The sequence below is a fragment of the Streptomyces sp. NPDC088553 genome (genome assembly GCF_044752965.1).
Taxonomy (GTDB): domain Bacteria; phylum Actinomycetota; class Actinomycetes; order Streptomycetales; family Streptomycetaceae; genus Streptomyces.
The window spans coordinates 172080-224652 of the sequence record NZ_JBIVMG010000013.1 but is presented as its reverse complement, the minus strand read 5'-3'; the positions used below and the strand labels follow the sequence as shown (position 1 = coordinate 224652).

Annotated in this window: 45 protein-coding genes and 4 pseudogenes (1 of these 49 running past the window's edge); 21 read left to right on the top strand and 28 right to left on the bottom strand. The window is 70.4% G+C overall.

Annotated elements, in window-relative coordinates:
- Positions 1–560, bottom strand: a 560-nt coding sequence (locus ACIP8Z_RS34270) for a phosphopantetheine-binding protein (RefSeq protein WP_402090371.1), incomplete at its 3' end; no start/stop codon positions are given.
- Positions 561–809: 249 nt separating this feature from the next.
- Between ACIP8Z_RS34270 and ACIP8Z_RS34265 the strand changes: the two genes are divergently transcribed.
- Positions 810–1679: a hypothetical protein gene (locus tag ACIP8Z_RS34265; RefSeq protein ID WP_402090369.1), complete on the top strand. Its 870-nt coding sequence runs from the start codon at positions 810–812 to the stop codon at positions 1677–1679.
- A gap of 105 nt (positions 1680–1784) precedes the next feature.
- On the opposite strand, the gene ACIP8Z_RS34260 is transcribed toward ACIP8Z_RS34265, so the two are convergent.
- Genes ACIP8Z_RS34260 through ACIP8Z_RS34250 form a run of 3 tightly spaced genes read right to left on the bottom strand, consistent with a single transcriptional unit; the run spans position 1785 to position 4311 of the window.
- Positions 1785–2474 (bottom strand): thioesterase II family protein, encoded by a 690-nt coding sequence (locus ACIP8Z_RS34260; protein WP_402090367.1) that lies wholly within the window; start codon positions 2472–2474, stop codon positions 1785–1787.
- A 56-nt stretch (positions 2475–2530) separates the two neighbouring features.
- A complete protein-coding gene (locus ACIP8Z_RS34255; protein ID WP_402090365.1) occupies positions 2531–3310 on the bottom strand; it encodes an ABC transporter permease in 780 nt (259 codons plus the stop codon).
- Positions 3310–4311, bottom strand: coding sequence for an ATP-binding cassette domain-containing protein (locus ACIP8Z_RS34250; protein WP_402090363.1), 1002 nt, complete (start codon positions 4309–4311; stop codon positions 3310–3312). The genes ACIP8Z_RS34255 and ACIP8Z_RS34250 overlap by 1 nt, the downstream gene beginning before the upstream one ends.
- A 208-nt stretch (positions 4312–4519) precedes the next feature.
- Between ACIP8Z_RS34250 and ACIP8Z_RS34245 the strand changes: the two genes are divergently transcribed.
- Positions 4520–4945, top strand: a complete 426-nt coding sequence (locus ACIP8Z_RS34245) for a hypothetical protein (RefSeq protein WP_319321056.1) — start codon at positions 4520–4522, stop codon at positions 4943–4945.
- 141 nt (positions 4946–5086) lie between these two features.
- On the opposite strand, the gene ACIP8Z_RS34240 is transcribed toward ACIP8Z_RS34245, so the two are convergent.
- Positions 5087–6637 (bottom strand): AMP-binding protein, encoded by a 1551-nt coding sequence (locus tag ACIP8Z_RS34240; protein ID WP_402090361.1) that lies wholly within the window; start codon positions 6635–6637, stop codon positions 5087–5089.
- Between the two features lie 552 nt (positions 6638–7189).
- Between ACIP8Z_RS34240 and ACIP8Z_RS34235 the strand changes: the two genes are divergently transcribed.
- Entirely contained in the window at positions 7190–7888 is a 699-nt protein-coding gene (locus tag ACIP8Z_RS34235; RefSeq protein ID WP_319321050.1) for a response regulator transcription factor, read from the top strand.
- Here ACIP8Z_RS34235 and ACIP8Z_RS34230 read toward each other — a convergent pair.
- Positions 7848–10190, bottom strand: coding sequence for a heavy metal translocating P-type ATPase (locus ACIP8Z_RS34230; RefSeq protein ID WP_402090359.1), 2343 nt, complete (start codon positions 10188–10190; stop codon positions 7848–7850). The genes ACIP8Z_RS34235 and ACIP8Z_RS34230 overlap by 41 nt on opposite strands.
- Entirely contained in the window at positions 10187–10417 is a 231-nt protein-coding gene (locus ACIP8Z_RS34225; RefSeq protein WP_402090357.1) for a hypothetical protein, read from the bottom strand. Before ACIP8Z_RS34225 ends, ACIP8Z_RS34230 begins: the two co-directional genes overlap by 4 nt.
- Positions 10418–10647: 230 nt before the next feature.
- On the opposite strand from ACIP8Z_RS34225, the gene ACIP8Z_RS34220 reads away from it, so the two are divergent.
- From ACIP8Z_RS34220 to ACIP8Z_RS34205, 4 genes are all read left to right on the top strand, one after another.
- A complete protein-coding gene (locus tag ACIP8Z_RS34220) occupies positions 10648–11136 on the top strand; it encodes a MarR family winged helix-turn-helix transcriptional regulator (protein ID WP_402090355.1) in 489 nt (162 codons plus the stop codon).
- A gap of 182 nt (positions 11137–11318) precedes the next feature.
- Positions 11319–13400 (top strand): MMPL family transporter, encoded by a 2082-nt coding sequence (locus tag ACIP8Z_RS34215; RefSeq protein WP_402090353.1) that lies wholly within the window; start codon positions 11319–11321, stop codon positions 13398–13400.
- A gap of 275 nt (positions 13401–13675) precedes the next feature.
- A complete protein-coding gene (locus ACIP8Z_RS34210) occupies positions 13676–14848 on the top strand; it encodes a lycopene cyclase family protein (protein WP_402090351.1) in 1173 nt (390 codons plus the stop codon).
- A gap of 34 nt (positions 14849–14882) precedes the next feature.
- Positions 14883–16442, top strand: a complete 1560-nt coding sequence (locus ACIP8Z_RS34205) for an FAD-dependent oxidoreductase (protein ID WP_402090349.1) — start codon at positions 14883–14885, stop codon at positions 16440–16442.
- A 24-nt stretch (positions 16443–16466) separates the two neighbouring features.
- Here the strand turns inward: ACIP8Z_RS34205 and ACIP8Z_RS34200 are convergent, their stop codons facing one another.
- From ACIP8Z_RS34200 to ACIP8Z_RS34185, 4 genes are read right to left on the bottom strand one after another with little or no spacing between them, the layout of a single operon-like run.
- Positions 16467–17495 carry a DUF5914 domain-containing protein gene (locus ACIP8Z_RS34200; protein ID WP_402090347.1) on the bottom strand — a complete coding sequence of 343 codons (1029 nt, stop codon included), beginning with the start codon at positions 17493–17495 and terminating at the stop codon, positions 16467–16469.
- On the bottom strand, positions 17479–18528 hold the full coding sequence (locus ACIP8Z_RS34195; RefSeq protein WP_402090345.1) for a phytoene/squalene synthase family protein: 1050 nt from the start codon (positions 18526–18528) through the stop codon (positions 17479–17481). Before ACIP8Z_RS34195 ends, ACIP8Z_RS34200 begins: the two co-directional genes overlap by 17 nt.
- On the bottom strand, positions 18525–20084 hold the full coding sequence (crtI, locus tag ACIP8Z_RS34190; RefSeq protein WP_402090344.1) for a phytoene desaturase family protein: 1560 nt from the start codon (positions 20082–20084) through the stop codon (positions 18525–18527). Before crtI ends, ACIP8Z_RS34195 begins: the two co-directional genes overlap by 4 nt.
- Positions 20081–21328: a polyprenyl synthetase family protein gene (locus tag ACIP8Z_RS34185; protein WP_402090342.1), complete on the bottom strand. Its 1248-nt coding sequence runs from the start codon at positions 21326–21328 to the stop codon at positions 20081–20083. Before ACIP8Z_RS34185 ends, crtI begins: the two co-directional genes overlap by 4 nt.
- A gap of 143 nt (positions 21329–21471) precedes the next feature.
- Between ACIP8Z_RS34185 and ACIP8Z_RS34180 the strand changes: the two genes are divergently transcribed.
- Positions 21472–22185, top strand: coding sequence for a methyltransferase domain-containing protein (locus ACIP8Z_RS34180; RefSeq protein WP_402090340.1), 714 nt, complete (start codon positions 21472–21474; stop codon positions 22183–22185).
- 111 nt (positions 22186–22296) lie between these two features.
- On the opposite strand, the gene ACIP8Z_RS34175 is transcribed toward ACIP8Z_RS34180, so the two are convergent.
- Positions 22297–23475, bottom strand: coding sequence for a glycosyltransferase (locus ACIP8Z_RS34175; protein ID WP_402090338.1), 1179 nt, complete (start codon positions 23473–23475; stop codon positions 22297–22299).
- A gap of 891 nt (positions 23476–24366) precedes the next feature.
- On the opposite strand from ACIP8Z_RS34175, the gene ACIP8Z_RS34170 reads away from it, so the two are divergent.
- Positions 24367–25917: a glycosyltransferase gene (locus tag ACIP8Z_RS34170; RefSeq protein WP_402090337.1), complete on the top strand. Its 1551-nt coding sequence runs from the start codon at positions 24367–24369 to the stop codon at positions 25915–25917.
- Between the two features lie 127 nt (positions 25918–26044).
- Here ACIP8Z_RS34170 and ACIP8Z_RS34165 read toward each other — a convergent pair whose 3' ends face one another.
- The gene (locus ACIP8Z_RS34165; RefSeq protein ID WP_402090335.1) at positions 26045–26287 is read right to left on the bottom strand and encodes a hypothetical protein; all 243 of its coding nucleotides are present in this window, start codon (positions 26285–26287) and stop codon (positions 26045–26047) included.
- Between the two features lie 619 nt (positions 26288–26906).
- Here ACIP8Z_RS34165 and ACIP8Z_RS34160 point away from each other — a divergent pair.
- On the top strand, positions 26907–27074 hold the full coding sequence (locus ACIP8Z_RS34160; RefSeq protein ID WP_402090333.1) for a DUF6479 family protein: 168 nt from the start codon (positions 26907–26909) through the stop codon (positions 27072–27074).
- Positions 27075–27097: 23 nt separating this feature from the next.
- On the opposite strand, the gene ACIP8Z_RS34155 is transcribed toward ACIP8Z_RS34160, so the two are convergent.
- The 3 genes from ACIP8Z_RS34155 to ACIP8Z_RS34145 form a co-directional block, all read right to left on the bottom strand.
- Positions 27098–27745 (bottom strand): RNA polymerase sigma factor, encoded by a 648-nt coding sequence (locus ACIP8Z_RS34155; protein ID WP_402090331.1) that lies wholly within the window; start codon positions 27743–27745, stop codon positions 27098–27100.
- A 466-nt stretch (positions 27746–28211) separates the two neighbouring features.
- The gene (locus ACIP8Z_RS34150; RefSeq protein ID WP_402090330.1) at positions 28212–29201 is read right to left on the bottom strand and encodes a MerR family transcriptional regulator; all 990 of its coding nucleotides are present in this window, start codon (positions 29199–29201) and stop codon (positions 28212–28214) included.
- A gap of 100 nt (positions 29202–29301) precedes the next feature.
- Entirely contained in the window at positions 29302–29559 is a 258-nt protein-coding gene (locus tag ACIP8Z_RS34145) for a DUF6479 family protein (RefSeq protein ID WP_402090328.1), read from the bottom strand.
- Positions 29560–29912: 353 nt separating this feature from the next.
- Between ACIP8Z_RS34145 and ACIP8Z_RS34140 the strand changes: the two are divergent.
- Positions 29913–30239: pseudogene (locus ACIP8Z_RS34140) on the top strand (NAD(P)-binding protein); the annotation flags it as partial.
- A 54-nt stretch (positions 30240–30293) separates the two neighbouring features.
- Here the strand turns inward: ACIP8Z_RS34140 and ACIP8Z_RS34135 are convergent.
- Positions 30294–31247, bottom strand: a complete 954-nt coding sequence (locus ACIP8Z_RS34135) for a helix-turn-helix domain-containing protein (RefSeq protein WP_402090326.1) — start codon at positions 31245–31247, stop codon at positions 30294–30296.
- Between the two features lie 124 nt (positions 31248–31371).
- Between ACIP8Z_RS34135 and ACIP8Z_RS34130 the strand changes: the two genes are divergently transcribed.
- The 4 genes from ACIP8Z_RS34130 to ACIP8Z_RS34115 all read left to right on the top strand — a co-directional run bounded on the left by ACIP8Z_RS34130 (position 31372) and on the right by ACIP8Z_RS34115 (position 38452).
- On the top strand, positions 31372–35559 hold the full coding sequence (locus ACIP8Z_RS34130; protein WP_402090324.1) for a S8 family serine peptidase: 4188 nt from the start codon (positions 31372–31374) through the stop codon (positions 35557–35559).
- Between the two features lie 343 nt (positions 35560–35902).
- Complete coding sequence (locus tag ACIP8Z_RS34125) at positions 35903–36181, top strand: GlsB/YeaQ/YmgE family stress response membrane protein (RefSeq protein ID WP_402090322.1); 279 nt, start codon at positions 35903–35905, stop codon at positions 36179–36181.
- A gap of 667 nt (positions 36182–36848) precedes the next feature.
- Positions 36849–37064, top strand: coding sequence for a hypothetical protein (locus ACIP8Z_RS34120; protein WP_402090320.1), 216 nt, complete (start codon positions 36849–36851; stop codon positions 37062–37064).
- A gap of 83 nt (positions 37065–37147) precedes the next feature.
- Entirely contained in the window at positions 37148–38452 is a 1305-nt protein-coding gene (locus ACIP8Z_RS34115) for a peptide ligase PGM1-related protein (protein ID WP_402090319.1), read from the top strand.
- Positions 38453–38536: 84 nt separating this feature from the next.
- Here the strand turns inward: ACIP8Z_RS34115 and ACIP8Z_RS34110 are convergent, their stop codons facing one another.
- The gene (locus tag ACIP8Z_RS34110; protein WP_402090317.1) at positions 38537–38710 is read right to left on the bottom strand and encodes a hypothetical protein; all 174 of its coding nucleotides are present in this window, start codon (positions 38708–38710) and stop codon (positions 38537–38539) included.
- A gap of 88 nt (positions 38711–38798) precedes the next feature.
- Here ACIP8Z_RS34110 and ACIP8Z_RS34105 point away from each other — a divergent pair, with 88 nt between their 5' ends.
- Positions 38799–39242 (top strand): hypothetical protein, encoded by a 444-nt coding sequence (locus ACIP8Z_RS34105; protein WP_402090315.1) that lies wholly within the window; start codon positions 38799–38801, stop codon positions 39240–39242.
- 94 nt (positions 39243–39336) lie between these two features.
- On the opposite strand, the gene ACIP8Z_RS34100 is transcribed toward ACIP8Z_RS34105, so the two are convergent.
- Positions 39337–39918, bottom strand: coding sequence for a DUF2231 domain-containing protein (locus ACIP8Z_RS34100; protein WP_402090313.1), 582 nt, complete (start codon positions 39916–39918; stop codon positions 39337–39339).
- A gap of 289 nt (positions 39919–40207) precedes the next feature.
- Here ACIP8Z_RS34100 and ACIP8Z_RS34095 point away from each other — a divergent pair, with 289 nt between their 5' ends.
- Both ACIP8Z_RS34095 and ACIP8Z_RS34090 read left to right on the top strand, forming a co-directional pair.
- Positions 40208–40522 carry a hypothetical protein gene (locus ACIP8Z_RS34095; RefSeq protein WP_402090311.1) on the top strand — a complete coding sequence of 105 codons (315 nt, stop codon included), beginning with the start codon at positions 40208–40210 and terminating at the stop codon, positions 40520–40522.
- Between the two features lie 611 nt (positions 40523–41133).
- Entirely contained in the window at positions 41134–41607 is a 474-nt protein-coding gene (locus ACIP8Z_RS34090; RefSeq protein ID WP_402090309.1) for a hemerythrin domain-containing protein, read from the top strand.
- Between the two features lie 48 nt (positions 41608–41655).
- Here ACIP8Z_RS34090 and ACIP8Z_RS34085 read toward each other — a convergent pair whose 3' ends face one another.
- From ACIP8Z_RS34085 to ACIP8Z_RS34045, 9 genes and pseudogenes are all read right to left on the bottom strand, one after another.
- Complete coding sequence (locus ACIP8Z_RS34085) at positions 41656–42192, bottom strand: cysteine hydrolase family protein (protein WP_402090307.1); 537 nt, start codon at positions 42190–42192, stop codon at positions 41656–41658.
- A gap of 118 nt (positions 42193–42310) precedes the next feature.
- Positions 42311–42613: a helix-turn-helix domain-containing protein gene (locus ACIP8Z_RS34080; protein ID WP_402090305.1), complete on the bottom strand. Its 303-nt coding sequence runs from the start codon at positions 42611–42613 to the stop codon at positions 42311–42313.
- A 212-nt stretch (positions 42614–42825) separates the two neighbouring features.
- Positions 42826–43284: pseudogene (locus tag ACIP8Z_RS34075) on the bottom strand (aldehyde dehydrogenase); the annotation flags it as partial.
- 124 nt (positions 43285–43408) lie between these two features.
- A complete protein-coding gene (locus tag ACIP8Z_RS34070) occupies positions 43409–44536 on the bottom strand; it encodes an aromatic acid exporter family protein (protein WP_402090303.1) in 1128 nt (375 codons plus the stop codon).
- A gap of 95 nt (positions 44537–44631) precedes the next feature.
- Positions 44632–45036 carry a DUF1622 domain-containing protein gene (locus ACIP8Z_RS34065; protein ID WP_402090301.1) on the bottom strand — a complete coding sequence of 135 codons (405 nt, stop codon included), beginning with the start codon at positions 45034–45036 and terminating at the stop codon, positions 44632–44634.
- Between the two features lie 259 nt (positions 45037–45295).
- A complete protein-coding gene (locus ACIP8Z_RS34060) occupies positions 45296–45820 on the bottom strand; it encodes an AAA family ATPase (protein ID WP_402090386.1) in 525 nt (174 codons plus the stop codon).
- 66 nt (positions 45821–45886) lie between these two features.
- Positions 45887–46079 (bottom strand): annotated as a pseudogene (locus tag ACIP8Z_RS34055) (IS5/IS1182 family transposase); the annotation flags it as partial.
- Positions 46080–46506: 427 nt separating this feature from the next.
- Positions 46507–46848, bottom strand: a complete 342-nt coding sequence (locus ACIP8Z_RS34050; RefSeq protein ID WP_402090299.1) for a hypothetical protein — start codon at positions 46846–46848, stop codon at positions 46507–46509.
- Between the two features lie 33 nt (positions 46849–46881).
- A pseudogene (locus ACIP8Z_RS34045) lies at positions 46882–47504 on the bottom strand (transposase family protein).
- A gap of 143 nt (positions 47505–47647) precedes the next feature.
- Between ACIP8Z_RS34045 and ACIP8Z_RS34040 the strand changes: the two are divergent.
- The 3 genes from ACIP8Z_RS34040 to ACIP8Z_RS34030 form a co-directional block, all read left to right on the top strand.
- Entirely contained in the window at positions 47648–49321 is a 1674-nt protein-coding gene (locus tag ACIP8Z_RS34040) for a hypothetical protein (protein WP_402090297.1), read from the top strand.
- Positions 49322–49669: 348 nt separating this feature from the next.
- Positions 49670–51211 (top strand): hypothetical protein, encoded by a 1542-nt coding sequence (locus ACIP8Z_RS34035; protein ID WP_402090295.1) that lies wholly within the window; start codon positions 49670–49672, stop codon positions 51209–51211.
- Between the two features lie 431 nt (positions 51212–51642).
- On the top strand, positions 51643–52573 hold the 5' portion of the coding sequence (locus tag ACIP8Z_RS34030) for a S8 family peptidase (RefSeq protein ID WP_402090293.1). Its footprint extends 266 nt past the window's final position; 931 of the gene's 1197 nt are visible here — the first part of the coding sequence; its start codon is at positions 51643–51645; its stop codon lies off the right edge, out of view.

The following is a 52573-nucleotide window of genomic DNA, read 5'->3' as shown; positions in this document are numbered from 1 at the left end:
TCGGGGCGGACGATCGCGCGGAGCATGTCGTGGCGTTCGACGAGCCGGCGCAGGACCGTGTTGCCCCGCTCGGGCTCGAAGTCCTCTGACTCCAGTTCCAGATAGAGGTGGGTCGACACATCACCCAGCTCGAACAGACCCGAACGTCCCAGCCAGTACGCGTGCTGCACATCCGTCAACCCGAACGGCTCGTGCAACCCACCGGGGTCCGGAACCAGCGCGGGCGCGTCGGCCCCTTCCACGAGGGCCTCGTCGGGGGAGGTCAGCCGCAGGTCGATCGCCTCCGCGAGCGCACGCGGGCTCGGCGCCTCGACGAGATCGGCGAGCGAGACCGACACGCCCAGCTCGGACTCGACGGTGATCTGGAACTCGGTCGCGTGGAGCGACTCCAGGAAGAGCTGCTCGTCCGGGTCCGACGGCCGCTCCCTCCCGGTGATCGCCGCATAGCGGTCGCAGAGGTAGTCGCTGATCGTGCCGAGCCGTTGTGCGGGTTCAAGGGAGAGCAGGACCGTACGGTCCACCACGCCGATGCCGACGTGTCCGCTGCTGGTCGGGTTCACTGGATCCCCTTCGGAGTGCCATTCGGCGAAGCGTCCCTGCACGTGCCTGTCGCGGGCCACCCTCCCTGTCCGGAGGCGGGCCCACGAGCCCCGAAGGACACCCGGGTCGGCCGGGCAGCTGGTGACGTGGAGCAGTGTCCGTTCGAGGGGGACGTGAGGTGGGGCCCTTCGGCTGCGCCCTGCTGGGCTGTGCGGCACCGGGAACGCCCGCGAGTGTGCAGGGGAATACCGTCTGCCAAAGGAGCGACTGTGACAGGGCCCTCACCGAAGCGGAGTTTCGGCCGGACACTGCTTCGGATCATTCCCATCCTGGCCGTTCTCGTCGCGGCCGGTGCCTTCATCATCGCGAACCGTACGGAGGCCATCAGCCCGGAAGGCACACCGGTGACGCTGAGCAAGGCGCTGAACATCTATCGGGAGCATCCGAAGGCGTTCCGCGACGAGCTCGGCCAGATCAAGGCCCCGGTGTCCCCGAACAAGGCGATCAAGGGGTTCACGGTGCCGGCCGCCGGTGTCTACACGTACAAGACGGACGGCAAGGACTCCATCATCTACGCGGGGGACAGCTACGAACGCCCCTTCCCCAAGGAGAGCTACGCGCGGGTGCACCATGGCGGCGGGTGCGTATGGGAGCTGTACTTCGCCCCGATCGAGGAGCACGTCGACGCGCACCGCCAGTGCAGCGGAAAGAACGAGTACCTGTGTCTCGCGCACATGCAGAAGGTGAGCTTCGCGGGCATCGAGGGCGACGAGGCCCACAAGTGCAATCCGGCGATGGTCCAGGTGGGCGGTGCCGCGGTGAAGGCCGGCGGGAAGGAGGAGACCATCTGCGTCGCCCACGGCAACCGCGCGCGGATCGTGATCAAATACGTCGGCGACGAGACGGTGGACGTCGGCGGCGAGAAGCGCGGGGCCCATCACGTCCGCATCGACAGCTACGTGAAGGGTGACGGTCTCGACGGGGACGCCGTCGCCGACGTGTGGTTCGACAAGGAGGACGGCCTGTACCTGAAGGTCGTCCGGTCCGCCGACGTCAACGTCGACCGAGGCGGCGGCAACAAGGGCACGTACCGCGTCGAGGCCTCCTACACCTTGGCCTCGCGCACCCCGCAGGTCTGATTCCCGGTCGCCGGGACCGCACGCGCCGGAGCACCGGCGAGGCCCTGTCTCCCCCGGAGGGAGACAGGGCCTCTTCGTGGGTCGGCCACGCCCGGTGGCACCGGATCAGCGCACGGCGGCCGTCAGTTCGGAGCGTACGCGCTCCAGGACGCACGCGGTGTTCTCGGCGATGAAGAAGTGGCCGCCCGGGACCACGTGGAGCGCGAAGTCTCCCGTCGTGTGCATTCGCCAGGGGGCCATCAGCTCCGCGGGCGCCCGGTCGTCCTCGGCGCCGGCCAGGGCCAGGACCGGGCAGTCCAGCGGCAGGCCGGGGGAGTAGCGGTAGCCCTCGGCCGCACGGAACTCGGCCCGGAGGCCCGGCTCGGCGACCTCGCGCAGGGCCTCGCTCTCCATCAGCTCCGGCGGAGTTCCGCCGAGGAGTCGTACCTCGTCCCAGAACTTCTCGGTCGGGAGGTCCGCCAACTCCGGTCCAGGTGACGGGAGATGAGGTGCCACGTGCCCGGAAGCGATCAGTGTGTGCGGTCCCGGCGCACCTTGTGAGCGCAGCTCCCGGGCCGTCTCGAAGGCGATCAGGGCACCGAGACTGTGGCCGAGGAACGCGAAGGGGCCGTTGTCGGCCCTCAGCCGGTCGGCGAGGGCGGAGGCGAGCGCGGTCACCGGGGCCGCGGGCGCGACCGTGCTCGGCCGGCTGCCGCGCCCGATCACCCGGACCTCGGCATCCGGGGCCAGCTCCTCCGCCCACGCGCGGTACAGCGACTCGGCGCCCCCGGCGTGCGGGAAGCAGTACAACAGCATGTGCGCACAACTCCTCTCGAATCTCGGTGTGCGGTCCCGGCGCTCAACACACCGGGTCAGTCCTCCACCAGGCGGGCGAACGCGGGGATGACGAACAGCTGGGTGACGAGCGTCATGCCGATCAGTACCGCGACCGCCTTGAGGAGGGCCTCGGTGACCGTGCCGCTCGTGGGTCCGGTCATCAGGGCACGAACGCCCTCGATGACGTACGTGAAGGGGTTCCACCGGGTCAGGGAGGCGAGCCAGTCCTGGAGCAGGAGCGGCGGCGCCGCTGCCGGGCTGGCGAACAGCAGGAGGACCGAGAGCGGAGCCATCGCCAGCGGGGCCTGCGGATTGCGGGTGCGCAGGGCCACGATGTAGAAGAAGCCGCCGTACGCCACCGACCACAGCGAGCACAGCAGCAGCAGGCCCAGCACGCCCAGTACGCCTTGGTCGAGCCGGGCGCCGAGCAGCACACTGACCACGAGGACCACGAGGACGGCGGGCACGACCCGGATCGCGTCGAAGAGCAACCGGGAGAGCAACAGCGCGGTGGGGCGCACCGGCTGCAGGCGCAGCCGGTCCAGGAACCCGCTCTGGGCGTCGAGCACCAGCGCGGTCGCCGAGTATCCGGACCCCATCATGCCCGTGAACAGCAGCAGCCCCGGAGCCATGTAGGCGGCGTACGGGGTGACCGGGAAGCCGGGGATGAAGGCCATCCGCTCGTAGCTCGAAGCGACCAGCGTGATCAGGAACAGCGGGAAGACCACGGGGAAGACGAACGCGATGACGGGGCTCCGTACCCCTTCGCGCAGATTGCGGACGAGCAGTGTCGTCGTGCCGGAGGCGGCGGACATCACATTCCTCCCTGCTGGGTGCCGATGGTCCGGCCGAGTGCCGCTGCCGAGACCGCGCTTTCGTGTGCGACCTTGCTGTCCAGGGACTCACCCGTGAGCCGGACGAAGACGTCCTCGATGGTCGGGTCGGCGACGGTCGTCCCGTCCAGCGGAACCCCGGCGTCGCGCAGCCGGGCCAGTAGTTCGGGCAGCAGATCCTCCTTGCCGGACAGGTCGATGCTCAGCACGCCGTCATCCTCGTGGCAGGCCGCCTCGCCGACCACGGAGGCCGCCGTGCCGCGGGCGGCGGGCGATGCCGCGGTGAGCTGGAGGACCTTGCCGCCGATGCCCTTCTTGAGCCCTTCCGGGGTGTCGGTGACCGCGACCCTTCCCTTGTCCAGGATCGCGATCCGGTCGCACAGTTCGTCGGCCTCGTCGAGATACTGCGTGGTGAGGAACACCGTGCCGCCGTCCGCGCGGTACTGCCGGACGAAGGCCCACAACGCCCGCCGGCTCTGTGGGTCCAGCCCGGTGGTGGGCTCGTCCAGGAAGAGCAGTTCGGGCCGGTGGACCAGGGCGAGCGTGGCGTCCAGCCGGCGTCTCATGCCGACGGTGTACGCGGCGACGAGCCGGTCCGCCACGTCGACCAGGCCGAAGGCGGCCAGGAGCTCGTCGACCCGTGTCTTGCGTTCCTTGCTGCTCATGCGGCGCAGTGAGGCGATGAGATTCAGGTGTTCGCGCCCGGTCATCAGGGGGTCGAGTGCCGCCTGCTGGAGCGAGAGACCGATCCGGTCGCGCACCTCGGACCGCTGTTTGACGACATCGAGCCCGAGCACGCGGGCCTCGCCGGATGTCGGCCGGATGAGAGTCGCCAGCACCCTGACCGTGGTGGTCTTGCCGGCACCGTTGCGGCCGAGGAAGCCGAACACCTCCCCGGCACTTACCTCGAGATCGACGTGGTCGAGTGCGACCGTGCCGTCGTCGAACGCCTTGTAGAGGCCTTGGACCTCGATGGTGGACATGCAGTCACTCTGGGAGCAGCGGTCCTCCGTGCACAGCGCTGATTCGGAGCGTCGTTCGTGCCTTGCCGGACGTCCGTTCGGAGTGGCCGATCGGCGTCGCCGGTGGTGCTGTGGCACGGACGTCCCGTTGGCCCTGTGGACGGAGCGCGTGCCGGCGCTAGAAACGACACCGAGACCGTACGGGACCGTGTGAGACCGAGGGGACTTCGTGAGCGTCTTTCCCAGCACCGAATGGCTGCAGTCGTACGTCCAGCGCATCAATGGTTCGGAGGAGTTCGAGGAGGCGGCGAGCACGTTCGACGCCGAGATCGCCTTCGTCTTCGAGGCGGAGCCGGAGAGCGGGGTTCCCGCCGACATCTGGTGTCACACCGAGTTCGGCGGCGGCAAATGCAAGTGGGCCGAGTACGACACGGGCGAGGAGAAGGCCAAGAACTCGACCTTCGTCATCCGGGCTCCGTACTCGTCCTGGAAGGGGGTCATCCAGGGCGAGATCGATCCGATCGAGGGCATGCTCGACGGTGATCTGATGGTGACCGGACATCTGCCGACGCTGCTGCGCTACGTCCGGGCGACGGACGAGCTGGTCTCGCTGGCCGCCCATGTCGCCAGCACGTTCGTGGACGATCCGCGCTGACACGGCGCGCTCGCGGAAACGGCGGGGCGCCGTCCTTCTCGGACGGCGCCCCGCCGTTTCGTACGTGCCGATCGGCCCGGGCCGGACCCTGGTCGGCCGGACCGGCCGGGACCGGACCCCGGCCGGATCGGTCGGACCGGTTCAGCGCACGGTGCGGACGACCTCCAGATCCCCGGCCAGATACAGCTCCCGGCACACCCCGCGCTGCTTCTTGCCGGAGGAGGTCTTGGGGAGCGTGGCCGGGCGCACGATCAGTACCTCGGCGGGTGCGTGCTGGGCCGTGGTGCGCAGCACGTCGAAGAGCTCACGCCCCAGCCGGTCCAGGGACTCCTCGCCGCCGACGCCCTCCGCGACGACCACCATCCGTTCCGTGTCCGGCAGCGAGAACGCGATCACATGACCCGCCCGTACGCCGGGGACCGCCTCGGCGGCGATCTCGTAGTCCTCCGGGTAGAGATTGCGACCCGCCACGATGATCATGTCCTTGGCCCGGCCGCAGATGTACAGCTCTCCTTCGTGCAGGAACCCGAGGTCGCCCGTGCGCATCCGCCCGTCGGCCAGCTTTCCCTGGCCGTCGAGGGGCTGGTCGGGGCCCGTCCAGTAGCCGTCGGTCACCCCGGGGCCCCGCACCTGGACCTCGCCCACGTGCCCGTCGGGAAGCTCCTGGTCCGTGGGTCCGTGAATGGTGACGGTCGTTCCGGCGAGCGGCCGGCCGCAGGACACCAACGGCCGGGCCGGCAACGGATGGTCGCCGCCGTTCGGCACCTCTTCGGGAGACAGGACGCGGGGTGCGGAGCCGGCGGAGTCGGCGCTGACGACCAGCGTGGTCTCGGCCATGCCGTAGGTCGGGCAGAGGCTCGCGGCGGGCATCCCGCTCTTGCCCAGGACCTGGAGGGTCTCCTCGACGATGTCCGCGGTGACCGGTTCCGCTCCGTTGATGGCGACCTTCAGACACGAGAGGTCCAACTCCGCGGGCCGCAGCTGCTGGGCCCTGGCCGCCAGCCGGTAGGCGGAGTTGGGCGCGGCGGTGATCTCCGCACGCCACGCGCTCACCGTCGCCAGCCAGGACGACGGCCGGCCGAGGAAGTTCTCGGTGGGCATGACCACCGTGTGCACGCCCTGCGAGAGCAGTCCGACGACGGAGACGATCCCCATGTCGTGGTAGAAGGGCAGCCAGCTCACGTAGGTGTGACCCGGGCGCATCCCCAGCGTCTCCATGCACGACCGCACGTTCCCGATCAGCTGCCCCTGCCGGACCGGTACCGCCTTGGAGGCACTGCTCGTGCCCGAGGTGAACTGCAGCATGCCGAGCTGATCGGCCTCCGGCATCGGCGGCGCGGGAGCGGGACCGCCGGCCGAGGCGGCGTCGAGGGTGAGAATCCGGACGTCCGGCAGCCCCACGCCGCGTACGAACTCGGGCCGATCGGTGATCACCGCGGTGGCCCCGGCGACCGCCGACCGGCCGGCGAGCAGACCGCGTGCCTGAGCGCCGTCGCCGCGCTGTTCGTGCGGCAGGACGACCGGCACGGCACCGAGCCGCCAGAGGCCGAACAGATTGATCAGCATCATCGGGGAGGTCGGGGCCAGGACACAGACCCGGTCACCAGGGGCGACACCCGCGTGCCGCAGGCCCACGGCGGCCCGGGTCGAGCGTTCGTGAAGTTCCTGTAAGGAAAACCGGGTGACGCGCATGGAATCGTCCAGGATGGAAAGCGACCCGCCGTTTTCGGCCGCCCGGCTCATGGCCTGGGGGATTGATGTCTGAATATTCCCCACATGGCGGACTGTCATAGCGGTGTTTCCTTCCCCGTGAATTCAGGCATACTGCGACAGGTTAGGCGGATGATCTCGGCACCGGCAGTTCCTCCGGGGGGCTCGTGTGGGGGTGCCCGATCGGTGCGACCGCGAGCGTGGCCTTCTGTCGTGACGAGATGGGCGGACGCTTCGGTGTGGCCGGACGAGGGTGGCGAAAACCAATCGGTCGACTCCGGAAGTCCGTTTGCGGCGTTGCTAGGTGGTGCTTTGGTGGCTACTGTCGTCGGCGTCTACTAGCACCGCGTAGTAGGAGACCGGATTGGCGAATCGCATCGGACCCGAGGTGAATCCTCGAGTGCATGCGTTTCGCCGTCTTGCCGTCTCGGAGGCTCCCCCCACCTCCACGCGAACGACGGCTCTCCAGAACTGCCATATCACCGCCCGTCCCCGGCGGCACCGCAGCCGGTAAGTAGCCAAGGAGTCAGAGCCGTGACGCAGGCAACCCACACCACCGCCCAGGACTACCGGCACAATTCCGAGAAGACGCCCGACATCGCCCTCGTCGTCCCCAACGAGATGGCCCGGTTGGGTCTCAAGACCATGCTGTCGGCAATCGACATGCGATGTCTGGTCGAAGCCGATTCATTTGACGCACTGGCGAATAGCCTCGATCGTATACCGGTCGACGTGATCATCATGTCCTGCACCGAGTGTGATCTGGACGTGCATGAGGAGTCACTCCGAGAAGTGGCCGGGCGAGGCGTGAAGGTATTGTTTCTGCTGGAGAGCGCGGCGCAGCACATGATTGCCAGGGCCGCATGTCTCCCGGTGGACGGATTTCTCATCCAGTCGGAGCTGACCGGAAATACCCTCGACGATGCCATCCGCCGCATTTCCGACGGAGAGATCTCCATGCCGTCCACCCTCGCCCGGGAACTCCTGTCCCAGGTGCGGGACCGGGGAACGGTGAAATCACCGCGCCCCGTGTCCCTGACACCCCGGGAGCAGCAGGTGCTCTCCCTCGTCGCAGACGGCCTGAGCAATAAACAGATCGCCCGCCGGCTCGGCATCTCCGAGCACGGCGCCAAACGGCACGTGGCGAACGTTCTGGCCAAGCTCAACAGCCCCAACAGGACACTGGCGGTGGTCACCGCGCTGAAGGAGGGGCTCCTTCCCGAGCAGGCCTGAGGGAGGGAGACACCGACACGGACGGCACCGTCCCGGCGTCCTCGTGACCTTCCGCCGAGGGGCGCCACGTCCGCAGTCGCAGGCTGTTGGCGACGACGAGGAGCGAACTGGCCGACATCGCCAACGCGGCCAGCATCGGATTGAGCAGTCCTACCGCCGCGACGGGGATCAGCAGACCGTTGTAGGCGAAGGCCCAGGTGAGGTTGGAGTGGATGACGGCCAGGGCGCGCCTGGCCAGGTGAAGGGCATCCACCACGACCTCGATGTCGTCCGTCACCAGCGTCACACCGGCCGCACCGATCGCGGTGTCCGTGCCCGTGCCGAGCGCGATGCCCAACTCGGCACGGGCGAGCGCCACCGCGTCGTTGACCCCGTCACCCACCACGGCGGCGACGCGCCCCGCCCTGCGCAACTCCTCCACCACCTCGGCCTTGCGCTCCGGCGAGGCCGAGAAGTGGACCTCCTCGATACCCAGCTCGGCGGCGACCGCGTGGGCGGCCCCCCGTCCGTCGCCGGTGAGCAGAACGGTGCTGACGCCCATCGCGCGCAGCCGCCGCACCGTCCGGAGACTGCCGGGCCGCACCGTGTCGCCGAGGACGAGCACGGCGGCCACGGCGCCGTCCATCTCCACCACCACGGCCGTACGGCCCATGGCGTCGGCCCGGTCCAACGCGGTCCGCAGGACGGCCGGCAGGTCCCCGACCGCCTGCGGCCGCAGCACCCGCACCAGGCGCCCGTCCACCACGCCCTCCACGCCGGTCCCGGTGGTCGCCAGGAAGGCGGTCGCCGGCAGGGGAGCGCCGTCGCGCTCCAGCGCCGCGGCCGCCACCGCGCGGCCGATCGGGTGCTCGGAGAGCCGCTCGACGGACGCGGCCGACCGCAGCACCTCGTCCTCGTCCCACCCGGGCACCGCGACGACCGAGAGGAGCCGCATCCGTCCGGTGGTGAGCGTGCCGGTCTTGTCCATCACCACGGTGTCGATCTCCCTGAGCCGCTCCAGCACCTCCGGCCCCTTGAACAGCACCCCCAGCTGGGCGCCGCGGCCCGTCGCGGCGAGCAGCGCCATGGGCGTGGCGAGCCCCAGCGCACACGGGCAGGCGACGACCAGGATGGCCACGGCGGTGGTGACCGCCCCCAGTGCGGTGGCGCCGGCACCGAGCCAGAACGCGAGGACGGCGCCGGCCAGCGCCATGACAGCGGGCACGAAGACCCCCGCGACCCGGTCCGCGAGGCGCTGCGCCCGTGCCTTGCCCGCCTGGGCGTCGGCGACCAGCGAGGTGATCCGGGCCAGTTGGGTGTCGGCGCCGACGGCGGTGGCGCGCACCACCAGGCTGCCGCCGATGTCGAGGGTCCCGCCCATCACCCGGTCGCCGGGGCCCACGTCCACGGGAACGCTCTCCCCGGTGAGCATCGACAGGTCGAGGGCGGCACGGCCGCGGACCACCACCCCGTCGGTGGCGACCCGTTCGCCCGGCCGCACCAGGAACCGCTGTTCCGGAAGGAGCTGTTCGATCGGGATCCGGCGCTCCCGCTCGGGCGCGCCGTCCGCCGGGGACGGTGAGTCGTCGAGGACGGTGACGTCCTTGACGGCGAGTTCGGCCAGGGCCCGCAGAGCGGATCCGGTCCACCGCCGCGCCCGATCCTCCAGGAGCCGCCCGGTGAGGACGAACAGCGGTACTCCGACCGCCGCTTCGAGGTAGATGTGGTCGTCGCCCGCTCCCGCCGTGAGCGAGAACGGCATCCGCATCCCGGGTTCTCCGGCGTCCCCCAGGAACAGCGCGTACACGGACCAGGTGTAGGAGGCGATGATGCCCAGGCTGACCAGCGTGTCCATGGTCGCCGTGCCGTGCCGGAGCGCCCGCAGCGCGTTGCGGTGAAACGACTCGGCGCCCCACAGCGCCACCGCCGTGGCCAGCAGGAAGCAGACCCACTGCCAGTTGTGGAACTGCGACGACGGCACCATCGAAAGGACCAGGACCGGAAGGGAGAGCGCGGCCACGATCACGAGCCGGACGAGCCGGTCGCCGTCGTCCGCGACGTCGTCCCCTGTGTCGCCCGAGGCCGTCGCCCCCTCGCCGACCGGCTCCGCCGTGTACCCGGCCTTCTCGACCGCGGCCACCAGCTCGGTGACGTCCACGAGCGGCGGATGCACCACGCGGGCGCGGCCGGTGGCGAAGTTGACTCCCGCTCTCACTCCTTCGATCCGGTTCAGCCGTTTCTCCACCCTGGCCACGCAGGCCGCGCACGTCATGCCGCCGATGGCGAGGTCCGTCGCCACCGACTCCACGGTGTCGGTGCTCATTTCCGCTCCAGTCCCATGCCGTGCTGCCCCGTCTCGTCCCGTGGCGGGCTCCAACCGGGGCGCAACTCGGGCGAGACCGGCCCGACGAGCCGGCCGGCCGCGTAGGAGACGGCGAAGAGCAGAGCGAGCAGGAGAACGAAGCCGGAGGACTTCACCAGGACACCGTTCCCTCCCCGCCGCGATGTAGTGGTGCGCAGGAGCTGTCCTTGCCGATGGTCTGCATCCATGACAAGTCAGTCGTGATCCGGGCCCCCGGAGTTCCGGATTCGGCGTGAGCACTGCAACACCTGGGGACGGCTGACCGGACATGACAACCCTGAGTACTGCCCGAGGACCGCCCTCGACCTTCGGAGAGCAGGCAGGGAGCGGACAGGTCCGACGCAGGCGGCGCGTGAACCCGCACCTGCCACTGCCGCGCTCACCCCATTCCGGGGTGTGGCTTCTATACGCTGGCGAAGTGACTCATGGGCAGCAAGGTGACACCGAACCGAGCGACGTCAGAGCGGTCGACCTGCAGACTTTCGCCGTAGCGCTGCGCCGGACCGTCTCCGAGATCAGCCGCCTCGTCCACGGCTTCGCCGCCGCGCAGGGATTGCACCCCACCGATGTGCAGGCACTCTCGCTCGTACTCGACAACCCGCATCCGCCCACGCCCGGTCTGCTGCGAGAGCGTCTGGGCCTCACCTCAGGTGCGGTGACCGCTTGCCTCGACCGACTGGAGAAGGCCGGTCACATCTACCGCAGTCGGGACGACACCGATCGCAGGGTTGTGCGCATTCGGTACGCGGCAGGAGCCAGGGCGGCGGCGCGTTCGTACTTCATGCCGCTCGCGCAGGCGACCGAACGGGCACGCGCGCGGTTCACCGACGACGAACTCGCGGTGGTGTTGCGCTACCTCGACGCTCTGAACGCCGAACTGGCCGAGCTGCGGGTTCCGAGGCGCTGACTCCCGGGGAGGTGTCAACCGTCACTTCGTGAATCGGGTGCATCCACGGAGCGTCCCCACCCAGAAACCCTACCGATCCTCAGCTCCCGACACGCGTCGGAAGTTGCAGTTCGGGGTCGTGATGGAATATATCTCAACCATTGAGATTGTTTGTGATCAAGAGATCGTTCTCGGGAGTTCTCATGTCCACACCCCTGCGGTGGGCCGGCCGCCTGCTGCCGCTCCTCGTGCTCGCCGTCTGGCTTGCCGTCGGAGGCGGCCTGGGCCCCTATGCGGGCAAGCTCGGAGAGGTCTCCACGAACGATCAGGCGGCCTTCCTTCCTCGTAGCGCCGAATCCACCCAGGTCCTCCTGGAACAGGAGGCCTTCCGTCAGGAAGAGACCCTGCCCGCCTTGATCGTCTGGACGGCCCCGGGAGGCGGGCGACTGGACCCCGCGGTGCAGGCGGCGGCGACGCAGGCGCTCGCATCACTGAAGGGTGCGCCAGGGGTGATCGGCGCGCCGTCTCCGGCGCTCCCGTCCACGGACGGCGAAGCCCTGCGGGGGATCGTCCAACTCCGACCCGACCTGGGCGACGAACTTCCGGCGACGATCGAGAAGATCGATGCCACGGTGTCCGCCGTTCCCGGCACGGAGACGTGGCTCGGCGGACCCGCTGCCACGCAGGCCGACCTCACCGACGCCTTCGCCGGGATCGACGGTCTTCTCCTGGCGGTCGCACTGGTGACCGTCCTGGTGATCCTGCTCCTCGTCTACCGAAGCGTCCTGCTCCCGCTGATGATCATCATGGGGGCCGTGTTCGCGCTCGGACTTGCCTGCGCCATCGTCTACTTCCTGGCCGATCACGACATCGTGCGCGTGGACGGACAGGTGCAGGGCATCCTCTCCATCCTCGTCATCGGGGCCGCCACCGACTACGCGCTGTTGCTGGCCGCCCGCTACCGAGAGGAGCTCGGAGCTCGGGACGGGGACCGCCTGCCCGCCATGCGGGCCGCGCTGCGGCAGTCCATCGGGCCGATCACGGCCAGCGCGGCCACCGTCGCACTCGGTCTTCTCGCGCTTCTCTTCAGCGATCTGACCAACAACCGCGCACTCGGGCCGGTCGGAGCGATCGGCATCGTGTGCGCCGTGTTGAGCGCCGTGACGTTCCTTCCCGCCGTCCTGGTTCTGCTCGGCCGTGCCGCCTACTGGCCCGCACGCCCCAAGGCGGCACCCGCCGACGACGCGCACCCGATCTGGCGCAGGATCGCCGCCCTCGTCGACCGGACACCCCGCAAGGTGTGGGGAGGGTCCCTCGCCGCCCTCCTGGTCTGCGCCGCCTTCTCCTTCACCCTCGACTCCAAGGGTGTGCCGCTCGACGAGATCTTCGTCAAGGACGCCCCGTCCGTCGCGGCCCAGGCGCGACTCGGCGAACACTTCCCCGGTGGTGCCGGCAATCCTGCCGTCGTCATCGCTGACGCGGGCGCCGCAGAGAAGGTCCGGTCGACTGCCGAGGGAGTCGAAGGAGTCGACTCCGCCACTGTCTTCACGGCCCCCGGGGCTTCCGGAACGGCCAAGCCGCTCGTCGCGGACGGGCGCGTGCGCATCGACGTCACCCTCGTGGACGCCGCGGACACCGATGCCGCGAAGGGCACGGTCGCCGACCTCCGATCGGCCCTCCACGCCGTACCGGACGCCGACGCCCTGGTCGGTGGCTACACCGCACAGCGGTACGACACTCAGGTCACCGCAGAACGGGACCGCAAGCTCATCGTTCCCGTGGTGCTCGCGATCATCCTGGTGATTCTCTTCGGCCTGCTGCGATCGATCCTGCTTCCCCTGCTTCTGGTGGCGACGGTCGCGCTCAACTTCGCCGCCACTCTCGGGGTGTCCTCGCTCGTGTTCCAGCATGTCTTCGGATTCACCGGAACAGATTCGGCCGTCCCCCTGTACGGCTTCGTCTTCCTGGTGGCACTCGGCGTCGACTACAACATCTTCCTCATGTCCCGCGTCCGCGAGGAGACAGCCCAGCACGGTACTCGGGAGGGAATGCGGCGGGGCTTGATCGCCACCGGAGGAGTCATCACCTCGGCCGGCGTCGTCCTGGCCGCCACCTTCGCGGCCCTGGGCGTCATCCCGCTTGCCTTCCTGGTGCAGATCGCGTTCATCGTCGCCTTCGGCGTCCTTCTCGACACTCTGGTCGTCCGGTCGCTCCTCGTCCCCGCCTTGGTGCGTGACATCGGCCCCGCCGTGTGGTGGCCGGGCGCACTCCGGCACCGGCCTTGACGGTGAGCCCCATCCAGCCGCTGCGCAGGTGGCCAAGCGCGAACAGGTTCGGCACCAGCCGGGGCCCGACACGCGGGTTCCACCTCCATGCAGTCCACGCGACCCACCAGGACGGAGAATTCTCCGCACAGAACCTCCCCACACGCGCGGCCCCTGCCTTCGGGTGCCCGCACCACCACACACACCAGGGGCGGAATCGTTCGTACGAGCACCCTCCCCCCACTCCATCGGGCCGTTGGCTCTCTCAGTTCCAGCGCAGAGGCGGGACCAGTTCCGTGGACAGCGACGTGGTCGTCATCGGTGCCGGCGCGGCCGGCCTCTCCCTCGCGTGGCGACTGCTGAGCCCCCCGGCAGGCGTCACCGCGCCCACCGTCGTCCTCATCGACGCGCCCCCCGGGAGCGGCCTTCGTCCCCCGGAGCGCACATGGTGCTACTGGGAACAGGGCGAGGGCGACTACGACTCCTGGCTGAGCGCGTCATGGCGACAGGTACGCGTGCGGGCGCCCGACGGCCGCCCTCTCCACCGCGACCTGGGAAGACTGCGCTACAAGATGCTGAGCTCCACCGCGCTCGCGCGGGGCCTGGAACCCCGACTCGGCCAGGCGCATCGGATCGAAGCCGTCGTCGAGGACATCGTCGACCATGCCGAGGGCGTCTCCGTGGCCTACCGGGCCGCAGACCGCCAGATCCGGCACATCAGTGCCCGCTGGGTGTTCGACTCCCGTCCACCCGCCTCGACGCCCCCTGCTCGAGTCGCCCTGCTCCAGCACTTCAAAGGCTGGTTCGTCCGTACCGAGCGACCCGCGTTCACACCGGACACGGTCGAGCTCATGGACTTCCGCACCCCACAGCCGGAGCACGGCCTCTCCTTCGGATACGTGCTGCCGCTGAGTCCGCACGAAGCACTCGTCGAGTACACCGAGTTCAGTGAGGCAGCCCTTGCCGACCACGCCTACGACGCGGCCCTGCGCCACTACACCGGGTCGCTCCTGCGACTCGGCAGCTTTCATGTGCGCGCGACCGAGCAGGGGCGAATCCCGATGACGGACGCTCACCACGCCCGGCGCGCGGGCAGGAACGTGTTCCGTATCGGCAGCGCCGGCGGAGCTGTCAGACCCTCCACCGGATACGCCTTCGCCGCCATCCAACGTCAGGTGACGGCCATCGCGAACGCACTGCATCGTGGTCTCGAACCAGTGCCGCCTCCAGCCCATTCCCCTCGTTCACTGGCCATGGACGCGATCCTCCTCCGGGGGCTCGCCACCGGCCGTATCGCCGGCCCCGCGTTCTTCACGTCGCTCTTCGGCAGCGTTCCCGCTGAACGACTCCTCCGCTTCCTCGACGGTGACACCAGGCGGTGGGAAGAACTCCGCATCGGACTCCACACTCCCGTGCTCACCATGCTGCGCACCGCCGTGGAGGTCCCCTTCCTCACCCGCCGCGCCTGACCGACCCGCCCCCTCATGAGAGTGAGCACCACCGATGTTCCTCGACGGAAATCCGACCGCACCGTGGGGCCGAGACCGCAAGGCCGTCGCCCTTCCCGCTCACCCAGGTGAGCTGCGGCCGCGCGACGGCCGGCGGCATCGGTGCACCGTCATCGGTGGGGGAATCGCAGGAATCGCGGCCGCCACGATCCTTGCGGAGCGGGGCGTCGAGGTCACCCTCTACGAGCGGGAGACGTCGCTCGGGGGACGCCTGGCAGGCTGGCCGGAGGAACTGAGCGACGGAACGACCGTCACCATGAGCCGGGGCTTCCACGCCTTCTTCCGCCAGTACTACAACCTTCGCGGACTGCTGCGCCGCGTCGACCCCGCCCTCGACTCGCTCACCCCGCTGCCCGACTACCCCCTGCAACACAGTGCCGGCCTGTACGACAGCTTCGCGAGGGTCCCTCGGACGCCTCCCTGGAACGCCCTCGGGTTCGTGGCCCTCAGCCCCAGCTTCACCTGGCGCGACCTGCGGCATCTGAGAGCGGGCGCGGCGCTGCCGCTGCTCGACGTCCGACTGCCGGAGATCTACGAGCGCTACGACCATCTCAGCGCCCGTGAGTTCCTCGACGAGATCCGCTTCCCCGCAGCGTCGCAGCATCTCGCCTTCGAGGTGTTCTCCCGAAGCTTCTTCGCCGATCCCCGAGAGCTGTCCGCTGCCGAGCTGGTCCTCATGTTCCACATCTACTTCCTCGGTTCCTCCGAGGGGCTGCTGTTCGACGTGCCCAATGAGCCCTACCCGCAAGCCCTGTGGGACCCTCTGGGGAGATATCTCCGCAGTCACGGCGCCCGTCTGCGCACCGGCACCGCTGTGCGCAGTCTCGCCCCGGCTCCCGGCGGAGGTCATCTCGTCACGTCGACGGCCGGCGTCCAGCACGCCGACGCCGTCGTCATCGCCGTCGACACGGGTGGACTGCGGTCACTCGTGTCGCGCTCCCCGGGCTTGTGCGACGAGCGCTGGCGCACCGGAGTGAGCCGGCTCAGGACGGCGCCGCCGTTCCTGGTGTCACGGCTGTGGCTCGACCGGCCGGTGCACGGACACCGGCCGGGCTTCCTCGGCAGCGCCGGGTACGGGCCCCTCGACAACATCAGTGTGCTCGAACGCTACGAAGGCGAAGCTGCCCGCTGGGCACGGAGGACAGGCGGCTCGGTCGTCGAACTGCACTCCTACGCGATCGCCCCGGTCGACGACCCGCACGGCCTCTCGCGAGAACTCGTCGCTCAGCTCCACCGGGTCTACCCGGAGACACGAGGCGCGCGGATCATCGACGAACGGCATGAGGTGAGGGAAGACTGCCCCCATTTCGCGGTGGGCGGCTACCGGGACAGGCCCACGGTCCGCACGCCGGATCCGACGGTCACCGTCGCGGGCGACCTCGTCCGCACCGACCACCCGGTCGCGCTGATGGAGCGCGCGGCCACGACCGGATTCATGGCGGCCAACGCCCATCTGCGTCGGTGGGGCCTCCGCGGACAGACGTTGTGGACCGTGCCGAACCGAGGCCGCTCTGCTGCTCTGCGTCTCCTGTCCCGTCGGGGCGGCGGACGCTGACGCTGCCTCTCCCGGGCTCCTGCGTCAGCCCGGGAAGCGCCCGGTACGCCTGAGCTGCCAGCGGCGTTCGGCGTAGGCCAGGTCATCCCTCCACAGGCGGGCGGCCGTGGTGCGCATGGCCGGTCGCAACAGCGGCGCCACCGCCCTCGCCACGGCGAAGCCGCGACGATCAGATGTGGCGACGACAGCCTCCACCACCGCGGTACGAGGCCGGCCGGCACCTGTCGGGGTGAGCGGGGTCGCGTGGGTCTCCACCACGGAGCCGGTTCCCTCCCCCTCCACGATCCGCATGACGACCGTCCGGGGGCCCGGGGCCGTGAACACGGCCTTCACCGGAACCACCGCGCGTCCGGCCACTTTGAAGGACACCCGCACGACCAGGGCGTCCTCCTCGTCGGCCGCCTCCCGCTCGGGAACGGAGAGCACCTCCAGGTCCACGAAGGAATACGGGTGCAGCCACGCGCCGTGCCAGGGGTCGAGTCGGTTCGCCACGATGTCCTGAGGTTCGCAGGCACCTACCGCGGTGTACACCGCGCTGATCGCGTCCACGCGCGACGGACGGTCCCCGACCACGGGGCGCTCGGTCGGGGTCTCACCGCCCGCACGGTCCATCCGCAGCCACACCAGCACTCCGTCGTCGAACGTCGGCCACGGCTCCCATCCCGCGAAGGGGGCTCCGTTCAGTGCCAGACCGTGCCAGTGGCAGATCAGCGTTCCGCAGTGGACCGCACTGTCCTTCAGGGGCGCGCCCAGGTGGGGACAGGCACCGGGTCCTGCGTGAGGTGCCCCCTGCTCGTCGCGCCAGAGCACCACCTCCGTCCCTGCCACGGTCCGCCCGAGGGGCCTGTCCGCGCGGACGTCCCGACTGTCCGCGAGGACGAACCAGTTCCCGGACGCCCGGTTCGTCGCGCGCTTCAGTGCCTCGGCCATCGTTGAGGGCCTGGCCTGATCCCACGTCGCCCGCTGGTCGGCCCAGGCGAGCGGGTGGCGTCGCCATCGCAGAGGCACGCCTCGCCGTCCCCGTCGTCCCCGGTGGCTACTCACCCACGTCACCTCTCGCCCTTTCGCGACGGTCTCCCGATGAGCGGAGGGCGACAGGGGAGCTCCCCCCGATCCGCGTGTCGTCCGCCGGCGGGAGTCCCCTGCGCACCCCGCGCCGCACCGCCCGTGCGGTGAGGGCCCTCGCCAGACCCGACAGCGCCACCGATGCCCTGCGCCGCCTGCCCACGACGGCCCTTCGGTGGACAACGGCGAAGCCCTCCGCCTCGATCACGTCGAGGATGTCCTGGTACAGCACGAACGCCGTGCGGATGCACGGTGAGGACGTGGGATCCAGCAGCGCGATTCCGGGTTCCGCCTCTCGGTAGACGCACCGGGTGACGTCTGCGGCGGCCCGCATGGCGGACGTGATGCGCGCGTCCCGGCTCCCGGTCAGCCGGCTCCACTGCAGGAGCTCCCGGTCCACACCGTGGGCGGCGAGCAGGTCGGCGGGCAGGTAGACCCTTCCTCGGTCCAGGTCCTCTCCCACGTCCCTGAGGAAGTTGGTCAGCTGGAAGGCGACGCCCAGGGCGGCCGCGTAGGGTTCGGCTTCCTCCTGGGGGCAGACGGTCCCCAGGACCGGGACCATCTGCAGTCCGATGACGGCTGCCGAACCGTACATGTACGTGCTCAGCTCGTCGTACGTGGCGTACGAGCGGACCGAGAGATCGCTGCGCATGGAGGCGAGGAAGGCGCTGAAGCGGTCCGGCGGAATGCCGTAGCGGGCGCGGGTGTCCGCCGCGGCCGCCACGGCCGGTTCACCGACCGCCTCCCCGCGCAGCGCCCTGTCCCACTGCGCTTCGAGCTCGCCCAGGGCCGTCGACCTCTGAGCCCGCGAGGAGCGTCCGTCCATGTCGTCGACGATGTCGTCGGCGTACCGGGCGAAGCCGTACAACGCGTGCACGGCGCTGCGCCGTTCCACGGAGAGGAGACGCGTGGCGAGGAAGTACGTCCTGCCGTGGCGCGCGTTCAGCCGTCGGCACCGGGTGTACGCGGCGCGCAGGAACGGATCGGTCACTCCAGCGGCGTCGAGCTCCCGGGGTGTCAACGCGAGGGCCTTACGGCGCGGAGCGCGGCGGACGACGGAGGCGTCCGCCTGACCAGGCGGCTGCCGCCCCGCCGGACCTGCTGCCCCGCGATCCGCTGGGCAGCCAGCTTCCCCGAGATCAGTACAGGCGGAACACCTACACCCGGAGTGGTGCCGCATCCGGCGAGGACCACGTTCTCGGTGCCACGGACCAGGTTGCGAGGACGGAACGGTCCGGTCTGCGTGAACGTGTGGGACACCGAGAAGGGTGTGCCCGCGGCGTGCCCTTGAGCCGTCCAGTGCGCGGGGGTCACCAGGGACTCCTCGTCGACGGACCGATCCAGCCCGTGCAGGCCCCTTCGCTCCAGCTCTGCGATCAGCGAGTCACGGTACCTCGGCCCCAGCTCGCCCCAGTGAGCGGCACCGGGGCCGATGTCCGTGTTCGGGCAAGGAGCGAGGATGTAGTGGAGGTGCTTGCCCGGCGGCGCCAGCGTGGCGTCCGTCGCGGTCGGGCGGGTGATGAGGAACGACGGATCACTCATGAGCCTTCCCGTACGCGTGAGTTCACGGAAGGTCGTCGACCAGCCTTCGCCGAAGGAGAGCGTGTGGTGGCTGAGCACCGGCCACGTGCGGTCGGTGCCCACGTGCAGGACCACCGCGCTGGGGGAGTGCCGCAGACCGGCCGGGCGACGGGGTTCGCGCCCGAGGAGCCGGTAGGTCACGGGAAGGTCAGGGGTGAGCACGACCGCGTCGCAAGGGATGCGCCCGCGATCGGTGATCACTGCCGTGATCCGTTCGCCTGAGCGTTCGAGCTCGTCGACACGTTCTCCGAAGCGAAGGTGTGCTCCCGCGCGTTCAGCCGCACCCGCCATGGCCAACGGCACCGCGTGCATGCCTCCCCGCGGGAAGTACACGCCCGCGACCGTGTCCATGTACGCGATCACCGCGTAGGCGGCCAAGGCGCGCGAGGGCGGCACTCCCGCGTAGAGCGACTGGAAGGAGAAGACCCGCTGAAGTCTTTCGTCCGAGAGGAAGCCGCTCACGGCGCGGTCGAGCCGGCCAAGGCCGCCGAGAGCCGCGAGCCGCGCCAGATCGGGATGGACCAGTTGAAGCGGAGAGTCGAAGTTGGCGTCGATGAAGCGTCGCTTCTGCACCTCGTACAGCTTGCTCAGCCACTGCCGCATCCTGGTGTATCCCTGTGCTTCCGAGGTCCCCGCGAAGCGCTCCACCTCGGCTGCCATGACATCGGCGTCGGTGTGCACGTCGATGCTGCTTCCGTCCCAGAACATCGCCCGGTAGGCCGGGTGTAGGGGGATGAGCTCGACCCGGTCGCGCAGCGAGTCACCCACGGAGGCGAACGCCTCGTCGAGAATGTCCGGCATGGTCAGGACCGTCGGGCCGGTGTCCACCCGGTAGCCGTGGAGATCCAATCGGCCTGCCCTGCCGCCCGGCCGCACCTCCCGCTCGACCACGGTGACCTCACGACCCGCGCCCAGGAGATGCAGCGCCGCCGCGAGGCCGGCGAACCCGGCTCCGACCACCACCACGCGGTCCGTCCTGCCCGGCACCGTTCTCAACGGACACCTCCGATCGCAGATGTAGGGATTCCCACGCACCGGTCGGCGCGATGAACGGCCGTGCGCGTGCGCGGTGTCGCATCCGTGAAGCCGCACGACTCCAGCAGCAGCCGGCCGATGTGGCCGGTCGCCCTGGTGGAGAGCGGCCCTGAGCTGAGAAGGGCCATGCTCCGTGAGCAGAGGCGCTCGATGCGCGCGGCGACGCGATCACGGGCTCCACTCGTGATGAGCAGGTCGAGGACCCTCGCCACCTCGTCCTCTGCGGCGTCGATGGATCCGACCACGTCGTCGAGCAGGCGTAGAGCCTCCTTGTCACCCTTCCGTATGACGATGCTCCGGGCTACGGCGACCAGGTACGTGGCCTTTCCCTCGCGCAGGTCCTCGCCGGCCGGCTTGCCTGTCACCGCGGGGTCACCGAAGGCCCCCAACAGGTCGTCGTGCAGCTGGAACGCGATGCCCGCGCACAGACCCGCCCTGCGCAGCTCGCGCACCACCTCGCGATCGGCGCCGGCGAGGATCGCCCCGAGCGCCAGCGGGTGCGCAGCGGAGTACCGAGCCGTCTTGAGCACTGCCGCGCGCATCGCACGCCCCGGGGATCGTGAACCAGTGGCTTGTGTATGGAGATCCAGGTACTGGCCGGCGACCATCTCGGTGCGCATCACCCGCCACACCCTGCTGAGCTCCCTCGCATGGGGCGTCTTCGCGAGCGCCTCGACGAACGTGTCGTCCGCCCAGGCCAGTGCCAGGTCGCCGGCGAGAACCGCCGCGGCTCCTCCGAAGGTCCCGAACGGACGCCGGTGGTTCTGTGTTCCGTATTGGCGATCCACAGCAGCGTGCACGGAGGGGCGTCCTCGCCGCAGCACCGATCCGTCCATGACATCGTCATGAATCAGGGCACACGTCTGAATCAGTTCCAGGGCGGCCGCGGCCCGCAGAGTCGCCTCCGATTCGGCGGGGCCTCCTCCGCAGGCACGCATGGACCACCACAGCAGTTGCGACCGCCGTCGCCTTCCTCCCCTGACGGTGAACGTCACCACTCGCTCGCCGATGTCCGAGGCGAACCTCCTGTGAGCGGCGCTCGATTCGTCCAAGCGGCGTCCGAGCAGTTCATCGAGCACGGTGCCGACGGCAGCCGGGACGTTCCTGTCCACCGACAACGGATCCAGAGTGCGCATGGTGGTTTCCTTGCTGCCGGTTGTCGGGCAGAGCGGTTCTTCCTCCGTTTCCGTACCGCCGATCCGCATGGATGCACCAACTCTTCAGCTGTCCGGCGCAACGCTCCAGGGCCAGAGGCCACGATCGTCACCCCAATGGCGGGCGGCGTGTTCGACGTGGTGCCGCACCTCGCTACGGGAAACTGGGGGGACGACGTCAAAGGAGTGTGCGGATGCCCCTGCTGCGCGACGCGGACCTCGCGAACGCATTCGACCACGCATCGCGAACCTACGATCGGATGACCTCCTCCAGTCCGGGCTATCACGCGCACCTGCTCCGCTCCGCTCGCCGACTGGGCCTTCCCGCGGCAGGAGCGGGACTCTCCGTCCTGGACCTCGGGTGCGGAACAGGAGCCTCCACGGCTGCGCTGCTGCGTGTCGCGCCCCTGGCGACCCTCACGGGGGTCGATGCTTCCGCCGGCATGCTCGCTCAGGCACAACGCAAGAACTGGCCTCCGCACGTGTCGTTCGTCCATGCGGCGGTGGAACACATGCCCCAGGCGGAACAGCCCGGTTCGTACGACGCGGTCTTCGCCGCCTATCTGTTCCGCAATGTCTCGGACCCCGACCAGACCCTGGACATCGCGCATCGGCTTCTCCGCCCCGGCGGACGTCTCGCCATTCACGAGTACGCTCTCAGCGGCCGCATCCTCCACCGGCTCCTCTGGACGACGGTCATGAGGGGTCTCGTGCGTCCCTGGGCCCGCCTCAACGGAGACGGGCCCCTCTACGCGCACCTGCACCGGAGCGTCCTCGACTTCGACACGGCAACCGCATTCACCGAAAGGATCCGCCGCGCGGGGTTCACACGAGTCCGTTGTCTGCCGCAACCGGGGTGGCAGACAGGGATCACCCACACGTTCGTGGCGCAGCGGCCGTGGAACTGATCCGGCTCTCTGTCGCCGCTCGCCGGCTGACTCGCCTCGGGCCGGGAGGCGAACCTGCGATTCCGGATGCCGTCCCCGCCGCTCCTCGTCCTTACGCCGCGCGCTCACCGGTCACCGGCTCCTGGCAGGAGACTCCATGGCGTCGAGCAGGCGGGCGGCGGTCCAGCGCGGACCGCGCCGACGGACCGCCTCCGACCAGCGGGGCAGTCCCTCGGGGACGTGGTCGAGGAGTTCGCGTACCGCGGCACCGGCTTCGTCCTCGGTCAGCGTCGCCGGGTTCCGACACGTCGCCAGCCGTGCGCGCTCGGCATCGTGGGCGATGGAGAACTGGTCGCTCGAGAAGGGCAGGATCAGCGCCGGAGTCGCCGATGTCACGCACTCGGTGAAGGAGTTGTTGCCTCCGTGATGCACCATGGCGTCGACCCGGCTCAGCAGCCATCGCTGGGGGACGACCCGTGCGACGTGAACCTTGGGCCCGGCGAACTCCGCCAGTCTCGGCGCCCCTTCACCCGCGGCCACGACGACCGCCGCGTCCGGACAGTGGGCGAGGATGCCCCGGATCAGCAACGCCAGGACGTCGTCGCGCGCGGAGAGGAACGTGCCGAGTGCGATGAGCACCAGGCGCCGGGCACTCGACCTGAGCCGGCTGAGCACCCCCTCCCACTCGTTGCCCGGTCCCTTCTCCTCCGGGGACACGCAGTGGCCCCCGTGCAGGAAGCGCACCCCGGACGGCCGGTGCTTCGGCAGCCAGGAGAACCGCGGGTAGTTGAAGACGACGGCGCGCCTCGACGCCAGGGCGAACGCTCGGCCGGGTGCCTGAACCCGTGGTGCGTGTCTGCGTGCTACCGCCGCGAACCGCTCGGTGAACGCGAGATCGTTGCCGAGGGCGGCCTGCCGCAGTTCGGCGAGCTCCCGGGCCGCGGGACGGACGGCCCGGGGCCAGGCGTAGGGGACCCCGAACAAGGCCTCCGGGCTGTGCGGCAGGTACGTCGGATGCCCCGGACAGAACGTGGCGAACGGGAGCCCGAGGCAATGCAGGGCAAGCGTCACCGAGTAGCTGAGCTGGTCGACGACGAACCAGTCGGGGGCCAGACGCTCCTGTAGGTTTCGCATCTCCGCGAGGACCTTCTCCGGGTCGGCGAGCATGTCCTCGCCGCGGTGACGCGACTGCGTGAGCAGCGCGGGGATCGGCCCCTCACGCGTGGACCCGATGAACTCTTCGAGTCGTTCCGACTCCCGCACGCCCTGTCTCGTGCTCCGGGCGACACCGGTGTTCGCATTGCGCGTCACGGTCAACGGGACGAAGCTCGCGCCGGCTTCCGAGGCCAGCTGAGCGAAGGAAGGCGCGCACGCGAAAGTGACGTCTGAGCCTGCCTGGGCCAGAGCGCCGGCCAGCACCGACAGGGGTTGGGCGTGCGACTGGAAGGGGGGACTGATCACCGCGATGCGTGGCATCCCGAGCTCCTTCGGCAGGCGGAGTACGTCCACTGCTTCGTCTCGGAACCGCGGAGCGGATGCGCTTCCGTGCCCTCGAACAGTGCTCGGAGAGCGGGAACGGAGACGCTGGGCCCGGGTGCATCCACGTCGGGACGAGACGACGAAAGCTTCCTGGTCGGACGTATCCCACCAGGAGTCCCCATGGAGATCTCTGTCCCGGACATGGCGCCGGGTCCCCACCGCTTCCCCTCCACGGACGGGAAGCGTGACGCGTTCACGGCGGCGAGGCGGGCCTTCTGGAGCCGGTCCGAAGGTGCGACTTCGTCCCCCAACCCGGCACACCCGCCTTTCCCCACCTGCAGCCTCCTGTCCCAGCTGGTCGAAGAGGAGTACGGAGCAGGCGTCGGCGAAGGGCACCACGGGCATCACGCCCTGGCCACCGCTCAGGATGTCGTGGTCGCCCGCCTGCGGAACCGGTTGCGAAGGGGACGGCCACCCGGCCCGGAAGAGTGCGTACGGCTCGCGGCCGGGGGAGACGGAGCGCGTGGAGCGGTCTTCGAGGCGTGGCCCGAGGTGGTGCGTCTCCACGGAGGCCCCCGAGCCACGAGAGCGCTGCGCTCCGCCCTCCTCACCGCTCACGACCCCGGGACGACGGCCACGCTGCTCCACCTCGCGGCTGCGGCCGGCCTCCGACCCCTCCCGGGAGACGGCGTACTCCGGCCGGCCCACGAGGGCTCCCGCCGCGTGCGGCACGCGGCATGGGTGCTGCTCGCCCGGTACGGGCTCCGAGGCCGGAACCTGCTCAGGACGGTGGAGCCCGCAGACACCTACGAACGCCTCATGCTGGAATCCCTGCGACACGAGCCGCGCACGGCAGCCCGGCACCCGATGCCCTCTTCGGGGCTGCTCGTCGCACAGTCCATGCTGATGGGACGGTTCGACCGGCCGGGCGAGGGCCTGAGCGGCGGCCTCAGCGTCCTCCTCGACTCCGTCGGCGAGGCGCTCGCCTCGACCGACGGCATCGCGGGCGTGCTCACCGTCGTCACCGCGTGCCGCCCCGACCTCGAAGACGACGGTGTGCTGCTGCGCCGACGGAGCCCCGGTCACTGGCTCCTGCGCCTTCCCGTGGACAGCGACCGTCCGGCCGGCCCCCAGGACATCGGGGAGCACCGTGAGGCTCTGGCCTGGTGGGCCACCACGCTGATGTCCACGCTCGGACGGCGACTCGACGTCCTCCATGTGCGCTACGCCGACGACGGTTCGCTCGCCCTCGCCGAGGCAGCCCGAAGAGTCGGCGCCGCACTCGTCTTCACCGCGACCCCGGATCCTCACCGCCAGATGAGCGAGCGCCTTGGCCACCTCGGTGCGGATCCCGACCACGTGCGCCTGGACCTGCACCGCGTCTACCTCGCCGACCGCCTGGCAGACCGAGCCGACCGCGTGGTGGGCATCGCAGGCCGCGACGGAACGGCGGAACTGCTCCGCCATTTCCCGCAGCTCGCTCATAGGTACGGAACGGGGCAGTTGAGCGCCCCGCCGGAAGGCGTAGCGCCCTACGCGCCGCCGCCCGACGCGGGGAAGCGATGCGGATCCCTCATCGACAGGATCGGTGCGACCGCCGGACCTGCCGGGGAGTCCAGGCGAACGGTGCTGTTGAGCGTCGGCCGTCTTCACCCGGTCAAGCAGCAGGACGTCCTGGTCCGTGCGTGGATCGAGTCGGGATGCCACCGCGAATCGGTTCTGGTTCTCGTCGGCGGCAGCACATGCGGGCCGGACCCCCAGGAGTCCTTGATGCGCGACCGGATCCACGCGGCGACCCTCGGCAACCCGGAGGCCAGGGAACGTCTGCTCCTCCTTCCCGCGCTCTCCAATGCCGACGTACGGTCGCTCGAACGTGCGCTGGCCGAGCCCGCTCACCGGTTCCGGGCCCGGTACGTCTGCCCGAGCGCGAAGGAAGAGTTCGGTCTCGCGGTCCTGGAGGCCATGGAGGCGGGGATGGTCGTGGCCGGGCCCGAGCGTGGCGGCGTACCGCACTATCTGGACGACGGGAGCAACGGTCTGCTCCTGGACACCTCGACCTCGCACGCGTTGGGCCGGGGGCTGCGGCGCCTGCTGGACCTGGACGACGAGGCCGCCGAGGCCATGGCGCGGCGAGCACGGCATCTGGTGCGCACCAGGTACTCGGCGGCCGCCATGGCGCAGGCTCTCGCGGGCCACTACGCGGACGTGGCCTCGCGAGGCCGAAGGGCGGAACGGAGTCCGTCGTCGGAGCCGGGCGGGCGCGTGCCCGCCTGACCTGGTCGGGCCGGGCGGTCTCGAACTCAGGGAGGCGTCGAATCCGTGGAGGCCCCACCGTGCGGGAGCATGGCGGCGCCCCTGGCCGACCTGCCAGGGGCGCGGAGCGACGGGGCCGTTCGGACCCTCAACTGACGTCGACGAGGCCTGTCGGCACTTCCTCTCGTTCGTAGTTCGCCAGCGCCAACCCCAAGGCGAAGAAGGTGGGCGCCCACTCTCCGACGAAGATGCCCCACCGGTCGGCCCTCTCCAGGTTCTCGCTTCGTCGCGAGGTGATCCACGAAGCGAGCGACAGCCCGATGGAGCCAACGGCGGCAAGGTAGGCGTGTTCGCTGCTCACTCCCGCATCGTGCAGCTTCTTGACGATCATCTTCTCTCCCGCTTCCTTGGGAACGCCAGCGGCTCGGTGACCGCTCTTCGGGGTGAGCTGGCCCGTCCGCTGTCAGGTGAAGTGAGCTCCTTCTCCTGATACTTCGCATTGTTCGCGTTTCTGGATGCATCGCCCCCATGCGGGACGAGCTGCGTGGGAACGGTCTGTCCGTCGTACGGCGACCGCTCGGAAGCCTTCGCTGTCGTCACCGGGCTCCCCCTCCTTCATGGCCGCGGGCTGCCCTCCGGAGCGGCGGAGGACGGGGCACCTGTCTCCGTCGCCCGCCAGCGTTCCGCGGAACAGCCAGGCGGGAACGGAGGGAAGAGATGGCCGGCCAGGTCGATCCGCCAGAGATGCCCCCCTGCGCAGTCGCACTCGTAGAGGCCTGCCTCCGGGGTGTACGCGCCGGGCGCGTGTGTCTGGACGATGGCCATGGGATCTCCTTGTGAGCGTGCGGGAGCATGTCGTCCTGGATTGCGATGACTTCGGGCCCTTCGGATGCAGCCTTGACCCGTATGGCCCTGCGCGGTCATCGGCAGGCTCGAGGCGCGGTGACGAGCGAGGGCCCGTCGTTCACCTGCGCGTGCATCCGTCGTCGCCCCGACGTCCGAAAGGCCTGATGACGACGGCGTCTGCTCCCCGGACGGACGGCGAGCACCGGCTCATGCCGTACGACCTGAGCAGTTCCGGCCAGGCCGACTCGCAAACGCCGAGCGAGGAGAAGCGCAAGTGGCGCGGCATCTCCAGCGGGGGCTTCGGCAGCGGTGGTACCGGTCACGGGGACTGACATCGTGCGAGCGCGTGGGCGCCTCAGACAGGGGGTTCCATGCAACGGCGAAGGGAGTGCAGGGCGCGCCTGATGTGGCTCTTGACCGTGCCGAGTGGGAGTCCGGTCTCCTCCGAGATCTGCGCCTGGGTCATGTCGCCGTAGATCGCCATTCCGACCAGACGTCGTTGGACGGGCGAGAGGAGGCCGAGCTTCTGCAGGACGAGAACCCTGTTCAGCGTCTGCTCGCACTCGTCCCTGCTGTAGTTGCGGACCACCTGCGCGTGCTGACCCGTCAGTGCACGCTCGAGGTCGGTCCGACGCGTCCGTGCCGTACGCGCGTCCAGGATGACGTGACGTGCGATGCCGACGAGCCAACCGCCGAGAACGCCTCGCTCCGGCCGGTATCCGGCACGGCCGCGCCAGGCGGCGATGAACACCTGCTGTGTGACGTCCTCCGCGTCCTGAGCGTTGCCGAGTGCGCGGCGAGCGAGCGAATGCACCAGAGCGGCGTGCTCCTCGTACAGAGCGGCCAACGCGGCGGGATCGCCGCTCACGAACCGCCGCGCAAGCTCTGCTTCCGACTCGTCGAGCGTCGTCGAGCGGGTAGCCGGGTGCGCTGCCCGGGTGGGGGCCGCGTAGTGCGCCTGCGGGCTGCTTCGAGCAGGCGACGAGGGCTGAGCGGAGACCATGGCTTTCTCCTAAGGCACGGGGATGCACCGTCCCTCACACCGTCGCCAAATCGATGCACCACTGCAAGACGCATTGATGCTGCATCGAAATGGGGAGTGACATCTGCATCCCGGCTGGAGCAGCGCGGCGAAGCACGGGTATCCGCTGCTCGGACAGCCCAACGACTCCGAGGCATGGATCGCCCTCTCGGCCGGTGCCGGACTGCTCGCGCTCGCCGGCGCACTCACCGCTCGCCGCGTGGAGTGCACCCGCGAGCCCAGCGGTTTCGAAGCGTCGTCGAGAGCACCCGTTCCGCCACCACCGAAGACATGCTCGCACCGCCCCCGGGAGGGGAGTGGCACGCCATCTCCGCAGAACTGGTCCTGCCCGCGACCGAAGGCCGGACGTTCGGATCTGCCAGGGGGCGGACACGAGGCGTGCGGTGACCGTGTCCGTCGGCGGGCTGCCCCCGACTGCGGACCGGCGTCACGATTCCGGCGGGGGCTCGCCGTAGATGCGGGAAACGGAGTCGAGCGCCTCCCGCAGACCCCGGGGGCGCAGCATGCCCGAGTCGGGCGTCCGGCCCGCCCAGCCGGGGCCCGCCAGCAGTACCAGTGGCGCCGTCCGGGCACCGCGCAGACCGAACGTCATGCCCGCTACATGGCGTGCCAGCGCGTGGCTCGCCGTCGAACGCGCCTGGGACCACAGCACCACGGCGGCAGGACCGCACCTGCGCACCGCGGCATCCAGTGCCTCCGCCGGGACGGCGCCGCCGAACATCAGGGTCGCGATGCCCCGCTCGGAGAGACCTGCGGCAAGCGCCTCGAGCGGCAGCGTATGGGGCTCTGACGGCACGCACGCAAGCAGCACGGGAGCCGTCGACTTCCCCACGGAAGCAACGGCGGCGCGGCGAAGGGCGGTCGAGACCTGCCAGGACAGCAAGTGCTCGACCTCGACGTAACGGTCGTTCGAGGACTCCCATTTGCGGCCGACGGCATGGAGCGTGGGCACCATCACCTCTTCCCAGGCCGTCACGAGGCCGTAGTCGGAGATCACCTGCTCCAACAGGGTCTCCATCGCCGGGGCGTCCAACCGGACTGCCGCCCGGGCCAGACCGCGGCACTCCTGCCGTACGTCACCCAGGGGCAGTCCACCTCCCCCGGCCGGCTTGCGGCCCGGGGAGGGACCGGAGTCGGACGGGGCCGGAGCAACGGGTTCCCTGCCCGCGCCGGCCGGTACCCGGCGGTCGCTCCGGGCGGCCCGAGCGGCCTCCGCAGGGGGAATGCCCGAAGCGGTGAGACGGCACATCTCCTCGAGCATCGCGACATCGGAGGGGGACCAGCGCCTGTGCTTGCCGTCCGCGCGGACCGCCGGGCCGATGCCGTAGCGCTGCTCCCAGGAACGAACGGTGGTCGGCGACACCCCCAGGCGCTGGGCCAAGGCCCCTGTGGTGATTCCCAGACTCGTCTCGGCCATGCGATCAACCTTACGGTGCAGAAACGCTGCGTTATCTGAAAACGCTGCGCGAACCGGAACTCGTCCGGTCGGCGCCGGAGCCGCTGCCGACGCGTGACGACTACTCCCGCGGGGGCACAGGCGACGTCTCCGTACCGGCCCCGAGCTGGTACGGCCGAAGTCGATGCGCCCAGTCGGTGCGGGGAACGTCGAGGGGCCTTCGGTACGCGGACATCTCGCCCGGCAGACGGTCGGTGGGGGGTCGCAGCGGATGCGAGGCGGGGTCCGGCGGCGGGGCCTCCTCATCGCGGACCTTCGTCCCGAGGACGAACGCGCCGATCAGCACGGCTACGACGATCACTCCGATCAGAACGAGCACGATGGCCTCCCGTGAAGCGATGGATGTATGCGTGGTTTCGGTCCCCGGCACGGGTGCGGATGCGCGCGAGGCGAAAACACTCCCCGGGAGGCCGAGGGAGGGCCCGGGCACGGTGAAGGCCGATTCGGTTGAACCCGCGAATATCGACGCGAAAACGGTTCGAGTCGTGCGCGGGAGGTCGCTGATCGGACTCTGAGCGCCACCGAGGGCCGGCCGCCCGATCCACGCCCCCACAGGCCAGCAGGCGGACGTCGGCTGACCCGAACCCATCCCGGCGACGCCGTGAACGCCGAAGAACCGGTGGCGGGTGTTCCGGAGGCCGGAACGAGGCCGTGAGACAAGGGGTGGAACCGATGATCGGGCGAAGCATCGCCGTGGTGGGGGCCGGAGCGGCGGGACTCACCGCCGCGCACATCCTGTCCCGGAGACGCGACGTGGTCCTGTACGAGCCGGAAGGACGACTCGAAGGACACGCCCACACCCACGAGGTGGCCACGCCCGAGGGCGGCACCCTCCGCGTCGGCAGGGGCTTCATCGTCCACAACGAGCGCACCTACTCCCAACTCCTGCGCCTGTTCGGTGAGCTGGGCGTGGCCACGCAGGACTCCGAGATGAGCATGTCCGTGCGGTCCGACGGACGCGGCCTCGATCACGCGGGTGCGCGGGGGCCTCGTGGACTCCTCGGCGGCGGCAACGCGCGCCGCGGGCGCCGTCGGCCCCGGCCCGGCCGCGGGTCAGATCCAGCCGCGGCGTGCCGCGACGACGCCGGCCTGGAATCGGTTCACCGAGCCCAGAAGTTCGTGGAGGCGGCTCATGCGCCGACGCATGGTGCGGACCGACCAGCCCAGCTGGCGGGCTATGGCCTCGTCCTTGAGGCCGCTGACCAGCAGGGTGAGCACCAGACGATCCTCCTCGCCGAGCGGGTCCTCGGCGGGGGCGTCGAGCGGCAGGGCCTGTTTCCAGCACAGTTCCCAGTAGTCGGTGAGGGCGTCCAGCAGTGTGGAGGGGCGGATGACCGCAGCGCGCACGCCGTCGAGGTCCAGGGAGAGCGGCATCAGCGCCAGCCGGCGGTCCGCGATGGCCAGTTTGATCCGCAGACCCGGCATGACCCGGGCCTGCTCGCCATGGCGTACGAGTCCGCGGATGTCCTCGAGCACCCCCGGCCACTCCAGCGCTTCGGGGGCGTAGACCGCGCGGTAGCGCACGCCGCGCCCCAGCGCCGTGCTCTCCACCGGGTTGGAGGTGGTGAGTGCGTACGGCGGCCGGTCCAGTGTCATGACGTCCTCGCGCGCCTCCTGCTGGAGGCGGACGAACCAGCGGCCGAGCGCCTCGCGGCCGGTGGCGACCTCCACCTCGTCCTCCCCGGCGGTGCCGGCCTGGGCCGCGGCGAAGAGGCGGGACAGCTCGCCCGCCGCCGAACGGACCCGGTCCAACTCCGCTGTTCTGTTCCGTATCAGGGACTCGACCGCGGCTCCCGGCTCGATCGCCGCGTACCGGCGGCGGACCCCCGCGAGCCGCCCGACCAGGCCGTGGTCGTGCAGCCGGTCCAGCGCTCTGGCGGCGCGGAGGGGGGAGCAGCCGAGGTCGGCGGCGAGCTCGGCCGGGGCCGCCGTACGGCGGGTCAACACGGCCCGGTAGACGCTCTCGTCGAACGGATCGATGCCTGCCGCGGTGAGGTCGCTCGTCATATGCGGATCCTGGCCCACTTGTGCCAGGTGCAGCAATGGGCCGTCAAGATCCGTTGTACGGAGAGTGACTTCGGCGCTAGGACTTCTTCCCATGGCCAAGAACCCACGAAGAAGCCGACGTCTGGTGGCTGCCACGGTCACCACCGTCGCGCTGGCCGGGACGCTCACCGCGACACCCGGCACCGCGACCGCCAAGTCACCAGACTCGAACCAGCGGGTCATCGTCGAGCTGTCCGGAGACGCCGCCGTGGCAGCCGCCCCCGGTGGCTCGCTCACATCCCTGGCCGCCGGCGCCACCTCCGCCGTCGGCGACGCCCGACGGGGCCTGGCGGTACGGCAGGACGCCTTCGTCAGGACGGCACGGCAAGCCGGACTGCACCCCGCCGCACCCCGCGGACTCGGGCTGCTCGTCAACGCCGTGGCGATGACGGTGCCCGCCTCCGAGAGGGCACGGCTGGCCGCGCTGCCGGGCGTCATCGCCGTCCGGCCCGACACCCGGGTACAGGTGCGCACGGACAGCAGCGTCCCGCTGACCGGCGCACCCGACGTCTGGAAGCGCAAGGACCCGGCCGGGGTGAAGGCCACCGGCAAGGGCACGGTCGTGGCGGTCCTGGACAGCGGCGTGGACTACGGCCACCCCGACCTGGGCGGCGGCTTCGGCGAGGGCCACAAGGTCGTCGGCGGCTTCGACTTCGCCAACGGTGACGGCGACCCGATGGACGACAACGGCCACGGCACCCACGTCGCGGGCATCATCGCGGGCAAGGCGGCCGAGGAGGGAGGCGTCACCGGCATGGCGCCCGACGCGCGCCTGCTCGCCTACAAGGTCACCGGTGCCGACGGCAGCGGCTACACCTCCGACATCATCGCCGGCATCGAGGCCGCGGCCGATCCGAGCAACCCCCACCGGGCCGACGTCATCAACATGAGCCTCGGCGGCCCCGGTGACGGCACCGACCCGCTGGGCCGCGCGGCGACCGCCGCCGTGCGGGCCGGAGTGGTCGTCGTCGCGGCGGCGGGCAACGCCGGACCCGGCAGCGGCACCGTCAGCACGCCGGCGGCGGCCGAGGGCGTCATCGCGGTCGGCGCCTCCACCAGCGGGCTGCGGATCCCCAGCGCGTACCTGGCGGGCAGGGAACCCGAACTCATCCAGACGTACCGGGGCGTCCTGTCCGCGAACCCGCCCCGGAATCCGGTCACCGCGCCGCTCGTGGATGTCGGCGCGGGCACCGTGGAGGACTGGAAGCGCGTCGGTGACGTACGGGGCAAGATCCTGCGGGCCGACCTGCTCGTCGCCCCCAGCACGGACGTCCTGAGCCAGAGCGACATCGACTGGGCACGCGAAGCCGAGAGACGCGGCGCGCTCGCCGTGCTCGGCGGCCTCCCGGCCCACGCCGGCCCCGTGCTCGCCGCCGCCCCGGGAACCGTCGAGGCCCGGGAGACCCCTGCCCGCCCCGACCTCACCCGGACCGCCGCCTCCGGTGACTCGTTGCGCATGGACCGCCTGGTCGTCATGGGCATCGACACGACCCAGTACGCACAGCTGAGCCGTGAACTGGCCGCCGGAGAGGTGTCCGTCACCCTGCGCGGCACCGACTCCACCGACGAGATCGCCTCGTTCTCGTCGCGCGGACCCGGCACCGCCTTCGGACTCAAACCCGACCTGGTCGCACCCGGTGTGGAGATTCGCTCCGCGATCCCCACCTCGATGTACCAGCCCGGTGTCTACCGCATGTCGGGAACCTCGATGGCGAGCCCGCACGTCGCCGGAGCCGCCGCCCTGCTGCGCCAACTGCGCCCGGACCAGGACCCCGACGGGATCAGGTCCGCACTGGTAGGCACCGCGAGGGAGCTCGCCGGCACGAGCCCCACCGTCCAGGGCAACGGACGGCTCGACGTGGCCGCCGCGGCGTCGGCCACCCTCACCGCCTTCCCGACGAGCGTGTCGTTCGGCCTCGCCGACCTGGCGGAGCGGACCGTCGGTGGTACCGCGAAGGTTCGCCTGGCCAACCCCGGCAAGAAGCCGCTGGCCGTCACCCTCGGCAGTACCGGGCCCACCGCCGTGTCTCCGTCGCGGGTGACCGTCCCCGCCGAGGGGTCGGCGACCGTCACCGTGACCCTGCGTGCCGACCGCCCGGCCACCGACACGGAGATCAGCGGCCGGATCACGGCCACCCCCGCGCGCGGACCGGCCCTTCGGGTGCCGTTCCTGCTCGTCGTCCGGCACCTGGTCGTCCAGGCGTCCCCCGACCCGAGCGACGGCCGCTCCACCGTGCACATCGCCGCCCCGGCCGCCCTTGACGCGCCGCCGGAGGTCAGGGTCACGCCACCGCACGGCAAGGCCTTCACACTGCCCACCACCATGAACGGCGCCGGCTACTACCAGGCCGACGTGACCGGGAAGGCGGTCGGCGCCTACCGGTTGGCCGTGCGGGCCACGACCACCGACGGCCGGCGGATCACGGGAACCAGCGCCTTCGAGGTCACCCCCGCCCGCAGCCGTGGCGACCGCTGGGAGCCCATCGGCCCGAACAGCGAGGCCGGTCACGTCGCGCTCTCGCCCGCCCGGCCCCAGCAGGCCGTCGTGACCCAGTTCCGGAAGGCCGCCCCCTGGCTGACCACCGACGGCGGCGCCAACTGGCGCCAGGTGGGCAGGCTGCCGATTGCCGACGGCAACGGCACCGGAGCGGTCGTGGTCGACGCCCGCCGCCCCGATCGTTGGTGGTACGCCGTGAACACGGCCGCCGACCCCACCCGCCGGGGCACGATCCTGCGTACGGATGACAACGGCCGCACCTGGCGCAAGCTCGACGTGCCCGACGCGCACATCGACGAGTTCGTCGCGGACGAGCAGACCCGTACCCTCGCCGCGATCGTCGACGGCACACTGCTGGTCAGCACGGACGCGGGTGACAGCTGGGCGACGTACCCCACCGGCGTGACCGATGTCCGCGACGCCACCCTCACCGGCGACACCCTGTACCTGGCGACCTTCGACAGCGTCTGGCGCATCGACGGAGTCGGCAAGGGCGACCCCGGGACGGCGCACCTCGTCCTCGACGAGCCGGTGAACACCATCCGCGGCATGGCGGCCGACTCCACCGTGGTGGCGGCGTACGTCCCTGGTGCGGGCGTCCGCGGCTCCTACGACAAGGGCCGCACCTGGTCCACCCTGCTGCCCCTGGCGCAGGGCGGCAACGGACTGACCGCCTCCGGCGGCGACCTGTACCTGCGCGCGCTGTTCGGCGCCGGGCAGGTGAGCCGCGACCACGGCAGGACCTGGAAACCCGTGCCCGCGCCCTCGAAGGCGGCCATCGCGATGGACTACGACCGCTGGGCCGACGGCTCGGTGACGGTGTCCAGCGAACAGGACGGCCTGTACCGCGGCGCGGCCGACGGCACCGGATACCGGAGGATCGGCGTCCAGGGCCTGACCACCCTCGCCCTCGCGGCCAGCGGGGACCAGCTGCTCGCCGGAACGGTGAGCGGCACCTACCGCACCACCATCCCCGTCGCCGGCCCCGAGTGGGGCCAGTCCGGGGCGGAGGGCATGACCGGTCGTCTCACCTCGCACATCGCCGTCTCGCCCGAGGACACCAAGGTGGTGTGGCAGGTCCGGCGCACCGCGACCGGCCTCTTCGAGGTCTCCCGCAGCGGCGACGCCGGTCGGACCTGGCAGGTGAAGGGCACGTCGTCGGAGATACCGACCTCGCTCCTGGTCCACCCTGCCGACCCGGACCGGGTGGCGATCAGCTTCAGGAGCATCTTCGGCGACGGACTCTTCTCGACCTCCGACGGCGGCAGGACGTGGAAGAACCTCTTCCACGAGAGGTCCTTCGATGCCATGGCCGGTGACCCGCGCGACCCGCGGCGCCTCTGGCTGGGCAACGCCTCGGGCCTCTACCGCTCGGACGACGGCGGCGTCACCAAGACCAAGGTCGCCGAGGGCCCCGTCTCCGCGATCGTGATGGACGGCCGACGCCTGGTCGTCGGCGGATCGTCCGTCCGGGTCAGCAACGATGACGGCAGGACCTTCCGCACCGCCGACACCGCCCCGCTCGCGGTCCACGTCTCGGACCTGCTGCGGGTGAACGGAGCGCTCTACGCGGCCACCACCCGCTCGACCGCGTCCGGACTCGTCCAGGGCGGCCGGGGCGTACTGCGCAGCACCGACAACGGCCTCACCTGGGAGAACATCTCGAGCGGACTGCAGAACACCGACACCACCAAGCTGGCCGCCGCCCCCGACGGCCGCACGCTCTACGTCGGCGCGGTCGACGGCGGGGTACACCGCCTGAAGCTACGCCGCTGACCCATCCCGCACATGACGAGGACGACCACATGACCGGCGCGAGCGCCGACCCGGCCCGGAAGGCCCCGGGCCGGTCGATGCTCGGGCTGTGGGGTCGGTAGGTTGCTCGTCCGGCTTGCCCAGCCGGTGGGGGCGAGGAGCGTTTCGGCGGCCGGGTCTACGACCTCGCCCCGGGTGGAGTCAGCCCAACGTGGCTCCAGTCCCGCACGGCGTCATCGACCTGTGGTCTCGACACCGTTCCGTCCTGGCCTGGTGAATGATCAAGAGTCCCGATGTTTGTGACCCTCGGAACGGTGAAGACGAGCATTGACACCGACTTTATTCATCGAGGTAGGAGAAGCGCATGGGCATCATTGCTTGGATCTTGATCGGATTGCTCGCGGGCTTCATCGCCAAGGCGCTGATGCCCGGCAAGGACCCGGGCGGGATCATCATCACCATGCTGATCGGCATCGCGGGCGGCCTGCTCGGCGGCTGGCTCGGCAAGGTCATCTTCGGCGTCGACTCCATAGACGGCTTCTTCGATCTCTCCACCTGGATCGCGGCCATCATCGGCTCCGTCATTCTCCTCGTCGTCTACCGGCTGATCACGGGCAACAAGCGAAGCCACCGTCACGCCTGAGCGGCCCGGGCCTTGCCCAGACGGAACGGCTCCCCCTCGTCGAGGGCGGAGCCGTTTCCGCTGCGCAGGGCGCCGGAGACCAGCCGGCTGCCGACGGATCCAGACCGGGACGCGGGACACCGATCGACTCCGGTCTCGGGCAGGCCGTGGCCGCTGAATGCCCACCCCTACGAACTCGCCCTCATCGCATGCTGAAGAGCGGCCCACTGTCGGGCCCGCCGGCGCAAGGCAACCACCCATGAGCCCGGCTGTGCTCCCCGGCCTCGTCGACCGTTACTGGGCGCTTTCCGTACTCGACGCCGCGAGGGCGACTCTCCCGGCGCGGGGAGATCGAGGACGTCGAGCGGGCGGTCTGCGTGGCCACCGGCACGACGGACGTGCTCGCCCGCTCTGATTGCCGCCCGCCACCACCTGCCTCGTACCGGTCCCCTCTACGCCTCCGTGCTCGTCACCAGGCTGATCGGTCAGCCGTCAGGGGGACGTTACCGGCCCCACCTGCTGAGGCGGGGATGAGATGCGTGAGATCAGCGGGCGGGCGCCGGCCGGAAGGCGAGCAGTTCGGCGTGGAGCGACAGCAGACGGCGCCCGGGCGGCAGCTGCCCGGGGAAGGTCACCCATTCGGACGTGAGGGGCTGCCAGTGAGCTTGGCGCGGCAGAGGCTGGGCCCATGGCCGCCAAGCTGATCATCTACCCGCCCGACCAGCAGGGCTGGCGACGGGTCCGCTATGACGGTGTTGCCATCGGAGTGGCGCATCGCCCTTCCGAGGTCCGAGCCTTTCTCGCCGCGGCCGGTATGGAGAACGCCGAGGACGTCGACCTCACCGACCCCGACTTTGTGGAGTGGCGGGGGGCCGGCCCCGAGGCGTGGGAACCGTCTCCCTGACCTGCCGCCCCGTCCCCGTCCTGCGCCCGGCCGCGCCGGGGATGGGCTGCGCGGGGGATCCCTGGCCGACTACGGTCGGCCCTGTGGCGACCAAGAGGAGCAGAGCGGTGACGGAGACGGGCCCGATCGTCGTGTTCGCGAACTTCCTCTCGGACCTGGCGGTGGATCTCGACGAGGGCCAGATCCTGACGACGTGGGCCCAGCAGGCGCCCCGGAAGGCGTGGCTGCTGCGACCGGGGGACGTGTTCGTCACTCCCGTACCGCTGAGCCGGGAGTTCTTGCGGTACGTGTACGACCTGACGGGGGTGTCTCCGGAATCGGTGACGGTGGTCGAGGTGCCGCCCGCCGGCGCCGTCCCGCTGGCGCGCGCGGTGCGCGAGGCCGGCCTCGTCGAACACGTCCGGGCGCTCGTCGGCGACCGGGGTGCGGCGCTGCTGCCGACGGCGCTGGACGCGTCGGCGATCGCATTCGCCCGCGGCATCGGCATCGACGTCCACCCGTATCCCACGGTCGAAGCCGCGGAGGCTGCCCTGAGGGCGACCATGCTGCTCAACACGAAGAGCGGCTTCCGCGAGACGGCCGGGCAACTGGGCATGCGGCTGCCTCCGGGGCGAGTGTGCCGGCGCGGAGAGGCCGAGGCCGTGGCGCGTGATCTCCTGCGGGACCACGAGAGCGTCGTCGTGAAGCCCGACCGTTCGGCCGGCGGACACGGGATGCGCTTCGTGTCCCGCGACGACCTGAGGAGTGGGGCGGGCCTGCCGCTCGATGCGGTCGGTGGGCCCGAAGGCTTGTGGGTGGTGGAGGAGCACCTCGACGTGGCCGAGTCGGTCAGCGTCCAGGTGGAGGTCTCCACCTCCGGGACGCGTGTGCTCTTCAGCGGCGCGATGCGCACGGTTCAGGGCTCTTTCACGGGATACGCCTCTCCGCTGCCGGCGTCCTGCGCGCACGTGGCCGGCGAGCTGGAGGAGTGGGGGAGGGCCCTGGGCCGCTACCTGGCCGACCACGGCTACGCCGGGCCGTTCGGTCTCGACGCGCTGGTGGACAGGGAAGGTGTCGCGTACGCGAGTGAGAGCAACGTTCGCCGTACGGCCACCACCACACCGCACGCCATGGTCACCCGGCTGACCGAGGGATCTGCCAACGCGCACCCGGCATGGTCGGTGTCGAGGGGCTGGACACGGACTCCCATGGACTTCGATGAGGTGCTTGCCCGGCTGCGGGCCTCACGCCTCGTCTTCGACCCGGATCGCGGCGAGGGCGTGGTCCTCTACGCGGACGCGCCTCCCGACGGCCGCTCCTGGCGGTACGTGGTGATTGCGAGGAGTGCTGGGGACGTCGAGGAGCAGGAGAGCGCCTTGTCCGAGGTACTCGAATTCGAGGGTGGCTGACCCCACCATGACGCCGGTCCCGGCACGGGGGGCGCCGCCGCCGTACGGGAGTGCGATCAGGCGGGGCGGTCGCCGGTGCCGTAGTCAGGTGCCGTGCTCTTCGCGGTAGCCGCTGTCGCCGAGGTGCTTGTCCCGGTGGAACTCGGGGAGGTTCTTGACCTGTGCGTTCGTGCGGTCGACGAGAGTCTTCTCGTCCCTGGCGGCTGGGCAGGAGACGTGCCCGCATTCGACGAGGCCGCTTGCCCATCGCGGAGCCACGTCGCAGCCGATGCGTCGGGAAGACCTCCTTACGCCGGTCGGCCCAATCGCCGAACCGGAGAGGCGTCCTTCGGGCAGAACACCCTCCATGGACAGCAATCAGGAGATGGATCCAGCACACCAGGTTCCGGACGGCGTCGACGAGAAGACGGTGAGCGCTCTGGGTGCGCTGTCGAAGGCGCTGGAAACCACGGAGCGGGCTCGTGGCCACCTCTACGGGTTCCATCAGCTGACCGGGACAGCGGACTTCGAGCTCGGCGACGCGGTCCGACTCCTGCGGGAGGCGGGTTACGAGGAGCAGGCCGCCCGGGTCGAGCGGGAGATCGTGGGCCGCAACGTCATCCCGGGGCATTGGACGTTCCAGATCGTTGAGGCCTACAACTCCAGCTACTACCAGCCGTTCGCGGCGGTGGAACGCGACATCGTCGACGAACTGGTCGGCGGGCGCGACCACCTCACGGAGGCCCGCCTCAAAACGATTCGTCGCACCCCCCACCATCCTGACCACACCGCTACGCCCCCTCCTGAATGACGGCCCGGCTTGGCGAAGGTTCGGGCAAGGCTCACCCAGGACAGCTCCGATCCCGGCTCATCGGCGGGTGGGGTGCGGGCGCGCAGGGGCGCCCTCACGCTGCGGCGCGCGCTCCGACGGCCTGTCCGTAGGCCACGTGCCCGCCCAGCGCACCGCTGACGGCCACGGCAGCCAGCCCGCCGAGGGCCCACAGTCGGCCCTTCGCCGAGCGGCCGCGGAGCCGCGCGGTCAGGGACGCGGTGTAGCAGGCCACCGCGGCGACGTTGGAGACCGCGTGGGCCAGTCCGACCCGGGCCTGCTCAGGCGGCAGTTCCGCCCAGTCCGCCCAGCCGGCGACCGCCGCCGGGGCGACGCCGGCCAGTCCGACGGCGGTCAGGGTGGTGGCCGCGTGGGGCGCCCCGGGCACGAAGTCGAGTACCGAGGCCGACAGCCAGCATCCGATGGGCACCTGCACGAGCACAGGATGCACGGGGTGGCCCAGCGGCCTGCCGCGCAGGAGATCGCGCATGCCGCCCAAGGGGAGCGAGCGGATTCCCCGCTGCAGCACCCCGATGGCCGGATCGGCCACCGTGGTCCGCTCGAGCCGGTCCAGGGCCTTCAGCCAGCGTGCCGAGACAGTGTCGAGGGCCGCGGTCGGCCCGGCCGTGGGCGAGGTGTCGAGGCTGCGTGAGTTCATACACGACGCCTACCCGCTGCCGCGCCGCCATCCCGGCCCGGCGCCGACTGCACCCGAACGACAGGCCCGCCGAGGGGCCGCGATCTGCGTCGCCGTGCTGCTCGGGTCGGCGGGCGCTGTTGCGTCGGCCCGCGCGGAGCTCTTGCTCGCGGGGGCGGGTGCTGAGGCTGTTCCGGGGTAAGCGCTGCGCAAGCGGTTCGAGCGCACTCGCGAGGAGCCTGGCCTGACCGTTGAGGCTCTGGCCGCCAAGGCCGACGGCACGACCCGAACCAAGGAGAGGTCCGTAACCATGAAGCAGCAAAGCGCCGAGAAAGCTTCCCTCATCGCCGATCAGATCCGCGAGAAGGCGGAACAAGCCGCCCGGCTGGTGCGGGACAACACTCCCGACTCGGTCCTGGACAAGACGGCCCAAGCCGCCACACAGGTGTGGGACGGCGCGACCCGCGCCGGACAGTACGCGGCGGACAAGACCCCCGACCCGCTGCTGGAGAAGGCCGGCCAAGCCGCGACGGCCGTCCGAGGCAACCGCACTCCGCTCCTGGTCACCGGCGCTGTGATCATCGCCCTCGTGCTGGTACGTCGCAGCCGCGCACATCGCCGATGAAGGCCTCCAGCGCTGCCTGCAAGCCCGTCGGACTCCTCCTCGGAGCGGCGAGCGGCGAGCATGGTCGCGCGGCCTCGGCCGACCGATCGGGTGCAGCGGCCGTAGGTCGCCTGACCGGAGCCTCGCCGAGCTGACCACCTGGGGTGCCGGCCCGCCCGCTCCGGCCGGCACCACAGGTGGATCAGCACCCCCGCCTCTCACCGGAGGTGGTGACTCACCATGGCTGGAGCCTGCTCAGGGCGGGCTGCCACGCCCAACACCTCGGACTCCTGCCGGGTGGACAGACGCTTCAGTCGATCTGCCCCTTCCACGGCCGATCAGAAGGATGACCAGGACCACTCCGGAACATGAGGAAGTGAGGCCTGGCCTTCGGCCGCGAGTTTTTCGAGAGCTGTCATGCGCGGCACCCTCGTGATACGTGGACAAACCAGCAGTCGAACGGGTTTGTGTCGACTGAGCCTCTGCCCGACTCGGTATCTACCGGACAGCGTAGGAATGTCGCCCATTCTGACCGATCTTTCGTCCCGTGCGAGCATCACAAGCGTGGACCGGGTAAACGGACGTGGGGTGGCCGGCCGTGCCGCCTGGTCATGCGAAGACTGGAGGCTCTGGTGGACGGAATCGTGCTGCTCAAGGAAGACCACAAGACGGTCGAGAAGCTGTTCAAGCAGTTCGAGAAGGCCGCCGAGGACGCTCACGCGGAGAAGCGGAAGATCGCCGACAAGGTGATCGACGAGCTGACCACGCACACCTGGATCGAGGAGAAGATCTTCTACCCGGCGGCTCGGGAGGCGGCACCCGACACGAAGGACCACGTTCTGGAGAGCATCGAGGAGCACCACGTCGTGCTGTGGATGCTGTCGGAGCTCAAGGACCTGGACGCGGCCGACGAGCGGTTCGACGCCAAGATGAGCGTGCTGATGGAGAACGTCCGCCACCACGTCGAGGAGGAGGAGAAGGAGTGGTTCCCCGATGTCCGCAAGGCCATGGGGCGCAACCGCCTCACGGAACTCGGGGAGCAGATGGAGGCGGCGAAGAAGCGGGCCCCGGGCGAGCCCTTGGCGGTTCCGAGCGCCAAGCACTGACCGAGTGTCCGGTCGGACGGTTGATACGTGCGAGTAGGGCGACCTCCGTCAGGTGAAGACCTCCGTCGCGGGGACGATGCGGGCCGCCATGTTGATCTCCATCATGGTCAGGGCGGCGTCTGCCAGGTCCGATCGGATGTGGGCGACGGCATCGCGAGCGATGGTGACGGACAGGTGCCTGATGTGGGCGTCGAGCGCGGAGTAGAGCACGCACTGCTCCGTCACCTGCCCGCACAGTACGAGATGGCCGACACCCAGTGTTCCCAGCAGGTAGGCGAGGGGTGTTTCGTAGAAGGCGGAGTGCCGTGCCTTGACGATGAAGTAGGAATCCTCGTCCGGCCGTACGGGTTCGACCAGGCCGGCGTGGGGGCCGGCCAAGGCGGCTTCGAGGATCTCCCCGTGGTGGGAACGCCACTTCCCGAAGTTGTCGTTGACATAGATCACCGGAAGTCCGCGTCGGCGCGCTTCCTCCAGCAGGCGGGCCACGGCGGGCAGAGCCTGTTCGACGGAGGGGATCAGCTCATCGGCGTCCTGATGGTCGTACGTGTTCAGCATGTCGATGATGACAACCGCGGTCTTCGTCATGCTTTCCACGCTGCCAGAAATGCCCGGGCGCGAGACGATGACACGAGCGACGTTGCGGATCCTCCGCCCGGATCCGGCCGCGAAGCAGCGAGTCCGAGGCAGGCACCGCACCACCGGTTCATGGTGCTGTACGTCGGATCGTCTCTCCAGGTACAAGGCGCTGCTGAACCGTTCCGGATACACCGCGCCGTTCCCGGGGGCGAAAAGGGCGCGCCGGGTGGTGGGCCCGGTGCTGGCGGCACAGCCGCAGCTTGAAGTGCGGCGGCCCTCTGCTGAGGCGCCGCATCAACGCGTCGACGACCTGGCGGTCCGTGACCCCGTAGAGGTCGCACAGGTCCCGCACATCACGGGGCTTGATGACGCGGCGGCCGTTCTCCGAGTGACTGATCTCGGGCTGGGAGATCAACAGGTGTTCGGCCACCTGGTACTCGTCAGGCCGCTGGCCAGGCGGAGCCGTCGCAGTTCCGTGCCCAGGCGAACGCGTTGGTCGTGCGGAAATGATCAACGAGCCTTGAAGCCGAGCGTCACGCGGTGCGAGCTGGGGCCATGATCGCGAAGTGGTGCAACGTGCCCCGTCGCGGCCACTGTTCGGGTGCGGCTCCGCCGACCCGCGTACGACCCAGCCTGTGGTGATCAATGCTTGAGGGCCTGCTCCAGCTGTTGCTTGTTCATGTGGGAACGGCCTTCGATGCCCTGCGCCTTGGCCTCCTGGCGTAGCTCCTCCACGGTGTGCCCGGAAGAACCAGCCGTGGCGCGGCCTCGTTTGCCGGCGGATGCCCGGCGGCTGCTGCCGTTGCTGCCGTTGGGGTGGAGGACGACCTTGGTCCAGCCGTCGTCGCGGTTGTCGAAGTGTTCGTAGGCCGATGAGGCCTCGTCGAGGGTGAGCTCGTGGGAGACGAGGAAACTCGGCTCGGCCTTGCCGCCGACGATGAGGTCGCGCAGGGCCCGGTTGTAGCGTTTGACGGGTGCCTGGCCGGTGCCGACGCGCTGGCCCTTGAACCAGAGCATGCCGAAGTCCAGCGGCACTTTGCCCTGGGCTTCGAGCTCGCCCTGGGCCTCCGCGCCTCCCGGGTCCTCGGGCAGGAACACGCCGCCTATGGGCGAGCTGATCGCGGGGCGGCGTCCTGCTGCCTTGGCGGCTGACGCCTCTCATACCGCGCCTACCCCGCCCCGCGCTCACCGCACACCACGGCCGGGACCATCTGAGCGAAGGTCCTCAGATCGTGGCTAGGCTCTGCCGGCCCGACCGGAGGTCGGCCAGGAGGCGGCCGGCATCCGTGAGGAGCGTGCCCTGCACGGCGCGTACGGCCGGGGAGGCTCCCGGGGTGGTCCGTTCCTGCTGTTGCACCCGATCGAGTTCGGCGGTCGCTGCGTCGATACGTGCGCCGAGCTCCCCATCGGTGGGGGACACCCGGCCCATCTCCTCCATCACCGTGGCCACGGCGCGCAGGACACCGCTGAACCCGGGCCGGAAGGCGGCCGGGAGATTCCCGAGTTCGCCGCTGTCCAGGGCGTAATCCAGGGTCCGGGACATGGAGCGCAGGTGGTCCATGCTGCGTTCGGCGACGGTGATTGCCTCCCGAGCGCGGGGGAGGGCCTCGCCGGACCCGCTGGTGGTCGGACGCGGGTTCATGCGGCCGTTCTCGATTTCAGCTTCGATGGTGTGGCGGATGCGCTCGCACTCGGCGGACAGGCTGCGCCAGTCGCGGCGCCACCGACGGAGGTGATCCCGGTCGGGATCGTTCGCTTCGAGGGTGTCGGCGAGGTCGTCGAGGCGCCGGGACATGGTGCTGTAGAGGTCGGTGACGGCTTGCTGCCGGTGGTGGGTGTGCCGGGCGGGAGCGAGGACGAAGTGGGCGGCGAGGCCGCAGAGCGCTCCGATGCCCACGGACGCGACCAGCTGGCCGATGTAGCCGATCTGTCCCTGGCCGGAGGAGAACGCGAAGAAGCCGACGATGGCGACCTGGATGCCCTGCTCGCCGAAGCGCCGGATCCTGCCGATGCAGAGAGCGATCAGGGTGAGGAGGGCGAACGTCCAGCCGTGGATGCCGGCTACGGCCGCCAGGGTGGCGGCGAGCGTGGCTCCCGCTGCCACGGCCACCGAGTACTGGAGACAGTCCCGGACCGACCGGTACACGGTGGCCTGTAGCGCCACCAACGCGGTGAAGGGCGCGAACGTCGACACGGCAGGCGGCAGCAGGTACCGCGCGAGGATCCACGCCGCCATCGCCGCGAGCACCGTCTTGGCGACCAGTAGCACGTGGTCCCGCTCGCCCCCGGCTCCTCGCGCCGCGCGGCCCAGATAGCCGGCCCGTTCCGTGACCGCCGGCCAGATCCTTCGCACCGCATCCACCCCTCTGGGCAAGACCGATCACCTCCGAGGTGCGCCTGCCCCGCCAGCCGTGGTCAACGCTCGGGTCCGCGTCACGAAGGGGGCTTTCAGCGAGCCGCGAAGCGAGGCCCGGACCCTTTGCGGTCCTGCTCGATCTCGGCCCGCTCCTCCGCGATCTCCCGGGTGAGGAAGAAGTTCAGGAGGGTCCGGATCGCGGCGATGGCCGCCAACCGCCCGATCTCCGTGAAGCCGGGGGCGACGGCGGTGCGCAACACATCACCCGCGAGCTGGAACTCCAGTCCCAGAACGAGGAAGCGCCCCAGGCTCAACCGGATCTTGCTGAACTCACCGATGAGCGATCGCCTGCGGAGCCCCGTCGAGGCGAAGCGGGCGAACGCCCACAGCGCACCGGTGAAGATGATCAGTGCGCCGGCGGCCTCGATCACACGGACGAGCCATCCGATCAGCTCCTGGACCCCGGACTCGGACAGTGGGCCTGTGGGCAGCGTCATTGCGCCCGTCTACCCGGCCGCAGCCGTTGCACGGGCGAATTCGGGGCACGAGACTCAGCTCACGCCGGAACCCCGGTGCGCTTTGCGCTTCGCCCCCACGCAGCATCCCGACGGCGCGTCATCCTTGCGGCGCCAGCCCTGTGAACAGGGCGCCCTCCGGGTCGTAAAGGGTGGCCCATCGGCTAGGGCCTGTCCGGCGGATCTCTTCGGGCTAGGGCAGGCACGCCCAGGACGGCTGAGTTGGCGTGGGCCGCGGTGGTCACGCGAATGACGGCCACCGGTCGGCGGCCCACTCCCGCCAGCCCACCCAGCCGGGCGGCGGGCCGGCGACTCCGCGGCCCTCCAGCTCCGCCGCGTCGGGCTCCTCAAAGTGCGCCCGCCCGTGCATGATGTCGGCCTCGGACATCGGCAACGTCTCCTCGGGGGTGGTCGCCCAGCGTTGGGCGATACGGGCGCGTTGGGTCTCATCGTCCACCGGCAGGTAAACCATGCGGAAGCACGCCTCCTCGGCCTCCACCAGCCAGCGGATAGCGGACCGTTCGTCCCGAGACCAACAGCCATAGTCCACGACGACGTTGGTGCCCAGTTTGACCGCCTCCAAGGCGAGCCAGAGCATGCGCCCCTCCAGCACGTCGCGCTTCCCGTCCGCGTCTGTCTCGCCGAACAGGGGAATCATCCAGTCGTCGGGCGTCAGGCGCAGCGCGCCGCGCTCCGCAGCGAGCTGCCGAGCCCGCGTGGTCTTTCCGGCCCCTGGCAAGCCGACCATCAGGAACAACGTGGTCACACCCAGATCGTGGCAGGGAAGCCCATCGGACGACCACCGCTTTATCCTCCGATCACGGGCTGAGCACAGACGGATGGAGGCCACGGTGGCAGTGCCGTGGAAGACGTAGGCGCGCTTGTGGTGACGCGTAGCCACGGCGCGGAAGTGGCTTGAGCCGGTTGATCGCGCGCTCGACCTCGTTCCGGCGCTTGTATTTCTCCTCGCCGAACCCCGCGGGCCGGCCCCCTCGACTTCCTCGGCAGCTGCGGTTGGCCCGCTGGTGGACTCCCGTGCGGACCCGGAACAAGATCCCGTTGATCACTGTTCGGTGGTCATTCCAACGCCCGCCACGGCCTCCAGGCTTCGGCAGATGGGGCGTAAGTCGCGCTCACTCGCCATTCGTCAGATCACCCCGCCCCACGAACCACACAATGGCCCCGACGCAAGGCGGCCGTCACATGATCCGCCGGACAGGCCATAGAGCCCCGAGTCATTGCCCACCCATCCGGGCTGCATCTGTCAACTGCCGCGCCTCGGCTGCTGCGGCGGGGGTTGGCCGCTCGGAGACGACAGATCGGCACCCGACGGCGGCGGACCTGCAGCTGCCTGGCGCTGACGACCCTGGCCCACCTTCGCTGCGGTCACACCTTCCGAGCTCGCAGCCAGATTTCGCGTGGGCTTGCCGCCAGACGTAACGCCGCGCGAAGTCAAAAGCCAAGCTGCAGGGGAACGTCTGATCGCACGAGGCGGACTCGACCGGCTGGTATGCGGCCGGGCAGATAGACGAATCCGTTGCCGTTGTCGAGGAGCAACCCCTCATCGATGCCGTCCACGGACCAGATGTCAACCGGCCCACCGGTGTTGTTGATCTGAAGGAAGAACCCTGCTTCCTCCTCGCCTCGACAGACGAATATCCCCTCCACCTCGGGGCGGCGGCTGCCGGCGATTCCCCGTGCGGCGCCCATCCGGGTCCAATCGAGGCCATGCTGTGCGATCGATTGCCGATTGAGCACGGACGAAACATGGAAGAGGTTCGAGGTATCAAGCACGCCAGGAGTATAGGAGGCGGCGAGGCTTCCTCCTCAGGTTGAGGCGGTCGGCTCCAGGGTGAGGACGGCCTTGACGAGGTCGGTGATGCGGGTGGTGCTGCAGCGGAGCTTCCGCAGCAGGCGCCAGGACTTGAGGGCGGCCATGGCCTGTTCGCCACGTGCGCGGATCTTCGTGTGGGCGCGGTTGACGGCCTTCTTCCCAGCGGAGAGCTCGTCCCAGCGGCCGCGGACGGCGGGGTCGGAGCCCCGGTACGCCTTGTCGGCCCAGCACTGGATGCCTCCAGTGTTGAGTGCTTGCCGGAGTGGCAGGGGCGGTCGGCCGCGATGCGGTCGATGGTCAGCAGGGTTCCGTCCAGGATCACGAACGCCTTGCGTGCGGCAACCGCCATGGCCTGCTGGAGGGTGGGGGCGATCACGGCCAGGACGTCCACGGCCTCGGTGACGTAGCGGTGGGCGGTGGCCAGGCCGACGCCGAACCCGGCCGCGAGTTGGGCGAAGATGTGACCGCAGCGCTGATGGGCAAGGGTCATCAACGCCTGTCGGCCGCACGTGAGTTGACACCAGCGGGTGCCGATCCACCGCCGAGCGGTCAGCTCCCCCCGCAGCAGTCGTCGTGCGGAAGTGGACAGGTCCAGTCGGGACGGGTAGACAAGCACGCGAAGCTCCTGGCCGCGTAAGTTGATCTTGGTCGACAGCCCATCTGCCAGGAGCTTCGTCGTTCTGCCACGCCAACACCAGTGGCCCCCAGCCATGTTGGAATGGGCTCACTGCCGCCCGTCTCGTGGCTGATACTGCCTGCATGGGGGATCACGACACCGTACGGGTGCGACTGCGCGCCGCTCTGCGCGCCGCCGACCCGTGGACCGCGCTGTATGTGCTGAACACCGACCGGCCCGACGGTCTGGCCGAGGCCGTCGAGGACCTGTACCGGTCGGACGCGGACAGGGGCGTCTTCCGCCCCTACCTCGCCTGGTTCCTTGGGGGGCTCGGCGAGACCGGTGACGAGGTGCTGCTGCGGTTGTTCGCCGAGCCCGTACTCACCGCCGATGACCGCCAGGACCTGCTGAAGGCCGCCGTGGCACGCGGACTGCGGCTACCCGCGGAGCTGCTGCGCCTGTACGCGGGGGAGGGCCTTGCATCCGGTGGGAGCGATGCTCGCGCCGACGGCCCGCCCGCCCCCGAACTCGTCGATGCCATGGGACTCTCCGGCGATGCGTCCTTCGCCCCGCGCCTGGGAGCCCTCCTTGAGATCCCCGCCGTGCGATGCCGCGCCGCGCTCGCGCTGGGCTGCCTCGGGGCCCGCGCGTGGACGGCCCCGATCGCCGGCCGGCTGTCCGAGGTGACCGGCCTCGACCACACGGCGTTCGCCGTCGCCCTGGAGCTGATGGGCGATCCCGCCGCCGTACCGTACCTGCTTCGACGACTGGTTGAGAGCGGCGATGAGCAGGTGTACGACGTCCACCACGCGCTCGTACGGCTCACCGGACGCGACCCGCTCCTGCCGGAGCGGGTGAACGGGGCGGCGTACGCGGCGGCCGTGCGCGCTGCTTGGGCCGACGGCCGCACCGAGCGCGCGCCCGCGGTGGTGCGGGACCTCGTCGTCGAGTCCGGCGCGCGGGCGCGGTTCTCCGTCGACGGGGGCGCGGGCCGGATCCGGGTCGCCTTCGACCCGCCGTCGCCCGGTTCCTCGTGGCCGCGCTGGAACCGGTCCCTGACGTTCGACGGGAAGCCGCTCTACCGGGTCGGCTCGTTGTGCGACACGTGCGAACTGGGCCTGACGTTGCTGGACTGGCCGGGAGACGAGGCGATCCGGATCGCGGCCCGCATGCGCGGGCGGCTGGCCGGCCTGGACCGGCTCGACGCCGCGCTGCTTGCCGAATGGACCCCTGTGCTCGGCGAGCTGGAGACCGGTCATTACCAGGCCCTCCTGCTCGACCTCCCACTGGAGCGCGTGTCCGAGCCCGCCCGGTCGTGGTGGTACCGCCGCGCGGTGGCCCGGGCGCAGGAGGACGGCGACGACTCGGACCACGGCGACGACTCGGAGAATGCGGACGCCTCGGAAAGCGGTGACGACGGTGCCGAGGACCACTGGCCCGGAGTCTCGCACTTCCAGCTCGCCGCGCCCGTTCCGGGCGGACGGGTGCCGTTCACCTACGGCGCCCTCCTGCCCTCGCAGCCACTGGAGGCGCTCGACCCGGCGACCGTCGCCCGGCACGCGGCCGCCATAGGCGCGGGGGAGCGGCCCGCCGCGGTGGTCCTCGGCTGGATCGACGACCGGTACGTGGAGGCCCGGCACGAGGAGCGGTGGCTGGTGGGTGCGGTACTGGACGGTCATCACCGGCTCGCCGCGTACGCGGCCGCCGGCGTGCCGGCCCGGGTACTCCTGCTCGCCCGTGTGGGCGGGGGCGCTGGCGGCGACGCCAGCCTGGAGGGACTGGCGGAAGTGGCCGCGGCGTACGGCTGCCGGCACTGACGGCCTCGCCATCGCCCACGACGACCGCCGGCGGTCCGATGGGGGACAGGACGATGCGCTTGCCCGGGTCCCTTCACGGCTCGCCCGACGAGATGGACCGGGAGATACGGCTGGAGGTTCCCCGACGGCCGACGGGCAGCGCAGCCGTCCGGCCAGTGCCGGCCTGCGCCGTCCACCGTGACGGAGCTCAGGCGGAACAGTCGCCCACCGTGCGTCCGATTGCATCCTGTTGTGCAGCAAAAGGGCAGGTCAGAGGCGCAGGATTCTGGTTGACCACACTTCCGGTACGGGCGATAGTGACGGCTGCGGCCGCGTTCCTCCGGCCTGCTGTACCAGGGGTGGGGACTCTTGAACCACAACAAGGACAACGCGGGTCACGACACGCGTCACGACACGCACGACGAGATACGCGACAACGTCCGTGACGACGTTCGTGACGACGTTCGTGACGACGTTCGTGACGACGTGCGAGGGCGGGTCGAGGCACTCGTCGCCGTCGGCCGACCGACCGAGGCGCGGGCCACTGCGCGCACCGCGCTTGACACCGACGGCCCTGACACCGGGCTCTTCCTCGCGCTGGCCCGCGCCCATATGGCCGAGGACGACGACGATCACGACGACGCCGCCGAGCGGGTCTTCCGTGAGGGCCTGGACGCCTTCCCGGACGACATAGGCCTGCTCGCCGGGTACGCGGAACTCTGCGCCCGCACCGACGCGCTGGACAGGCCGGGACGACATGCCCGGGGCCCCGTGCTCCTGACCCGCCTGCGGGAACTCGCGCCGCATTCAACGGAGTTGCTGCGGGCCGAGGCTGCGGGAAGCTCCGTTTCCACACGCGCCAAGGACAGCGGCTCGGTGCGCCGGGTGCAGTCGTTCGACGCGGCCCGCGCCTTCGCCGAAGCGCCCACGCCTCGGGCTGCCGCCGCTCAGGCCGCGCAGGGGGCAGCCGCGGCCCCGCACGATCTGCGGCTCGCCGTGCTCGCCGAGACAACGGCCGCTCTCGCCGCCCCCGGCCGGACCTGGCCGCGCCTGCTGCTGCGCCGCGGCCTCGAATACCGCTTCGCCACGGGTGCGGTCGTCGCTGCGCTGATCGTCCTGCGCCTCGCCGTTCTGCCGAGCATGCCGTATGGCATGGCCGCGGGGGTGGGGCTGCTCCTGGGCCTGCCGCTCCTCGGCCTCCGCAGACTGCTGCGGGCCGCCCGCGAGCGGGCCGCCGAGCGGGTGGCCGCAACCGTTGCCGAGGCCGTACGCGGTGACGACGCGGGTGTCGAGGGCGAAAGGCCCGGGGCGCCGGAGCTGCCGCCCGTGCCGCGCGTCACCACTCGTGAGTACGCTTTCGCCGGAGCCGGACTCGCACTTCTCCTGGTCATCGGCGTCACGGCGTACATCTCCTCCCTCGCTTATCCCCGCTACGACATCGTCGCTCACGACACGTTCCGGGGTCTGCAAGGCTTCGACCTGCGTGAGGAGTTCGACCCGTTCGACACGGTGCCCGAGGGCGAGAAGGGAGAGTCGACGGCCCGGGTCTACGTGGCTGGGGACGCCGCTTCTCCCGACGCCGCCGCCGAGTACCTGGTGGCCGTGACGACCGGAGACTTCCACGAGATGCGGGAGTCGTACGTGTACGACGGCGGGCTCTTCCCCCAGGAGACGGAGCAGGTCGGGATCGTCCACGACAGCTGGCGGGCCGGGTCCGGTCCGCATGGTGCCTGGATGCGGTGCCTCAGGTACACCGAGGTGGCCACCGGCACGCTGCGGGCGATGTGCGTGTGGGGCGACCAGGGCAGCATCGGCATGGTCCTGTTCACGGCTACAGACAAGAACCGCGACGCGGTCGAGGACACCGCCCGGTCCGTCGGCGCCGACTTCCTCCGGCCCGCCGCGGGCTGACCCGGCACGTCGAGACCACAGCACCGAGACAGCGACCGGAGCACCGAAACAGTCGACGCCCGCCCCGCCCACCCTCGTCGAGCGCGCCGCGCCGCTCCGTCGCGAGGGAGCCGATGCCGGGGACGGAGGAAGGATCGTCCTCTCCGTGTGCGAGTACCTCGTGGCTGTTCAAGGCTGGTTCGTTACGCGGGTTGGGCGTCGTGTGATGAGGTAGCCATGCCGGCCGAGGCGTCGGTTCGGGGACGTCGGACGGCACGGTCTCTGTGCCGGCCCGGCAGTGGGGTGGTGGGGATGGAGGTCTTCCTTCCCCGACCCGTTCGGACCGGTGCCACCGCTTCGGCGGAACGCATTGCGGTGACGCTTCCGGCATCCGCCTGAATCGTTCGGAATGTGCTAGCCAGTGATCGTTTCTGCGTGCTGCGCTCGGCGGCGTGAACACACGTACCAGACTCGCCTTCGCGAGCGCCTCCCTGACCGCCGTGGCCCTCGCCGTCCCGACGGCGACGGCGGCCGAGCCCTTCGCCGAGCCGGAGCCGACCCCCGCGCCGCTGGTCACCGCCGCCAACGCGGTGCCCGGCCAGTTCATCGTGACCCTCGACAAATCGATCGACGCGGCCAAGGCGACGGAGCAGCTGGGCCTGAAGCCCACGTTCGTCTACGACAAGGCCATCAACGGATTCGCGGCGCCGTTGACCGCGCAGCAACTGGACGTCGTCAGGAAGACTCCGGGGGTGGCGTCGGTCGAGGAGGACGCGGTGGTGCACGCCTCGCCCCAGCTGTCCACCCCCGCTGTCCCCCGGAGCCCGGCCGCCACCTGGGGCCTGGACCGGATCGACCAGTGGAGTCTGCCGCTCGACAACGACTTCACCACCCGGGGCAGCGGTGCCGGGGTGACCGCGTACATCCTCGACACCGGCATCGACATCAATCACGACGAGTTCGGCGGCCGTGCCACCTTCGGCTTCGACGCCATGGGGGACGGGCGTTACGGCCAGGACTGCAACGGCCACGGCACGCACGTCGCCGGAACGGTCGCCGGCAGGACGTACGGGGTCGCCCGCAAAGCCAACCTGGTGAGCGTCCGCGTGCTGGGCTGTGACGGCCGGGGCTCCTACTCGGGGATGATCGCCGGCTTCGACTGGGTCGCCAAGAACGCCAGGCAGCCGGCCGTCCTGAACGGCTCGCTCGGCGGTGACAGGTCCGTGGCCCTCAACAACGCCGCCACAGCCCTCGCCACCGCGGGAGTGCTGCCCGTCATCGCGGCGGGCAACTCCTCGAAGGACGCGTGCGAGGTCTCGCCCGCGTCGGCGGCTGGCACGGTGACCGTCGCGGCTTCCAACGTGTGGGACGAGGAGACGTCCT

Coding starts and splice junctions, on each gene's coding strand:
- ACIP8Z_RS34260 (WP_402090367.1), bottom strand. CDS start 2,474: ATGCTGTTGTACTGCTTCCCGCACGCCGGGGGCGCCGAGTCGCTGTAC.
- ACIP8Z_RS34255 (WP_402090365.1), bottom strand. CDS start 3,310: ATGTCCGCCGCCTCCGGCACGACGACACTGCTCGTCCGCAATCTGCGC.
- ACIP8Z_RS34250 (WP_402090363.1), bottom strand. CDS start 4,311: ATGTCCACCATCGAGGTCCAAGGCCTCTACAAGGCGTTCGACGACGGC.
- ACIP8Z_RS34240 (WP_402090361.1), bottom strand. CDS start 6,637: ATGCGCGTCACCCGGTTTTCCTTACAGGAACTTCACGAACGCTCGACC.
- ACIP8Z_RS34230 (WP_402090359.1), bottom strand. CDS start 10,190: ATGAGCACCGACACCGTGGAGTCGGTGGCGACGGACCTCGCCATCGGC.
- ACIP8Z_RS34225 (WP_402090357.1), bottom strand. CDS start 10,417: ATGGATGCAGACCATCGGCAAGGACAGCTCCTGCGCACCACTACATCG.
- ACIP8Z_RS34215 (WP_402090353.1), top strand. CDS start 11,319: ATGTCCACACCCCTGCGGTGGGCCGGCCGCCTGCTGCCGCTCCTCGTG.
- ACIP8Z_RS34205 (WP_402090349.1), top strand. CDS start 14,883: ATGTTCCTCGACGGAAATCCGACCGCACCGTGGGGCCGAGACCGCAAG.
- ACIP8Z_RS34185 (WP_402090342.1), bottom strand. CDS start 21,328: ATGCGGATCGGCGGTACGGAAACGGAGGAAGAACCGCTCTGCCCGACA.
- ACIP8Z_RS34180 (WP_402090340.1), top strand. CDS start 21,472: ATGCCCCTGCTGCGCGACGCGGACCTCGCGAACGCATTCGACCACGCA.
- ACIP8Z_RS34165 (WP_402090335.1), bottom strand. CDS start 26,287: ATGATCGTCAAGAAGCTGCACGATGCGGGAGTGAGCAGCGAACACGCC.
- ACIP8Z_RS34160 (WP_402090333.1), top strand. CDS start 26,907: ATGACGACGGCGTCTGCTCCCCGGACGGACGGCGAGCACCGGCTCATG.
- ACIP8Z_RS34155 (WP_402090331.1), bottom strand. CDS start 27,745: ATGGTCTCCGCTCAGCCCTCGTCGCCTGCTCGAAGCAGCCCGCAGGCG.
- ACIP8Z_RS34150 (WP_402090330.1), bottom strand. CDS start 29,201: ATGGCCGAGACGAGTCTGGGAATCACCACAGGGGCCTTGGCCCAGCGC.
- ACIP8Z_RS34135 (WP_402090326.1), bottom strand. CDS start 31,247: ATGACGAGCGACCTCACCGCGGCAGGCATCGATCCGTTCGACGAGAGC.
- ACIP8Z_RS34125 (WP_402090322.1), top strand. CDS start 35,903: ATGGGCATCATTGCTTGGATCTTGATCGGATTGCTCGCGGGCTTCATC.
- ACIP8Z_RS34120 (WP_402090320.1), top strand. CDS start 36,849: ATGGCCGCCAAGCTGATCATCTACCCGCCCGACCAGCAGGGCTGGCGA.
- ACIP8Z_RS34105 (WP_402090315.1), top strand. CDS start 38,799: ATGGACAGCAATCAGGAGATGGATCCAGCACACCAGGTTCCGGACGGC.
- ACIP8Z_RS34100 (WP_402090313.1), bottom strand. CDS start 39,918: ATGAACTCACGCAGCCTCGACACCTCGCCCACGGCCGGGCCGACCGCG.
- ACIP8Z_RS34095 (WP_402090311.1), top strand. CDS start 40,208: ATGAAGCAGCAAAGCGCCGAGAAAGCTTCCCTCATCGCCGATCAGATC.
- ACIP8Z_RS34085 (WP_402090307.1), bottom strand. CDS start 42,192: ATGACGAAGACCGCGGTTGTCATCATCGACATGCTGAACACGTACGAC.
- ACIP8Z_RS34065 (WP_402090301.1), bottom strand. CDS start 45,036: ATGACGCTGCCCACAGGCCCACTGTCCGAGTCCGGGGTCCAGGAGCTG.
- ACIP8Z_RS34040 (WP_402090297.1), top strand. CDS start 47,648: ATGGGGGATCACGACACCGTACGGGTGCGACTGCGCGCCGCTCTGCGC.